Source organism: Sphingomonas montana (assembly GCF_001956315.1).
Classification (GTDB): domain Bacteria; phylum Pseudomonadota; class Alphaproteobacteria; order Sphingomonadales; family Sphingomonadaceae; genus Sphingomonas_R; species Sphingomonas_R montana.
The window spans coordinates 1-57,671 of record NZ_MOLY01000026.1; the positions used below are offsets into that span (position 1 = coordinate 1).

At 65.5% G+C, this 57,671-nt stretch carries 51 protein-coding genes and 2 tRNA genes (1 of these 53 running past the window's edge); 37 read left to right on the forward strand and 16 right to left on the reverse strand.

What is annotated here, in order from left to right; translation table 11 throughout:
* Positions 1-496 precede the first annotated feature (496 nt).
* The gene (locus BKY59_RS07840) at positions 497-2,668 is read right to left on the reverse strand and encodes an ATP-binding protein (protein WP_240500021.1); all 2,172 of its coding nucleotides are present in this window, start codon (positions 2,666-2,668) and stop codon (positions 497-499) included.
* Positions 2,669-2,888: 220 nt separating this feature from the next.
* Positions 2,889-3,281 carry a hypothetical protein gene (locus BKY59_RS07845; protein ID WP_076070377.1) on the reverse strand — a complete coding sequence of 131 codons (393 nt, stop codon included), beginning with the start codon at positions 3,279-3,281 and terminating at the stop codon, positions 2,889-2,891.
* Between the two features lie 358 nt (positions 3,282-3,639).
* Between BKY59_RS07845 and BKY59_RS17350 the strand changes: the two genes are divergently transcribed.
* Positions 3,640-3,945: a hypothetical protein gene (locus BKY59_RS17350; RefSeq protein WP_129586286.1), complete on the forward strand. Its 306-nt coding sequence runs from the start codon at positions 3,640-3,642 to the stop codon at positions 3,943-3,945.
* An 835-nt stretch (positions 3,946-4,780) separates the two neighbouring features.
* Here BKY59_RS17350 and BKY59_RS07855 read toward each other — a convergent pair.
* Positions 4,781-4,868 (reverse strand) — tRNA-Ser (locus tag BKY59_RS07855).
* Positions 4,869-5,012: 144 nt separating this feature from the next.
* Here BKY59_RS07855 and hspQ point away from each other — a divergent pair.
* The 5 genes from hspQ to BKY59_RS07880 all read left to right on the forward strand — a co-directional run bounded on the left by hspQ (position 5,013) and on the right by BKY59_RS07880 (position 8,251).
* Positions 5,013-5,396, forward strand: a complete 384-nt coding sequence (gene hspQ / locus BKY59_RS07860; RefSeq protein WP_076070379.1) for a heat shock protein HspQ — start codon at positions 5,013-5,015, stop codon at positions 5,394-5,396.
* Positions 5,397-5,502: 106 nt separating this feature from the next.
* Positions 5,503-6,837 carry a dicarboxylate/amino acid:cation symporter gene (locus BKY59_RS07865; protein WP_076070381.1) on the forward strand — a complete coding sequence of 445 codons (1,335 nt, stop codon included), beginning with the start codon at positions 5,503-5,505 and terminating at the stop codon, positions 6,835-6,837.
* Between the two features lie 130 nt (positions 6,838-6,967).
* The gene (rplU, locus tag BKY59_RS07870) at positions 6,968-7,312 is read left to right on the forward strand and encodes a 50S ribosomal protein L21 (protein WP_076070383.1); all 345 of its coding nucleotides are present in this window, start codon (positions 6,968-6,970) and stop codon (positions 7,310-7,312) included.
* 23 nt (positions 7,313-7,335) lie between these two features.
* Positions 7,336-7,611 (forward strand): 50S ribosomal protein L27, encoded by a 276-nt coding sequence (gene rpmA, locus BKY59_RS07875; RefSeq protein WP_076070385.1) that lies wholly within the window; start codon positions 7,336-7,338, stop codon positions 7,609-7,611.
* Between the two features lie 154 nt (positions 7,612-7,765).
* The gene (locus BKY59_RS07880) at positions 7,766-8,251 is read left to right on the forward strand and encodes a GNAT family N-acetyltransferase (protein WP_076070387.1); all 486 of its coding nucleotides are present in this window, start codon (positions 7,766-7,768) and stop codon (positions 8,249-8,251) included.
* Positions 8,252-8,443: 192 nt separating this feature from the next.
* Here BKY59_RS07880 and BKY59_RS07885 read toward each other — a convergent pair whose 3' ends face one another.
* Positions 8,444-9,271 (reverse strand): metal-dependent hydrolase, encoded by an 828-nt coding sequence (locus BKY59_RS07885; protein WP_076070389.1) that lies wholly within the window; start codon positions 9,269-9,271, stop codon positions 8,444-8,446.
* Between the two features lie 35 nt (positions 9,272-9,306).
* Here BKY59_RS07885 and BKY59_RS07890 point away from each other — a divergent pair, with 35 nt between their 5' ends.
* Genes BKY59_RS07890 through BKY59_RS07920 form a run of 7 tightly spaced genes read left to right on the forward strand, consistent with a single transcriptional unit; the run spans position 9,307 to position 16,639 of the window.
* The gene (locus BKY59_RS07890; protein ID WP_076070391.1) at positions 9,307-9,912 is read left to right on the forward strand and encodes a TetR family transcriptional regulator; all 606 of its coding nucleotides are present in this window, start codon (positions 9,307-9,309) and stop codon (positions 9,910-9,912) included.
* A gap of 53 nt (positions 9,913-9,965) precedes the next feature.
* A complete protein-coding gene (gene obgE, locus BKY59_RS07895) occupies positions 9,966-11,027 on the forward strand; it encodes a GTPase ObgE (protein WP_076070393.1) in 1,062 nt (353 codons plus the stop codon).
* 16 nt (positions 11,028-11,043) lie between these two features.
* A complete protein-coding gene (proB, locus tag BKY59_RS07900; protein WP_076070395.1) occupies positions 11,044-12,162 on the forward strand; it encodes a glutamate 5-kinase in 1,119 nt (372 codons plus the stop codon).
* A complete protein-coding gene (locus BKY59_RS07905; protein ID WP_076070397.1) occupies positions 12,159-13,058 on the forward strand; it encodes an SDR family oxidoreductase in 900 nt (299 codons plus the stop codon). The genes proB and BKY59_RS07905 overlap by 4 nt, the downstream gene beginning before the upstream one ends.
* A 58-nt stretch (positions 13,059-13,116) precedes the next feature.
* Complete coding sequence (locus BKY59_RS07910) at positions 13,117-13,365, forward strand: acyl carrier protein (RefSeq protein ID WP_076070400.1); 249 nt, start codon at positions 13,117-13,119, stop codon at positions 13,363-13,365.
* Positions 13,362-14,633, forward strand: coding sequence for a serine palmitoyltransferase (gene spt, locus BKY59_RS07915; RefSeq protein ID WP_083671970.1), 1,272 nt, complete (start codon positions 13,362-13,364; stop codon positions 14,631-14,633). Before BKY59_RS07910 ends, spt begins: the two co-directional genes overlap by 4 nt.
* 44 nt (positions 14,634-14,677) lie before the next feature.
* Complete coding sequence (locus tag BKY59_RS07920; RefSeq protein WP_083671971.1) at positions 14,678-16,639, forward strand: ATP-binding protein; 1,962 nt, start codon at positions 14,678-14,680, stop codon at positions 16,637-16,639.
* A 13-nt stretch (positions 16,640-16,652) separates the two neighbouring features.
* Here BKY59_RS07920 and BKY59_RS07925 read toward each other — a convergent pair whose 3' ends face one another.
* From BKY59_RS07925 to BKY59_RS07935, 3 genes are read right to left on the reverse strand one after another with little or no spacing between them, the layout of a single operon-like run.
* Positions 16,653-17,552: a hypothetical protein gene (locus BKY59_RS07925; protein WP_076070401.1), complete on the reverse strand. Its 900-nt coding sequence runs from the start codon at positions 17,550-17,552 to the stop codon at positions 16,653-16,655.
* Positions 17,553-17,576: 24 nt separating this feature from the next.
* On the reverse strand, positions 17,577-18,557 hold the full coding sequence (locus tag BKY59_RS07930; RefSeq protein WP_076070403.1) for a diacylglycerol/lipid kinase family protein: 981 nt from the start codon (positions 18,555-18,557) through the stop codon (positions 17,577-17,579).
* Positions 18,558-18,559: 2 nt separating this feature from the next.
* Positions 18,560-19,084 carry a DUF2141 domain-containing protein gene (locus tag BKY59_RS07935; RefSeq protein ID WP_076070406.1) on the reverse strand — a complete coding sequence of 175 codons (525 nt, stop codon included), beginning with the start codon at positions 19,082-19,084 and terminating at the stop codon, positions 18,560-18,562.
* Between the two features lie 119 nt (positions 19,085-19,203).
* Here BKY59_RS07935 and lptF point away from each other — a divergent pair, with 119 nt between their 5' ends.
* From lptF to BKY59_RS07960, 5 genes are all read left to right on the forward strand, one after another.
* Positions 19,204-20,409 carry an LPS export ABC transporter permease LptF gene (lptF, locus tag BKY59_RS07940; protein ID WP_076070408.1) on the forward strand — a complete coding sequence of 402 codons (1,206 nt, stop codon included), beginning with the start codon at positions 19,204-19,206 and terminating at the stop codon, positions 20,407-20,409.
* Entirely contained in the window at positions 20,406-21,500 is a 1,095-nt protein-coding gene (gene lptG, locus BKY59_RS07945; protein ID WP_076070470.1) for an LPS export ABC transporter permease LptG, read from the forward strand. The genes lptF and lptG overlap by 4 nt, the downstream gene beginning before the upstream one ends.
* A 162-nt stretch (positions 21,501-21,662) precedes the next feature.
* On the forward strand, positions 21,663-22,370 hold the full coding sequence (locus tag BKY59_RS07950; RefSeq protein WP_076070472.1) for a sterol desaturase family protein: 708 nt from the start codon (positions 21,663-21,665) through the stop codon (positions 22,368-22,370).
* 4 nt (positions 22,371-22,374) lie between these two features.
* Positions 22,375-23,550: an N-acetyltransferase gene (locus tag BKY59_RS07955; RefSeq protein ID WP_076070410.1), complete on the forward strand. Its 1,176-nt coding sequence runs from the start codon at positions 22,375-22,377 to the stop codon at positions 23,548-23,550.
* Between the two features lie 127 nt (positions 23,551-23,677).
* Entirely contained in the window at positions 23,678-24,031 is a 354-nt protein-coding gene (locus BKY59_RS07960) for a PilZ domain-containing protein (RefSeq protein WP_076070412.1), read from the forward strand.
* Between the two features lie 61 nt (positions 24,032-24,092).
* Here the strand turns inward: BKY59_RS07960 and BKY59_RS07965 are convergent, their stop codons facing one another.
* Positions 24,093-24,338 (reverse strand): hypothetical protein, encoded by a 246-nt coding sequence (locus BKY59_RS07965; RefSeq protein ID WP_076070413.1) that lies wholly within the window; start codon positions 24,336-24,338, stop codon positions 24,093-24,095.
* 191 nt (positions 24,339-24,529) lie between these two features.
* Positions 24,530-26,287, reverse strand: a complete 1,758-nt coding sequence (gene mutL, locus BKY59_RS07970) for a DNA mismatch repair endonuclease MutL (RefSeq protein WP_076070415.1) — start codon at positions 26,285-26,287, stop codon at positions 24,530-24,532.
* A gap of 112 nt (positions 26,288-26,399) precedes the next feature.
* Between mutL and BKY59_RS07975 the strand changes: the two genes are divergently transcribed.
* From BKY59_RS07975 to BKY59_RS08035, 13 genes are all read left to right on the forward strand, one after another.
* Positions 26,400-27,440, forward strand: coding sequence for a rod shape-determining protein (locus BKY59_RS07975; RefSeq protein WP_076070474.1), 1,041 nt, complete (start codon positions 26,400-26,402; stop codon positions 27,438-27,440).
* Between the two features lie 13 nt (positions 27,441-27,453).
* Complete coding sequence (locus BKY59_RS07980; RefSeq protein WP_076070417.1) at positions 27,454-28,365, forward strand: rod shape-determining protein MreC; 912 nt, start codon at positions 27,454-27,456, stop codon at positions 28,363-28,365.
* Positions 28,362-28,901 carry a rod shape-determining protein MreD gene (gene mreD / locus BKY59_RS07985; protein ID WP_129586287.1) on the forward strand — a complete coding sequence of 180 codons (540 nt, stop codon included), beginning with the start codon at positions 28,362-28,364 and terminating at the stop codon, positions 28,899-28,901. Before BKY59_RS07980 ends, mreD begins: the two co-directional genes overlap by 4 nt.
* 29 nt (positions 28,902-28,930) lie before the next feature.
* A complete protein-coding gene (mrdA, locus tag BKY59_RS07990; protein ID WP_076070419.1) occupies positions 28,931-30,943 on the forward strand; it encodes a penicillin-binding protein 2 in 2,013 nt (670 codons plus the stop codon).
* Positions 30,940-32,043 (forward strand): rod shape-determining protein RodA, encoded by a 1,104-nt coding sequence (gene rodA / locus BKY59_RS07995; RefSeq protein WP_076070421.1) that lies wholly within the window; start codon positions 30,940-30,942, stop codon positions 32,041-32,043. The genes mrdA and rodA overlap by 4 nt, the downstream gene beginning before the upstream one ends.
* A gap of 76 nt (positions 32,044-32,119) precedes the next feature.
* Positions 32,120-32,195 (forward strand) — tRNA-Lys (locus BKY59_RS08000).
* 170 nt (positions 32,196-32,365) lie between these two features.
* Entirely contained in the window at positions 32,366-33,229 is an 864-nt protein-coding gene (locus BKY59_RS08005) for a ComEC/Rec2 family competence protein (protein WP_240500022.1), read from the forward strand.
* Positions 33,226-33,906 carry a hypothetical protein gene (locus BKY59_RS08010; RefSeq protein WP_076070423.1) on the forward strand — a complete coding sequence of 227 codons (681 nt, stop codon included), beginning with the start codon at positions 33,226-33,228 and terminating at the stop codon, positions 33,904-33,906. Before BKY59_RS08005 ends, BKY59_RS08010 begins: the two co-directional genes overlap by 4 nt.
* A gap of 1,075 nt (positions 33,907-34,981) precedes the next feature.
* The gene (locus tag BKY59_RS08015; protein WP_076070480.1) at positions 34,982-36,079 is read left to right on the forward strand and encodes a DNA-methyltransferase; all 1,098 of its coding nucleotides are present in this window, start codon (positions 34,982-34,984) and stop codon (positions 36,077-36,079) included.
* A 31-nt stretch (positions 36,080-36,110) separates the two neighbouring features.
* Positions 36,111-36,698 carry a hypothetical protein gene (locus tag BKY59_RS08020; protein WP_129586288.1) on the forward strand — a complete coding sequence of 196 codons (588 nt, stop codon included), beginning with the start codon at positions 36,111-36,113 and terminating at the stop codon, positions 36,696-36,698.
* 2 nt (positions 36,699-36,700) lie between these two features.
* On the forward strand, positions 36,701-37,663 hold the full coding sequence (locus BKY59_RS08025) for an McrB family protein (RefSeq protein ID WP_076070427.1): 963 nt from the start codon (positions 36,701-36,703) through the stop codon (positions 37,661-37,663).
* Positions 37,660-39,015 carry a 5-methylcytosine restriction system specificity protein McrC gene (locus BKY59_RS08030; RefSeq protein WP_076070430.1) on the forward strand — a complete coding sequence of 452 codons (1,356 nt, stop codon included), beginning with the start codon at positions 37,660-37,662 and terminating at the stop codon, positions 39,013-39,015. The genes BKY59_RS08025 and BKY59_RS08030 overlap by 4 nt, the downstream gene beginning before the upstream one ends.
* A gap of 221 nt (positions 39,016-39,236) precedes the next feature.
* Positions 39,237-40,091 carry a hypothetical protein gene (locus tag BKY59_RS08035; protein ID WP_076070432.1) on the forward strand — a complete coding sequence of 285 codons (855 nt, stop codon included), beginning with the start codon at positions 39,237-39,239 and terminating at the stop codon, positions 40,089-40,091.
* A gap of 162 nt (positions 40,092-40,253) precedes the next feature.
* Here BKY59_RS08035 and BKY59_RS08040 read toward each other — a convergent pair whose 3' ends face one another.
* Both BKY59_RS08040 and BKY59_RS08050 read right to left on the reverse strand, forming a co-directional pair.
* Positions 40,254-41,813 (reverse strand): DUF3987 domain-containing protein, encoded by a 1,560-nt coding sequence (locus tag BKY59_RS08040; protein WP_083671973.1) that lies wholly within the window; start codon positions 41,811-41,813, stop codon positions 40,254-40,256.
* Positions 41,814-41,933: 120 nt separating this feature from the next.
* Positions 41,934-42,212 (reverse strand): helix-turn-helix transcriptional regulator, encoded by a 279-nt coding sequence (locus tag BKY59_RS08050; protein WP_076070438.1) that lies wholly within the window; start codon positions 42,210-42,212, stop codon positions 41,934-41,936.
* A 298-nt stretch (positions 42,213-42,510) separates the two neighbouring features.
* On the opposite strand from BKY59_RS08050, the gene BKY59_RS17355 reads away from it, so the two are divergent.
* Positions 42,511-43,014: a hypothetical protein gene (locus BKY59_RS17355; RefSeq protein ID WP_129586289.1), complete on the forward strand. Its 504-nt coding sequence runs from the start codon at positions 42,511-42,513 to the stop codon at positions 43,012-43,014.
* A 135-nt stretch (positions 43,015-43,149) separates the two neighbouring features.
* Here BKY59_RS17355 and BKY59_RS08060 read toward each other — a convergent pair whose 3' ends face one another.
* The gene (locus BKY59_RS08060) at positions 43,150-43,521 is read right to left on the reverse strand and encodes a hypothetical protein (RefSeq protein ID WP_076070442.1); all 372 of its coding nucleotides are present in this window, start codon (positions 43,519-43,521) and stop codon (positions 43,150-43,152) included.
* Between the two features lie 1,175 nt (positions 43,522-44,696).
* Between BKY59_RS08060 and BKY59_RS18345 the strand changes: the two genes are divergently transcribed.
* Positions 44,697-45,038, forward strand: coding sequence for a putative phage abortive infection protein (locus tag BKY59_RS18345; protein ID WP_420822084.1), 342 nt, complete (start codon positions 44,697-44,699; stop codon positions 45,036-45,038).
* A 4-nt stretch (positions 45,039-45,042) separates the two neighbouring features.
* Here BKY59_RS18345 and BKY59_RS08070 read toward each other — a convergent pair whose 3' ends face one another.
* Entirely contained in the window at positions 45,043-46,359 is a 1,317-nt protein-coding gene (locus BKY59_RS08070) for a tyrosine-type recombinase/integrase (RefSeq protein WP_076070446.1), read from the reverse strand.
* A gap of 363 nt (positions 46,360-46,722) precedes the next feature.
* Entirely contained in the window at positions 46,723-47,778 is a 1,056-nt protein-coding gene (locus tag BKY59_RS08075) for a serine hydrolase domain-containing protein (RefSeq protein ID WP_083671975.1), read from the reverse strand.
* 270 nt (positions 47,779-48,048) lie between these two features.
* Here BKY59_RS08075 and BKY59_RS08080 point away from each other — a divergent pair, with 270 nt between their 5' ends.
* The 4 genes from BKY59_RS08080 to BKY59_RS08095 all read left to right on the forward strand — a co-directional run bounded on the left by BKY59_RS08080 (position 48,049) and on the right by BKY59_RS08095 (position 52,382).
* A complete protein-coding gene (locus tag BKY59_RS08080) occupies positions 48,049-48,555 on the forward strand; it encodes a 2Fe-2S iron-sulfur cluster-binding protein (RefSeq protein ID WP_076070448.1) in 507 nt (168 codons plus the stop codon).
* A complete protein-coding gene (locus tag BKY59_RS08085) occupies positions 48,552-49,541 on the forward strand; it encodes an FAD binding domain-containing protein (RefSeq protein WP_076070450.1) in 990 nt (329 codons plus the stop codon). Before BKY59_RS08080 ends, BKY59_RS08085 begins: the two co-directional genes overlap by 4 nt.
* Positions 49,538-51,877 (forward strand): xanthine dehydrogenase family protein molybdopterin-binding subunit, encoded by a 2,340-nt coding sequence (locus BKY59_RS08090; RefSeq protein WP_076070452.1) that lies wholly within the window; start codon positions 49,538-49,540, stop codon positions 51,875-51,877. Before BKY59_RS08085 ends, BKY59_RS08090 begins: the two co-directional genes overlap by 4 nt.
* A gap of 172 nt (positions 51,878-52,049) precedes the next feature.
* Positions 52,050-52,382: a hypothetical protein gene (locus BKY59_RS08095; RefSeq protein WP_076070454.1), complete on the forward strand. Its 333-nt coding sequence runs from the start codon at positions 52,050-52,052 to the stop codon at positions 52,380-52,382.
* 82 nt (positions 52,383-52,464) lie between these two features.
* Here BKY59_RS08095 and BKY59_RS08100 read toward each other — a convergent pair whose 3' ends face one another.
* Positions 52,465-55,338, reverse strand: a complete 2,874-nt coding sequence (locus BKY59_RS08100; protein WP_076070485.1) for a glycoside hydrolase family 31 protein — start codon at positions 55,336-55,338, stop codon at positions 52,465-52,467.
* 127 nt (positions 55,339-55,465) lie between these two features.
* Positions 55,466-57,671 carry the 3' portion of a WD40/YVTN/BNR-like repeat-containing protein gene (locus tag BKY59_RS08105; protein WP_076070455.1) on the reverse strand. 8 nt of this gene lie beyond the right edge of the window, so 2,206 of the gene's 2,214 nt are visible here — the last part of the coding sequence; the start codon falls outside the window, past its right edge — the gene reads right to left on this strand; its stop codon occupies positions 55,466-55,468.

Here is a 57,671-nt window from a genome sequence, read left to right on the forward strand (position 1 = left end):
AGGCGGACGGCCGTGGTGAGGCGGAGCCGGTCGCTTCAAACCTTACGCCCGACGGGCAGGATGACGCACAAGGCCGTACAAAGAACCGACGCGTGACTATCGTCATCCCCCGCTGACCGGGCAAGCCGGCAGCGATTAACTATTGCCGACGTCATCGCGCCTGGCCGGCGACAGGTCTCGAGCGGAGCGCGGTTTCTCCATCGGCCGCTTGGACCCAAAAGCGGTTGATTAAGCCTGAATAAAGGCAACTCGAAAGCGGTCGTTCGTTCAGCTACGAAAGGACGTCGATTTCACGATCACCCTCGCAGATCTCGGCGCATGAAGCGTGCCGCCTGGGGCCATTCACCTCTTGGCCACACTCAATCCAAGCCGGATGCGAAGCTCGGTCAAAAGTTCATTGGCGTCGGTAGGAACAGAAATTCGGTGTTCGCGCGCGTCGCGGGTACCCAACCGTCTTCCTCGCCGCCGTGCCCTCGCTCCCGTGGCCACCGTCTGGCTACACGACAGCGGCAAGGCGCTGGAAGGCGGCGCTGAGCGCGTCGATTGAGTAGGGTTTGTGCAGCAGTTCGAACTCGCCCGAGCCGTCTTTCGACAGGATCTCGCTGTACCCGCTGGTCAGGATGATCGGCATGTCCTGCCAATGCCGTCTGATTTCATGGGACAGTTCGATCCCGTTCATGCCAGGCATCATCACATCGGAGAAGACCACGTCGCACTGGTCCGCATTCTCCCACAACTGTTTCAGTGCTTCGTCCGCATTCCGCGCCAGGGTGGCGTGATGTCCTAGGTCGTCAAGCGCCGCCATCGCAAAGCCGCCTACTTCCGGATTATCTTCGACGACCAGGATCCGAAGCGGTGCAAACGATGATCTATCGAGCGGCAGAATACCGTCGACCGAATTCGACAGCTCAACTTCGCGGGGAAGAAAAAGGGTGAATTTCGCACCCTCCCCGACCTCGCTCGTCGCGATCACGTCACCACCAGACTGCTTCGCGAAGCCGAACACCTGTGACAGGCCGAGACCGGTACCATGTCCCACCTCCTTCGAGGTAACGAAAGGTTCGAAGATGCGTTCGAGATCATCGGCCGCGATGCCGGAGCCGGTGTCGACGATCGCGATACATACCCAGTCGCCCATGCGTGCGCCATGCCCGCGGACCGGTGGGATGTGATCACATGGTTGAACGGTAATGGTCAGCCGCCCCTGCTGCTTCATCGCATCGCGCGCGTTGACCGCCATGTTGACGATGGCCGTCTCGAACTGCGTCACGTCCGCATTCGCATAGCATGCGCGATCCGAGAGATGCAGGTCCACTTCGATCATGGCACCGGCAAGCATCTCCATCATGTCATGCAGACGGCGGATGGTGTCGCCGACGTCGAACACCTGCGGCGTCAATGATGATCGCCTGGCAAAGGCGAGCAGCTGGCTGGTGAGCTTGGCGGCGCGATCCGCCGTCTGGGCGATCGCGTCGGTGTACCGCTCCCGCCGGTTCTCGGTCAGGCCAGGCCGCATCAGCAGCTCCGCCGATCCCCGGATGACGGTCAGCAAATTGTTGAAGTCGTGGGCGATGCCCCCGGTCAGCTGACCGAGCGTTTCCATCTTCTGGGCCTGCCGCAAGGCATCGTGTGCGCGGGTCAACTCGTCCGTCCGCTCCGACACACGCCGTTCCAAGGTGTTGTTCACATCCTGGACCGCCGCAAACAGCCGCGCATTGTCGATCGCGATCGCCGCCTGTGCAGCGACGCTGGACAACAGCCGCTCATGCCGCTCGGTAAAGCGGCTAGGCTCGGAATGACCGAACAGCAGGCCGCCCAGCACCTCGCCCGTTCTGGACACCACCGATGCCGCCAGATAGCTGCGGACTGCCAGATGACCGGGCGGCATGCCGGCATAAGGCAGGTTGCGGCCGTACCGATCATCAACCAGTATGTCGTCGGAACGAACCACGCCTTCGTTCCGGAATGTCGGCTTGAAGATGGCAGTCTCTCGAGGACGACCCAGCGCCTCGAACTTGGCTCGTGGTGCGCCGGATAGCGTAAAGATATCAAGGCGCTGCCCGGTTTCGTCCAGAAGGTTGTGGAAATAGGCGCCGAATTCGGCGCCGGTCAGTTTCACGCCGGCATCGGTGACCATCTGCACGAGTGGCTCGATGTCCAGCTCGGCCGCGAGAGCCGCACCCGTCTGATTGAGGGTTTCAAGCGTCTGCGTCTCGGCGATGAGGCTCTGTTCCAGCACCACGGCATCGGTTGTCTCAATGACCGTTGCCAGCACGCCGGCGGGCGTGCCGTCCGGGTCCAGAACCGGGGCATAGCTCAGGTCAAAGAAGACCTGTTCGGCTGCCCCATCGCGGTAGATCGTCATTTCCTGGCGGGCAAATGTTAGCGACCGGCCTGCAAGGCAGGTTTGCAGGACATCTTGGTTAAAGGCGGCCGCCTCGGGCCATGCTTCCCGAACCGGACGGCCAAGGATAGCAGGATGATACCGGCCGGCGATCACCGCATAATGCTCGTTGTAGATCAGGATACCCTCGGCACCCCAGAGCAACGCCATCGGGATCGGGGACTGCAGAACGATTGCCGTCGCGAACCGCAGGTGTGAAGGCCAGTCAGCTAATGGCCCGGTGGTTGAGGCGCTCCAGTCATGCGCCGCAATCAACGACGCCATTCTATCCGCGCTCCGGAGAAAGCCGGGGTAACCACTCATTTTACGACAATGCCCCGCGCTGATATCCGTTTGTGACTGCTCGACAATTCTGCTGAAATCCTGATTGCCTGATTATCTTCGCGGCAGCGCCTCGGTTTTCCTGAACAGATGTTCGGTTGCCGACCCGCACAACCGACTTCCAAGGCTTGTATCTAAGCCAAGTGCCGGAGCCCCCGCAAGGTCAGGCTATGTGGTCGAGTGACGAATACTCGTAAAGCACCCGCTGGTAAGCGAACAAGGAGGCGTTCCATGCCTTGGCCTTCGGGGAGGCTCGGATTGGGTCATTGACCAGCGACCTCCCCATCAGGGACGCTACCGTCCGTCCCACGTCTATCGGATGTTCGGTTTGGGGAAGGCGGGGTACCGTGGCCGCAATCGAGAGCGCCGGCGGCAGCGCTTTGTCGCCTGCGTTGCTCAGGAACGTAGCTGACTGCAGGAACTTATCAGTGACCGGCATACCTCCCTTCAGGATCTCGCTGGTGCCAGTGGCGTAACGCCGGCTTATGTTCGACAGTTGGTCGGGGGAGCGTTCCTTGCTCCAGATCTCGTCACTCGTATCGTCGAAGGCCGCCAACCATCGTGGCTGACGCTCCCGCGGTTCAGGGACATGCTCCCCCTGCCCGCGGACTGGGCAACACAGCGGACGTTCTTCACTACGCAAAGCTTGTGCTTCGCTGTCGTTTTTGCTTGCGTCTGCCCTGACGTCCGAGGATCAACGACGTGCCCCCGAGATACATGGGAGTGGCGCTTCGAAACATCTTCCTTGCTGCCTCGGTCGCCCGCGTTTGCCCGGCCAGCTTGCCGTTAAAGGCGCATACGCCTGCTCGCAAGGACGGGTTTCGGACATCCGGCTTCGGCCGTCGCCCCGAGAGGAACATAGGGGCGGCTACAGGCGAAGCTACACGAGACGCCCCTGCAAAAGGGGAATTGTCATGAACTTTTTCAGGATTCTATTGCCGGCGTTGGGTCTCGCAGTCGCTGGATGCACATCTGTCAATGCCATACTCGCCAAAGAGGCTGACGAGGTTTTTCATAGTAAATTATCGTCACAACAGGTCGCAGACTGCTTCGAACAGGCCAACAATTTCGGTGTGATCGAAAGACCTGATGGTGCGCGCGTTGCTCAGTTCCGCAACGGCTATGGTGGCATCGTCAAATTATTTTCGATTTATCCCGAAGGAACGGGGAGCCGAATCGAAGCACGGCATAGCTTCGTTGGCGTACCCGGCATGAGATGACAGCGTTGCGTTGGTGCAAAGCCTAAAAAAAGAACTCGAGCCTGAGACCGCAGCGTAGCAAGTACGCAAAACTGCTAAAGTTAAAGCATAATGCGCCAAATAGCTTTGTGCGCAGGATGCAGTCATGGTAGAGGCGGGCTCACTTTTCGTCGTCCATGATGTTCAACTCACGCCTTTGCGTGCCACAGGTTTTCTACACAAGCATAGTCAGGAGCAAACCTTTAGCCCAAATACCGGCTGCGCGACCACTGGCTGTGTGTCTGGTCATATCGTACGCCGCAGCGCGGCTTGGTGACGTTCCGTATTGACCATCGCGATTTTTGACCTGACCTGTGACAACCGTTCCTGACGCCTCGTAGCAGCCGTCTCAAGGTCTGTTCGCGGGTCCGACCGGCCAGTTCCGGGTAGCCGCACCTTTAGCGTAATTACTCCGTCGTCGAGGACGGCACGTAAGGGTTTCTTGTTTTGGACGGCGCCAGGACCAATCCGCATTCCGGGCAGCTTCGAGGATGTTCAAAACCGGGAATGCCTTACAATGAGGCTTGCCGCAGCGGGTGAAAACCTGACCCATAACGTCCCTCGGATAAGCTTTCTTTTATACTGTCACAACGACGTGGTGGCGAACCTAAATCCTACGTGGCCGGAAGAACGGAGCCACCACAAACGCGGCATGCGAGCGACCAAATCGATACCGCATAATTGGCGTATGAGAGAAGATCGGTGATACCGTTTGAAGTTTAAATACTGGAGCGAGCGTCTATAGACGTTCGCTGGCCTGCCTAGCGTACTCATCGTTATAGAATTTACTGATCGCAATGCACGCCCGAAGAGGGGCTGGCGGAGAGGGTGGGATTCGAACCCACGGTACCTTGCGGCACAACGGTTTTCGAGACCGTCCCGATCGACCACTCTGGCACCTCTCCGCAGAGGCTTGGCACCGTGCCTGCGGGGCAGCGGTGGCGGTCCGAGCGGTGGCCTCTAGCGAAGCCGTGGCGGCTTGCCAACCCTTCTTGCACGCGCCGTGTCGATACGCTTGCGGTCGCGCGCCGACGCCTTAGATTAGACGCATGATAAAAAGCTTCGCATTCTCACCCGACCAGCACGCGGCAAGCCGGTCTGCACCGGCCGTGTCGCATGCGCGGTTCGCGATCGGTGCCGTCGTACGACACCGCCTGTTCGAATTTCGCGGCGTCGTGTTCGATGTCGATCCCACCTTCGCGAACAGCCAGGAATGGTATGATGCGATCCCGGAAGATATCCGTCCGTCCAAGGACCAGCCCTTCTACCACCTGCTCGCCGAAAATGCCGACAGCAACTATGTCGCCTATGTCAGCCAGCAGAATCTGGAACCGGACGAAAGCGACGAGCCGATCGACCACCCCGCGATCGCCGGGCTTTTCGATGGCTATCAGGACGGTCGCTACTCATTGCGGCGCGAACATCGCCACTGAGTGACGCCTGGGCGGTGCCGCTACCTCCCCGCGTGCGGAGGCAGGCTCTACCGCCACATAGCAAAGGTCGTTTGCTCATAGCGCGGGGTGCGATCACTTCGGTGGCATGACAGCCAGTATAATTCCGCCCCCCCAGCCACGTTTCGGGTTCGCCACGCAGGTCTTTGTTGGCGTCGCGGTAGGTCTTGCGCTGGGCTTCGTCGCCCGGACACTGGGTGGTGATGCGGCGAACCCGAACTGGCTGCTGCGGACGCTCGACGTGACCGGATCGACCTTCGTCCAGCTCCTGCGTGCGCTGGTCCCGGCCCTGGTCTTCACCGCGATCGTGGCATCGATCGCGAACATCCGGAACCTGCAGGGTGCTGCCGGACTGGTCTGGCGGACGCTGCTATGGTTCGGCATCACCGCGCTGATTGCGGTCTGCATCGGGCTGGTGATCGGCACGGTGTTACAACCCGGGGCGCAGTCAGGGCTGGTGCCCGGGTCCGGCACGGTGCCCGATACAGCCGGCAGCTGGCTTGATTTCCTGAAGGGCATCGTGCCGTCCAACCCGATCGGGCTGACCGTCTCGTCGCATCTGGACGCCGGTGGCAAGGTGGTGAGCAGCCTGTCGTTCAACGTCCTGCAGATCGTCGTCATCGCGTTGGTGATCGGGATCGCCGCGGTCCGGATCGGGGAGAAGAGCGACGCGTTCCTCGCGTTCAACCGCGCCTTTCTCGATATCGTGCGCAAGATCCTGTGGTGGGTTATCCGCCTGACGCCGGTCGGCACTGCCGGCCTGCTGGGCACCGCGGTCGCCCGATATGGCTGGACCACGCTGGCGCAGCTCGGGACCTTTGCGGCGGCGGTTTATCTGGGTCTCGCGATCGTGCTGTTCGTCGTCTACCCGATCATCCTGGTTGCCAACGGCCTGCGCCCGGCCGCCTTCTTTGCGGGTGCGTGGCCGGCGATCCAGCTCGGCTTCGTCTCGCGGTCGTCGATCGGCACGCTGCCGGTGACGGAAGCGGTCGCGGTCGCCAATCTCGGCGTGCCGCGCGATTATGCCGCATTCGCGGTGCCGCTCGCCGCAACCACCAAGATGGACGGGTGCGCGGCGATCTACCCAGCGATCGCCGGGTTGTTCGTGGCGCAATTCTACGGCATCCCGCTCCATCTGTCCGACTATGTACTGATCGCGTTCGTATCGGTGATCGGTTCGGCCGCCACCGCCGGCCTGACCGGCGCGATCGTCATGCTGACGCTCACGCTGTCGACGCTCGGCCTGCCGCTGGAGGGGGCCGGGCTGCTGCTGGCGATCGATCCGATCATCGACATGGGGCGCACCGCGGTGAACGTCGCTGGCCAGGCGCTGGTGCCAACCGTGGTCGCCAAGCGGATGGGGATGCTCGATCAGGATCGCTACGACTCGACCGTCGCCACCGGCCTGCCCGAAATCGCCTGATCCAAGGCTTCGGGGGTCACCAAAAGGTTGACTTTGATACCCATGGGGGTTAGCCGCGCTTCTCTTCCGAACGGGATTGGCACGCAGTCGATTCCCGCACCGGACCAGCTTTGAAGAAGTGATGAGGGCCATGTTCGCTATCGTGCGCACGGGCGGCAAGCAGTATCGCGTTGCCGCCGGAGACAAGATCGTCGTCGAAAAGATCGCGGGTGACGCGGGTTCGACCGTTTCGTTGGCCGATGTGCTGTTCGCCGGCAATGACGGCGCGGCGCAGGATGTGGCCGGCCTGACCGTCTCGGCCGAGATCATCGCGCAGGCGAAGGGCGAGAAGGTCATCGTCTTCAAGAAGCGTCGTCGGCACAACTACCGCCGTAAGAACGGTCATCGTCAGCACCACACCATCCTGAAGATCACCGCGATCGGCGATCACAAGGCACCGCAGGCGTCGGCTCAGCCTGCGTCGGCAGAAGCCTGATCCGCGAACCGGAGTAAAGAAAAATGGCACATAAGAAAGCAGGCGGTTCCAGCCGCAACGGTCGTGACTCGGCCGGTCGCCGTCTGGGCGTGAAGAAGTTCGGCGGCGAAGAAGTGATCGGTGGCAACATCATCATCCGTCAGCGCGGCACCCGCGTCTATCCTGGCGTGAACGTCGGCATGGGCAAGGATCACACGCTGTTCGCGCTGACCGAGGGCCGCGTGGCATTCCACTCCGGCAAGCTGGGCCGCAAGTTCGTCAGCGTCGAAGCGCCGGTCCTGGCCGAAGCGGCCGAGTAAAATCGTGCACCATGTCCGACATCGTCGGGCGATGATTTGAAGGGGAGGCGGATCGCAAGGTCCGCCTCCCTTTTTGCGTTCTTTCGACCATCGGATAGTCGCCAAGCCGTAACGCGACCCGGCTACGCCGCGCACGACCGACGGGAGAGTAAGAATGTTCGCGCGCACCGGAAGGCTGCTGCTCAGGCCCGGCTGGGCGGAAGATGCGCCTGTCATGGCGGCCGCACTGTGCCGCCCGCACCATGCTGTCGGGACGGAAGCCCATGCGGCTTGCGTGGCGGCGGCCCGTGCCGTGCTGGAACGCCCCCTGCCCCATGCCCGTCCGCATATGCTGATCCTGCGGCGCGGCGCATCGGCCGAACTGATCGGGACGATCAGCCTGATCGACCGCGGGGGCGCGGTGCAACTCGATTGCTGGATACGCCCGGACTGCCGCAACCGCGGCTATGCGACCGAGGCAGGCCATGCCACGATCGCGATCGCCGCAATGCTCGGAATTGCGCGACTGGAGTGCCCGCTCGCTACCGATCCCGCCGCCGCCGCCCTGCTTCGCAAACTGGGCTTTCGCGACGCCGACAACGGTCTGGTTCTGTACTGCGCAGCGGTGCCGCACGATCCGATTGATCGGCTCGCCGCCTGACGGCCGGACAGCGTGGCAAATGTTCGCCGTACCGGGACCGTTCTCGCACCTATCCGGAAACCGTAACCGACTTTTAGCGGTACTTCGTCACCCCCGACCTGATCCGGGGTTTCGCTGCCCTTTGGGCTGACGGACGAAGCGGGATCCCGGATCAGGTGCGGGACAACAGATATTCAAAGCGCGAACAGCGTCCTAAGCCAGCGCCAGCCGATGTTCCGCCTGCACGATCAGCGCGCGGTCATCCTCGTTCCAGGGGTGGAAATGCGGCATGAAATAAGACATCCAGGCCCCGCCGACCCGTCGTACCATGCCCGGCGCGATGAACGCTGCGTGGAACAGCCCCCAGCCCGCACGCCGACCGGTGATGCCGTCCTGCGCCAGCAGGTCCATCGCCCCGCGCGTCCGATCGATCATGAAATTCTTCGTGACGAGCAGCATGATCCGCGCCTTCAGCGACCAGCGTCTCCAGCGGGTCCAGCCCTTGGTCGCGTGCAGCCAGGTGTCGTATGCCACGCCCTTATGTTCGATTTCCTCGATCGCATGCCAGCGCCACAGCGCCGCGGTCTCGGGTTCGGCACGGTCCAGATGCGCCGGATCGGCCAGCAGCGCATGCGCCAGGATCGCGGTATAATGTTCCAGCGCGATCGTCGCGGCCAGGCTGGCGATCGGCGGATGCGCGCGGATGACGGCGAGCCGGGTGTCGACCGTCCGTTCCAGTCCGCTGACGTCGTAGCCCGCGTCCGTCACGCGGCGGTTGAACGCCACATGCTCGCGCGTATGCATCACCTCCTGCTTCACGAACGCCGCGATCTCGCCCGCCAGCCGCGGCGGCGTGCCGTCGCGAAAGGCCCGGACGGATTCGACGAAGAACGCCTCCCCCTTCGGGAAGGTGACGGACAGCGCATTATAGATCGCGGTCTGATACGGATCGCCGCCCAGCCAGTGGCGGTCCTGTGCGCTCCCCCGGCCGAAACGCCGGTCGCGGGGGGTGATCGACAGATCGGCGGGCGTATGGGACATGACGGACCTCGATGTGTTCTGACAAGGTTGTTAGTATGACGGAACCGACACGAGTGTCAACAAGGACGCGGCTGACCGCTGCCGACAGCAAGGATGCGGCGATCGCGGCGGCGCGTGCGCTGCTGATCGCGGACGGTCCGCAGGCGGTGACGCTGAAGGCCGTGGCCGCGCGGATCGGCAAGAGCCATGCGAACCTGCTGCACCATTTCGGTTCCGCGGCGGGGCTCCAGTCCGCGCTTGCGGCGTCCATGGCGGAACGGATCACCGCCCGCATCGGCGACGCGGTGAAGCAGGCCCGCGCCGGCCAGGCCGATCCCCGGATCATCGTCGACCTGACATTCGATGCGTTCGATTCCGAAGGGGCCGGCGCGCTGGCATCTTGGATGATCCTGTCGGGCGACCGGCGCGCGCTCGATCCGATCATGGACGCCATCCACGCGATGGTCGATGCGATCGGTGACCAGGACGGGCGGCCGGTAAAGGCGATGACATTGTCGCTGGTGCTGAGCGCGCTCGGCGATGCGCTGCTCGGCGATCCGGTGTCGCGGGCGCTCGGCCTGCCGCGTGGCACCGCGCGCGAAATGGCGGTGACGCAGCTGCTTGCCGCGGTCACCAGGGCAGACGAGGGAACATGCGGATAGCGATACCGGCGAACGCGGTTTCGTTCCGTGCCCGTTTCCGCTAAGGGCGCGCGATGCATTTTCTCGATCAGGCCAAGATTTACGTCCGTTCCGGCACCGGCGGCCCCGGTGCCGTGTCCTTCCGGCGGGAGAAGTTCGTCGAATATGGCGGTCCGGACGGCGGCCATGGCGGCAAGGGTGGCGACATCATCTTCGAAGCGGTCGCCGGGCTGAACACGCTTATCGACTTCCGCTATACGCAGCATTTCCGCGCCCCGCGCGGCAAGGGCGGGTCGGGGTCGAACCGTACCGGTGCGGGCGGCAACGACCTGGTCGTGCGCGTGCCAGTCGGTACGCAGATCCTGTCGGACGACAAGGAAACCGTGCTGCTCGACTTTACCGAGGCAGGGCAGCGCGAGATCTTCCTGAAGGGCGGCGACGGTGGCCGCGGCAACGCCAGCTACAAGACGTCCACCAACCGCGCGCCGCGCCAGCATGGCAGCGGCTGGCCGGAAGAGGAAGCGTGGGTCTGGCTGCGGCTGAAGCTGCTCGCCGACGCAGGGCTCGTCGGGTTGCCCAATGCCGGCAAGTCGACCTTCATAAACGCGGTGTCGAATGCGAACGCGAAGGTCGGCGCCTACCCCTTCACCACCGTGCGTCCACAGCTGGGCGTCGCGACGCATCACCAGCGCGAATTCGTGGTCGCGGATATTCCGGGTCTGATCCAGGGTGCGGCCGACGGGGCCGGCATCGGCGACCGTTTCCTGGGCCATATCGAACGGTGCCGCGTCCTGCTGCATCTGGTCGATGCGACCGGCGACGACCCGATCGACGCATGGCATATCGTCAACGACGAACTGGTCGCCTATGGCAGCGGGCTGGAGGACAAGCCGCAGATCCTGGCGCTGAACAAGGTCGACGCGCTGCCCGAAAAGGACATCGCCAAGATTGCGAAGAAACTCGCCAAGGTCAGCGGTGCCGACGTCATGCTGCTGTCGGGTGCTGCCGGCACCGGGCTCGAACCCGTGCTGGACCGGATCGTCGCGGCACTCGGCCCCGCCCCCGACAAGGCCAGCGCGACGACGGACACGAGCGACGGCAGCGACGCGGAAACGCCCGCCTGGTCGCCGATCTGATCGTCCGGCACCGGCGGTGGCGCAACGCTTCTCCCCGGGTCACTGCGGCCGGCTGATCGTCAAGATCGGGTCGGCGCTGCTGGTCGATGCGGACGGATCGATCCGGCGCGACTGGCTGGCGACCGTCGCCGCCGATATCGCGGCGGCACACGGCGCGGGGCAACAGGTCGTGATCGTATCGTCAGGCGCGATCGCGCTGGGTGCCCGCCGGCTGGGCCTGCCGAAGGGTGGTCGCGCATCGCTGGACGATGCGCAGGCCGCCGCCGCGGTGGGCCAGATCGCGCTGTCGCAGGCCTGGGCCGAACTGCTCGGCAACCGCGGGCTGACCGCGGCGCAGATCCTGCTGACGCTGGACGATCTCGAGGACCGCCGGCGCTATCTGAACGCCGCATCGACACTCGATCGCCTGCTCACGCTGGGCGCGGTGCCGATCATCAACGAGAATGACTCGGTCGCCACCGCCGAAATCCGGTTCGGCGACAACGACCGGCTGGCCGCCCGCGTGGCGCAGGCCGCGCGGGCTCAGGGCGTGCTGCTGCTGTCCGACGTCGATGGCCTCTACACCGCGAACCCGCGCCGCGACGAACAGGCGGTCCGGATCGCGGAAGTCACCCGTATCGACGCGCGCATCCGCGCCATGGCCGACGGAAGCTCCGCATCGGGCATGGGATCGGGTGGCATGGGATCGAAGATCGAGGCCGCCCGGATCGCGCAGACCGCCGGTGCGCATCTGGCCATCGCCAGCGGGCTGGTGCCCCACCCCATCGCAGCATTCCTTGCAAGCGGCACCGGCACCATATTCGTGGCGGACCCGGTGCGTGGCGCGCGCAAGTCGTGGCTTGCCGGCCGTCTGACCGCGCGCGGGACGATCCATGTCGATGCCGGTGCGGCCGCAGCGCTCGTTCGCGGGGCCAGCCTGCTCGCCGCCGGCGCAGTCGGCATCGACGGGCGGTTCGTGCGGGGCGACGTGATCGAGATCGCCGGCCCGGACGGCCGCTTCGCGCGCGGCCTCGCCGAATATGACGCGGCCGACGCGGTTCGCATCGCGGGCCGGCGATCGACCGACCATGGGCAGATCCTGGGCTATGCGCCGCGCTCCGCCCTCGTCCACCGCGATCAGATGGTGCTGCTATGACCATTATTGCCATGACCGGCGGCACAGGCTTCGTCGGCGGGCATCTGCTGACCCAGGCGGTCGCCGCCGGGCACCGCGTCCGTGCGCTCGCCCGACGACCACAACCGGCACGCGACGGCGTCGAATGGATCGCCGGTTCGCTCGACGAGCCCCACTCGCTCGCCGCGCTGATGGAAGGCGCGCAGGGCGTCATCCATGTCGCCGGCGCCGTCAACGCCGCGGACCGCGCCGGTTTCGCGCGCGTCAATATCGACGGGACCGCCGCGGTCCTCGCCGCCGCGACCGGTGCCGGCATCACGCGTTTCGTCCACGTCTCCTCGCTGTCCGCGCGTGAACCGCAGCTCAGCGACTATGGCTGGTCCAAGGCGCAGGCCGAAGGCGTCGTCACCGCATCCGGTCTCGACTGGTCGATCGTCCGCCCACCCGCCATCTACGGCCCCGGCGACCGCGAAATGCTGGAAATCTTCCGGATGGCCGCGCGGGGCGTCGTGCTGCTGCCGCCCGCCGGCCGCTTCTCGATCATCGCGGCCGAGGATTTGGCCCGCCTGCTGCTCGTGCAACTGACTGCTTATGACGGCTGCATTCTGGAGGCGGACGACGGCACGCCGGACGGCTGGGACTATCATGCGTTCGCGCGACTGCTCGGGACGATACTCGGCCGCCGCCGTGTCCGTACCGTCGCGATGCCCGGCATGCTCCTCGCTCTCGGCGCGCGGATCGACGGACTCGTCCGTGGCAAGGGTGCCAAGCTTACCCCCGATCGCGTGGGCTATCTTCGCCACCCCGACTGGGTAGTACGCGATCCCATGCCCGACGGTCCGTGGCGGCCGCTGATCGCCACCCCCGCCGGGCTGCACGATACGGCCCGCTGGTATCGTGCACATGGCTGGCTTTGATCCGCCTTTTTGCCGCAATCGCTTGGCAGAAGATCCTTCGACTTAGTAAGGGACGTCCATGACATCGCGCCAAGAGACCTTTAAAAAGGTCGCCGAACAGATCGAACCGTTCAACAAGAAGCAGGTCGCGCTGACCGAAGCGACGAGCTTTGCCGGCGACCTGGAATGGGACAGCCTGACGGTCATGGATTTCGTGGCGGCGGTGGAGGACGAGTTCGACATCCTCATCACCATGAACATGCAGGCGGAGATCGAGACGATCGGCCAGCTGGTCGATACGATCGAAACGCTGAGGAACCCCGCATGACCGACGCCAGCCAGACGCCGGACGCCGTTGCCCTGACCGACGTCCTGCCCAACCCGACGCCGCGCGACCTGCTGTCGAAATTCGACGGGCTGATCGCCGAGCGCCAGGCGCTGCTCGACACCGGCGTGCGCGATCCGTTCGCGATCGTGATGGAGGAGGTTCTTTCCCCCACCCTGGCGATCATCCAGGGTCGCGAGACGATCCTGCTCGGCACCTATAACTATATGGGGATGACGTTCGACCCGGACGTCGTGGCCGCGGGCAAGGCGGCGCTCGACCGATTTGGCGCGGGCACGACCGGCAGCCGGGTGCTCAACGGAACCTATCAAGGCCACCGCGAGTGCGAGGATGCGCTCCGCGAATTCTACGACATGAAAAGCGCGATCGTCTTTTCGACCGGATACCAGGCAAATCTGGGCGTCATCTCGACGCTCTGCGCCAAGGGCGACTACATCATCCTGGATGCGGACAGCCATGCGTCGATCTACGACGGCTGCTGGCTCGGCAACGCCGAAATCGTGCGGTTCCGCCACAATTCGGTCGCCGATCTGGACAAGCGGCTCGGTCGCCTGCCGGTAGAGGCGGGCAAGCTGGTCGTCCTCGAAGGCGTCTATTCGATGCTGGGCGACATTGCCCCGCTGAAGGAAATGGTCGCCGTCGCCAAGAAGCATGGCGCGATGATCCTGTGCGACGAGGCCCACGGCATGGGTTTCTTCGGCGAACATGGCCGCGGCGTGTTCGAGGAAGCGGGCGTCGCCGACGATATCGATTTCGTCGTGGGCACCTTCTCCAAGTCGGTCGGCACCGTCGGCGGTTTCTGCGTGTCCAACCATCCGAAGTTCGAAGTCATGCGGCTGGTCACCCGCCCCTATGTCTTCACCGCGTCGCTGCCGCCGTCCGTGGTCGCCACCGCGGCCGCATCGATCCGCAAGCTGATGCATGCCGGCCCCAAGCGCGAGCACCTCTGGAAAAACTCGCGCCGGCTCCACCAGGGGCTGCGCGACCTCGGCTACACGCTGGGTACGCCCACCGCGCAATCCGCGATCATCGCGGTCATGCTGCCCGATCAGGCGATCACCGTGGCGATGTGGCAGGGGCTGCTGGAACGCGGGCTGTATGTGAACATGGCGCGCCCGCCCGCGACACCGGCCGGCACCTTCCTGCTGCGCTGCTCGCTGTGCGCGGAACATACGGACGAACAGGTCGACCGGATCCTCGAAGCGTTCGCCGCGGCCGGGCAGGCCACCGGGGTGCTCGGCCAGCCCTGACCGCACGGTTTGCAAGCTCCGTGCCGCACGACTAGCGTGCCACGATGTTCGCCACGATGACCAGCAGCGGCGCGGGGGAGCCGGCCGGCCCATGGCGCCGCGGGCTGGCGCGCGTGACGGCACTGGTCCTGGCCGCGCTGCTCGTCGTGCTGATCGGCCTCGTCGCGATCGCGAACCAGCGGCGCGACGAAGCCCTGTCGCTGCAACGCCACAGCTATGAAATGCTGCTCGGCATCCGCGATTTCGATGCCGCCATGGCCCGGGCGGAGGCGGCACTCGGGCGCTTCGCCATTTCCGGTGCGCCGGAAACCGGCCGGGTCTATTTCGATCAATGGTCGCTCGCCGGTACGCGGCTGGACCGGCTGTCCGAACTGGCCGGCCCCGACGCGGTGCAGCGGCCTCTGATCGGCGCGCTGCGGGCGCTCTACGATCGGCGCGGGCGCGAGCTGGCCGCCCCCGCGCGCAGTGCCGCCGCTCGGGAGGGCTGGTCCGCGCTGGCGGCGTTCGATCGGGCGGGCAAGTCCGACAGTCTCGCCCGCCTCTCGGCGCTGGTCGAACAGATCTCGCGCAACGAACGGGCAACGCTCACCACGCTGTCGGTGGCGGCGGAACGGTCCGGCGCACGCTCCAACCTGCTGGCGGCGTTGTTGTCGCTGCTCGGCGTCCTGCTCAGCATCATCGGCATCGTGCTGGCCGCGCTCGCCGTCCGTGCCGTCCGCGCGCGGCGGGAGGCGGGGCGCCGCGCGGGGGCGCTCGAACTGGCGGTGGCGGCCCAGACCCGCGAATTGCGCGACGCAAACGAACGCCTGCAGGCCGAGGCGACGACCCGCGCCGCCGCCGAGGCACAACTGCATCAGGCACAGAAGATGGAAGCCATCGGCCAGCTGACCGGCGGAATCGCCCATGACTTCAACAATATGCTGGCGGTCGTTGTGGGGGGACTTGAACTGGCCAAGCGCCGGCTGGGCGGCGGTTCGCCGGACGCCGCACGCCATATCGACCACGCGCTGGATGGTGCCGGCCGCGCCGCCGCGCTGACCCGGCGGCTGCTGGCGTTCGCCCGCGCCGAACCGTTGCGACCGGAACATGTCGATGCCACGCGGCTCCTACGCGGCATGCGTGATCTGCTCGACCGGACGCTCGGCGAACGGATCGTGATAGACCTGGCGGTGCCGGACGACGGCTGGTCGGTCTGGTGCGACCCGCACCAGCTCGAAAACGCGATCCTAAACCTGGCCGTCAACGCCCGCGATGCACTGGGCGGCGAAGGCAGCGTGGGCGTCGCCACCGCGAACGTGCGGCTTGCCGCAGATGACGTGGGAACGCTCCCGAGCGGCGACTATCTGCGTATCGACGTGCGCGATGCGGGCTGCGGCATGGATGCCACCGTCATGGAACGCGCGTTCGAACCCTTCTTCACCACCAAGCCGGTCGGCAAGGGCACCGGACTCGGGCTCAGCCAGATCTTCGGCTTCGTCCGCCAGTCCGGCGGCGATATCGTCATCACCTCCCGTCCCGGCGCAGGCACCTGCGTCTCGCTCTATCTGCCACGGCACATCGCCGAGCCGTCGGCAGTGGTCGGCGTTGCGCCCCCCCTCCCCGCCCCGATGACAAAGGACGGTCATGGCGAGACGATCATGGTCGTGGAGGACGACGCCCGCGTCCGCGCGTCCACGGTCGCGGCGCTGCAGGAACTGGGCTACCGGCCCGTCGCCTGCGCGTGCGGCGAGGATGCTCTGGTCGTGCTGCGCACACGGCGGGATGTCCGGTTGATCATCTCTGACGTGGTAATGCCCGGCATGTCCGGGCCGGAACTGATCGACATGGTCCACACCGAGTATCCGGATGTCGCGACGATCTTCGTCACCGGATATGCGGGCGAGGCCGACAATGGCGACCGGCTCCGCGGCCACGCCGTTCTGCGCAAACCCTTCACCATCGCCGGCTTGTCGCGCGCCGTTGCCGAAAGCCTGGCATCCACCGAACAGGCCGCAACCGCCGGTTGAACCAGCATCGCGGTCAGCGCACCGCGCCGCCACGCAGCAGGCGCGGCAGCAGAACCAGCGCGCCGATCAACGGATGACGTCGCTGCCATGGCTCGATCTCGATCCGGGTCCCGGCATGGCGGTTGATCTTCCACGCGAGGTAATCGATCCCGCCGGCGAAGGTCGCACTGGCCTTCGCCAGCCGCAGCACGGTCAGATATTTGCCGTTGCGCCGCAGGGCGCGCCAGCGCCGAGCGCCGCGCAGTTCCGCGTCCGCGCCGTCGGCCGGCACGAGGTCCGGCAGGATCGCGTCGCCGAACCGCCGATACCGGTCTGGGTCGGCATCCACGATCGACCCGGAACGATCGTCGCGTTCCGCGCGCAACTCCGCCCGGTATGTCTGCGCGAACGCTATCCGCCACAATGCCAGCGGATCGCCGTGCGTCGCGGGCGGACAGAGTGGCATTGCGAGCGTCAGCGCGGTCGGCCCTGCCCGCGCGACCGAGGCGACCGTCCGAGATGCGGCTTTACCGTCGCTGGCCCACACCAGCCGCGACGGTTGCGCGAACCGCGCCCAGACCGATACGCTGCGCGCGTCCGGACCACATAGATCGTGCAGGTCCGCCTCGGACAGCACGGCATATTTCGATGCCAACCCATTGTAGGCGAACGGAAACACGTTGGGCGGCAGCAATCGGTTCGCGACCCGCATCCAGCGCGCCGGATAGGCGGCGGCATAATCGGAGACGATCAGGTAGAAATCGAGCATCTGCCCGTCCAGTTCGGTCGTCCGCAGGCAGGATCCGTAAAACAGCACCGCGCGCGCCGCACGCCCGTGCCGTTCCGCGATCGCAGCTGCCATCTCCGCAACCCGGGGATCGACCGGCAGCGCCAGTTCCGCCGCAACGAGCGATTGCAACGCCGTCGCGTCCATCTTCCCTGCCCCGCCGGCTATGCGTCAGGCCGCCAGGCGGAGGAAGGGAACCGGCGAGGTATGCTTCAGAACGATCGGAAATCCCTCGACATTCTGAAACAGCTCGCCGTCGAGGATGACGCTGGACCGGGCACCTTCGATGCGGATCTCGTCGCCGCGCTCGACATGCACGCCGTTCATCGCCTGCTTGCCCAGCCGCCCGCTGATGCCTGCAAAGATCGCGCGCACCAGCGTCCAGGGATGGTGGTCGACCATCATGAGTTTCAGCGCGCCTTCCGCCCCGCCGGCCATCGTCGACGCCTGCGTGCCGATCAGCATCTTCTGCAACGTCGTCACGATCATGATCGAGAACCGCCCCTGCAGTTGCCCCTGCCGCATCAGCGACACCTTCACATGGCCCGGTCGGGGCGGCAGGAAGGCGGCGCGAATGCCGAAGATCAGCGACAGCACGACGGCAAAGGCGGTCAGGACATGGCTGAACCCGTTGGGCAGGCCCAGCGGATACACCTTGTTCCGGCAGAACAGAATGGAGTCGGCCAGCCCTGCGCCACCTAGGAACATGCCCATCACGGGGCGCACGCTGGCATCGTCGCCGCTGGTCAGCGCGATCAGTTCGCGCCGCACGACATAGGCGTCCAGCCCGGTCCGGGCGATTTCCATCACCCGTTCCAGTGCCGCGACGGGATCGCCGACCGCACCCAGATCGAGCGCAATCAGGTTCGTCTTGCCGTTCGGCAGCACCGCGACCGGCGGTGGGCTGTCGCCGAACCACTGGCCGTGGTGGATCTCGGTCAACACCGTCTGCACGGTGCCGTCGCCGCCGTTGATGACCAGCACCACCGGGTCAACCCGCGCGATAGTCCGCAGCGCCTCGCCAATCTGGGCGACTTCCTCCACCTCATAGTGGAAGATATCGCCATGTTCGGCGCAGAAGGCGCGGATCCGCGGCAGCAGCGAACGATTGCCGGTCGATTTCGGGTTGGAGAGCAGTGCCACGCGTACCATGATTATCGTCCCGCCGACTTTGCGATCGGGCGAAAAGACATGCCCTGCATATAGTTGAGTATCACCGGCACCGTCGTCACGCCGTTGCCGACCGACACGGCGACCCGGTCGGCCGCGGGCTTGCGCTTGAACAACAGGTCCGTGACGGACACCTGCGGGTTGCCGGACATGCCGCCACCGTCCGCACGCCCCGTCTTGCGGTCGCCGTCCATATCGTGCCGCACCGATACCGCATAGGTGCCCGCCCGGCCGAGCGGCACGCACACATGCGCGACCCCGCTCGCCGGAACCGCCACATCGATCCGGTCGATATAACGGCCCTTTTCGAAGAACGTCGCCGGATTGCCGCCATAGGTCTGCACCCGCAGCATGCCGTGGCGCGCCTTGAATCCGCCGACCTGAACGAGGATCGCAGCCCCCGGCGCGGCACCGCAGGATCCGGCATGCGACCCGAGCGGCGCAGCGGTCGCCGACGCGCAGGACAATGCGCCCGCGACTACCCCGACCAGAACCGACAGTTTCGACATGACCTACGCACTCCCGGAAGCTATAGCCGCGCATCATCGCGGTGGTTCGACGAAGCCTCCTCGTTCACGACAGATCGGCCGCGTTTGAGGCCAAAACATGGTGATGGGGCGTCGCAATCTTGAAATTCGGAACCTTGACCGACCGCTACATCGCGCGCCTGATCGCCGTTCCGCTTGCCGCGACGCTCGTCATTGCCGCCATGCTGCTGATCCTGGACAAGATGTTGAGCCTGTTCGATTTCGTGGCGAGCGAAGGCGGGCCGGTGTCCGTGGTCTGGCGGATGCTGGCCAACCTGATACCCGAATATCTGTCGCTCGGCATCCCGATCGGCCTGACGCTCGGTATCCTGCTGGCATTCCGCAAGCTGGCGATGTCGTCGGAACTGGACGTCATGCGCGCCGTCGGGCTTGGCTATGGCCGGCTGCTGCGCGTACCCTATGTCTTCACGATTTCGCTGGCGCTGCTCAACCTCGCGATCGTCGGCTTCGTCCAGCCAAAGTCCCGCTATGCCTATGAAGGGCTGCGGTACGAACTGCGCTCCGGCGCGCTCGGTGCGTCGATCAAGGTCGGGGAATTCACGAGGCTGGGCAAGCGGATGACGCTGCGCATCGAGCGGGCGGAAAACAAGGGGCGCGACCTGTACGGCATCTTCGTCGATACGCAGGCGAGCGGCGGCCGCACGCTGGCGGTCACCGCCGAACGCGGCACCTTCCTGGCGACGGACGATCCCAACACCATCATATTCAGGCTGGCGAACGGGACGCTGGTCCATGACGCGCCCGGTTTCCGCGCGCCCCGCGTGCTCAGCTTCGTCGCGCACGATCTGCCGATCGACCTGCCCAAGATGGAATCGTTCCGCCAGCGCGGCAGCCGCGACCGCGAACTGACGATCCCGGAACTGTCGCGCCAGTCGAAGCTCGCGGCCACGACGCCGGCCACGCGCAACGCGCTGCGGTCCGAATTCCACTTCCGCCTGGTGGAGGTGGCCACGATGCTGCTGTTGCCGCTGCTCGCCCTGGCGCTGGCCGTGCCGCCGAAGCGCTCGTCCTCCGCGCTCGGCGTGTTCCTGGCGATCGTCGTGCTGGTGACGCAGCACAAGATCAACGAATATGGCGCGGGGCTCGGGACGCTCGGCCGGATCGATCCGATCATCGCGCTGTGGGTGCCGTTCCTGGCCTTCGCCGGCCTGACCATCTGGATGTACCACATGGTCGCGCATGTGCCGGGGGGGCAGCCGATCGCCGTGCTGGAACGCGGCTTCGCCAAGATCGGCGCCACCGTACGCGGATGGACGCGCCGCCGCAGCAAGGACGTGCCCGCATGAACCTGTCCTTCTTCGGATCCCGCACCATCACGGTGTACATGGCCCGGACCTTCCTGGTCCGCAGCCTGGCCGTGCTGGCGGCGCTCGTCATCGTCCTGATGGCGCTCGACCTGCTCGGCGAATCGGGCGACATCCTAGCGTACAAGGGCAATGGCAGTCCGCAGCTATGGGCCTATGTGTCGCTCCGCGCGCCGCAGATCATCGCCCGCTTCCTGCCGTTCGCGGTACTGCTCGGCACGCTCATCACGCTGGCGACGCTGAACCAGAACAGCGAAGTTATCGCAATGAAGGCGGCCAGCGTGTCGGCGCACCAGATCCTGACGCCGCTCATCATCGCCAGCTTCGGCGTGGCGGCCGTCTCGTTCATGTTCAACAACCGCATCGTCACCCGGGCTACCGCGACGCTGTCCGCGTGGCAGGCCGTGGAATATGGCCCCATCCCGGCCGATCGCGGCATCGTCTCCAACGTGTGGCTGCGCGACGGCGACGATCTGGTTCATGCCGACACGGTTGGCGGACGCGGCACGGCGACCGTGCTGCGCGGCGTGAAGGTCTACGACCGGACCGGCGGCATCCTGAAATCGATCGTCACGGCCCCCACCGCGCGCCAGCAGGGCGGGGCCTGGGTGCTGAACGGGGCACAACGGTTCGACGTCGCCGCCGGCGTCCGTGCGCCCGCGCCAGGATACCGGATCGCCGAGGGCGTTACCGCAGACCGCTTCACGCTTGCCGACGTGCGTCCCGACGAGCGATCCTTCACCGACCTGCGCGATGCGATCGCCGAACTGGCCGCCGCCGGCCGGCCGACCGGTCCGTTGAGGGCAGGCCTGTGGCACAAGATTTCCGGCCCCCTGTCCGCGGTGCTCATGCCGCTGCTGGCCGGCGTCGCCGCGTTCGGCCTGGCGCGGTCCGGGCGGCTGTTCCTGCGTGCCGTGCTCGGCATGGCGCTGGGTTTCGCCTATTTCGTGGCGGACAATTTCGCGCTGGCAATGGGCAATCTCGGTGCCTATCCGCCGGGCCTTGCCGCCTGGGCACCGTTCGTCCTGTTCCTGCTGATCGGCGAGGCCGTCCTGATCCGGACGGAGGAGTGACACCCGTCCGCCCGAAAAGCGCCATATTGCGAAAGCATAGCGGCCTTCTTACGTGAACGACCCGCGGGGGCCACCTGCGCGACGTACAGCCAAGGACCGCCCGTGAAGACGATCGAAACCCCCAGCGCCGGCTTCTGGAGCCAGCGTCACCATCTGGACCGGATGACGCTGCGCCAGCTTGTCGTCGCCTATTTCCAGTATCCGGCGATCATGGCGTATCTCGCGCTTTCCGCACTCTCCATCGCGGCATTCGTGTGGCGTCCGGCCGCCCTGATCCCGACGATCGCGGCAATCCTGTTTGCCGCGATCGTCTATCCGCTGGCGTGGTATGTCCTTCACCGCTTCGTGCTGCACAGCAAGTGGATGTGGAAGTCGCGCGTCCTCGCGCCGACCTGGAAGCGGATTCATTACGACCATCATCAGGATCCGAACCATCTGGAGGTGCTGTTCGGCGCGCTCCATACCACGCTGCCGACCATCGCGATCGCCACGGCGCCGATCGGCTGGCTGATCGGCGGCTTCGGTGGCGCCGCCGCGGCGCTCGCGACAGGCCTGCTGACGACCTGCTTCTACGAATTCTGCCATTGCATCCAGCATCTGGCCTACAAGCCCAAGAATGCCTGGCTGGCGACGATGAAAGCCAAGCACATGGCCCATCATTTCCATGACGAAACAGGCAATTTCGGCATCACCAGCTACTTCTGGGACAAGCTGTTCGGTACGCACTACAACCGGGTCAGCGAGCGCAAGAAGAGCCCGACCGTCTTCAACCTGGGCTACACGCCCGACGTCGCCAAGGATTACCCCTATGTCGGCGAACTGTCCGGTGGCGTGAAGATGAGCCACCCCGCATCGCGTATTCGGAACTGAGCGGATGGCACTCGCTCCGGCTCCCGTTCCCGCCGGGGTGCGCGTCACAGAAGTCCGGACGCGGGCCGAACGGACGGCCTTCGTCAATCTGCCCTTCCGGCTCTATGCGGATGATGCGGCCTGGGTGCCGCCGTTGCGCGGCGAGGTTCATGCCTTGCTCACGCCGGGTCGCAACCCCTGGTTCGAACATGCGACCGCGGCGTTCCTGATCGCACGGCGCGGGACGCGGGTCACCGGGCGCATTTCCGCGCAGGTCGACAGACTCGTGCAGGCGATGCCCGTTGATCAGGGCGGCGGCAGCGACGTCGGCCATTGGGGCATGTTCGAGGCGGAGGACCCCGAAACCGCGGCGGCGCTGATCGCGGCGGCGGAGGACTGGCTCCGTCGGCGCGGTGTACGTCAGGCGATGGGACCGTTCAGCCTGTCCGTGTGGGACGAGCCCGGCCTGCTGGTCGATGGCCACGATCATCCCCCCACGGTCATGATGGGGCATCATCTGCCGGCCTATGAAAGCTATCTTACCGCGGCCGGCTACACCGGGGTCAAGGACCTCTATTGCTACGAACTGGACATCACCGAAGACCTGCCGCCGCTGATCCAGCGGATCATCACGTCGGGCGAGCGCAATGGCCGCATCACCGTCCGCAAGGTCGACAGGCGTCGGTTCGCCGAGGAGGCTGCGATCATTCTCGGCATCCTGAACGACGCATGGTCCGACAATTGGGGCTACGTCCCGCTGACCGACGCGGAGATCGCGCATGCCGGCAAGAAGCTGAAGCCCGTCGTGTTCGAAGACCTCATCATGATCGCGGAGGTCGAGGGCGAACCGGTGGCGTTCATGATGACGCTGCCCGATCTGAACGAATTGACCGCCGACCTGAATGGGCGGCTGTTTCCATTCGGCTTTGCCAAGCTGTTGTGGCGGCTCCGCAAGCCGCGGGTGCGGACGATGCGCGTGCCGTTGATGGGCGTGGTAAAACGCATGCAGGCGACCCGCCTTGCCAGCCAGCTCGCCTTCATGATGATCGAATATATCCGCCGCGCGTCCGTCGCCAACTATGGCGCGACGCGCAGCGAGATCGGCTGGATACTTGAGGACAACCAGGGCATGCGGTCTATCGCGCACGCGTTGAAGACCCGCATCAACAAGACCTACCGCATTTACCAGCGGAGCATCTGATTTAGCGGCTGTCCCGCCACATCATCGCGCCCCTCGCCCCGATCCGTTAATAAACGATCGAACACCCGATGCGCTCGGCCATTATTTCCCGTATCGGAGAAAGGCATCATCCCCGCGCGGAGAAATCATGGATAATCCGAAACCTGCGTCGGGCGCGCGTGACAACCGCCGTGCGGCACGCCACCCCTGCAATATACCCGCCACCATCATCGTGGACCGGATTCGCCATGAAGTCCGGATCAAGGACGTGTCGGCGCTTGGCTGCTGCCTTTCCGGCACGCCCGTACTCGAAAAGGGCGATGAGATCATCTGCGAACTACGGACCATCACCGTGGTTGCGACGATCGCCTGGTCGTCACCCCCGCTGCATGGGGCAAACTTTCACCGCGAAATCGACGTCGCGCAGATCCTGCGTGACAAGAACCGGTCGCGTTTCATGAACCGCCGGCTTGCGGGTGCAATGGCCGGCATCCCCGAATGATCGGTGCCAGCCACGGGGTTAGGTCGACGTGCCCCCCGTGGTGAGTTTGCGTGCGTGAGAGCTAGAGGTCCGCCATGATTGCCCGCAGAGCGGATATCGGTGCCGCCGTCCACGCCGCAGGGCCGGACGGCTCCACGCGCTGTAATCCGGCGATGAACGGTTCGATAAGAACTGCAGGATCGCGGTGGAACTCCGGCTGTCCCATGGCCCAGCGCGCCACCATCGTGCTGCAGGGATGCTTCACGGCACAGGAGAGATAGTCGGCGCTGTCGGTAATGGCCATGTCCGGTTGCGCGAACGCCTGCATCGCATGACTACAGTAGCTGACCCGAAACGTCGCGTCCCGGATCCGCACAAAGTCAACCACACTATTCTTATCCAGCCGCGCGGCGGCAGGAAGGGCTGGGTTTCTTTTGTTTTAGTCGTCATCGGGAGATGAGTGCGCGATGGACTGCGATGTCCGCAAATGGCCCGTTCGCGGACATTCACCCTTCCTGCTCACCGCCGCCCGAACAGCTTCTCCACATCCGCCGTGTCCAGCTTCACCCAGGTCGGGCGGCCATGGTTGCACTGGCCGCTGTGCGGGGTCACCTCCATCTCGCGCAGCAGGGCGTTCATTTCCGCGACGGACAGGATGCGCCCGGCCCGGACCGACCCGTGGCACGCCATCGTCGCGGCGATCAGGTCCAGCCGCCCGCGCAGCGACAACGCGGTGTCATAGGCCGCCAGATCGTCGGCCAGGTCGGTCACCAGCCCCCGCACGTCCCCCGCCCCCAGCAGCGCCGGCGTCGCGCGGACCAACACGGCACGCGGGCCAAACCGTTCCAGCTCGACACCGAACTCCACCAGTTCGGCCGCGCGTTCCTCCAGCCGGTCGCACGCCGTCTCGTCCAGTTCGACCACCTCGGGCAGCAGCAGCGCCTGCCGCGCGACGCCGCCCGCCGCCATGGCCGCGCGCATCCGTTCCAGCACCAGCCGTTCGTGCGCCGCATGCTGATCCACCAGGATCAGCCCGTCCGCCGCCTCCGCCACGATATAGGTCGCCGCCACCTGCCCCCGGGCGATGCCGAGCGGATGTTCCGCGGCGGCCGGCGTCATCGGCGCGGCATGTTCGGCACGGCCCGCCGGTTCGGGGCGATAGTCCGGCCGCGCATCCCACACCGACCCCTGCCGTGGCGCGGACGACAACGCGGACGACGGCGCCCAGGACGGGATCACCGGTTCCGCATGCCAGCTGCCCAGCGCGGCGGCGGACGGCCGCTGCACGCTGCGATGCCCCGCCGCGTCCAGAGCCGCCCGCAGCCCGCCGACGATCAGCCCGCGCACCAGCCCGGGATCGCGGAACCGGACCTCCGTCTTGGCCGGGTGGACGTTCACGTCCACCTCGTCCCCCGGCAGGTCGATGAACAGCGCCAGCACCGGATGCCGGTCGCGCGCCAGCAGGTCCTGATACGCCGCGCGCACCGCGCCCACCAGCAAGCGGTCGCGCACCGGCCGGCCGTTCACGAACAGATATTGATGGTCCGCCACCCCGCGGTGGAACGTCGGCAACCCGGCCACCCCGCCTAGCGTGACCAGGCCGCGGACATGATTGACGGACACGCTGTTCGACAACAGCTCCCGGTCGGTCAGCGCCGCCACCCGCCCGGCCCGGCTGTCCTGTGGGGTCACCGACAGCGTCCGGCGTCCGTCATGTTCCAGCGTGAAACCGATGTCCGGCCGCGCCATGGCCAGCCGTTTCACCACATCGACGCAGGCGCCATATTCCGACCGCACCGATCGCAGGAACTTGCGCCGCGCAGGCACGCGCTCGAACAGTCCCTCCACCCGGATTCGGGTGCCCGGCGGGATCGCGACCGGCGCATCGGCCGTCACGACGCCGTTGTCCACGGTCCGCGCCCAGCCATCACCGCCCGCTCTACGACTTTCGATCGTCAGACGCGAAACGCTGGCGATCGACGGCAACGCCTCACCCCGAAAGCCGAGCGTCCTGACGTCCTCGATCGCCTCGTCGGGCAGCTTCGACGTGGCATGCCGCTCCAACGCAAGCGCGATGTCGGCGCGCGCCATGCCATGCCCGTCGTCGGCCACGTCGATCCGCGAAATCCCGCCTTCCACAAGAGAAATCGCGATGCGCGACGCACCCGCATCGATGGCGTTCTCCACCAGTTCCTTTAGCGCGGCCGAGGGACGCTCGACCACCTCGCCGGCGGCGATGCGATTCACCAGATGCTCGGGCAGGCGACGTATTGACATGCCCCGTCCCGTAGCCCAATCGCCGGGTCTCCGCGAGCCGTCGATCATATGAAGCCATTCCTTGATCGGCGGATGGGGCACGCGATCCTATTCGGACCAGATGGGCGGGCAAATGATTTTTTCGCGATTGTTCAAGATGATGTCGCACGACATGGCGATCGATCTGGGGACGGCCAACACCGTCGTCTACCTGCGTGGCCGCGGGATCGTGCTCAACGAGCCTTCGGTGGTCGCGATCGAGACGATCAACGGCGTGAAGAAAGTGCGCGCCGTCGGCGACGATGCCAAGATGATGATGGGCAAGACGCCCGACAGCATCGAGGCGATCCGCCCGATGCGCGACGGTGTCATCGCTGACATCGACGTGGCCGAACAGATGATCAAGCACTTCATCGAAAAGGTGCACGGCAAGAGCCGCTTCCCGCGCTGGCCGGAGATCGTCATCTGCGTCCCGTCGGGGTCGACCAAGGTGGAACGCCGCGCGATCCGCGATGCCGCATCCAATGCCGGCGCGTCGCAGGTCTGGCTGATCGAGGAGCCGATGGCCGCCGCGATCGGCGCCGACATGCCCGTCACCGAACCGATCGGTTCGATGGTGGTCGACATTGGCGGCGGCACGACGGAGGTCGCGGTACTCTCGCTGCGCGGTCTGGCCTACACCACGTCGGTGCGGGTCGGCGGCGACAAGATGGACGAGGCGATCGCCTCCTACGTTCGGCGCAACCACAACCTGCTGATCGGGGAGGCCACGGCCGAACGGATCAAGAAGGAGGTCGGCACCGCCAAGATGCCCGCCGACGGCAAGGGCACGACGATCCACATCAAGGGTCGCGACCTGGTCAACGGCGTGCCGAAGGAGATCACGATCACCCAGGCGCAGATCGCCGAGGCGCTGACCGAACCGGTCGCCGCCATCGTCGAGGGCGTCCGCATCGCGCTGGAAAATACCGCACCCGAACTGGCGGCGGACATCGTCGATCAGGGCATCGTGCTCACCGGCGGCGGCGCACTCCTCCAGGGCATCGACGAAGTGCTGCGCGAGGAAACGGGCTTGCCGGTCACGGTGGCGGAGGATCCGCTGACCTGCGTGGCGCTCGGCACCGGGCGCGCGCTGGAAGACCCGGTCTTCCGGGGCGTCCTGCTCACCGCTTGAGGTCGCCGCCCGGATGGCGCCGCCCAAGCACCGGCGCCCCGGTTTCTCCCGCCGGGCGCAATATGGCCTGTTCGCCGGCTATGTGATCGCGACGATCGGCGTCGTGATCGCATTGGTGTCGGTCGCGATCTGGCGGCTCGATCCGACCGCCTTTGCGCTGGTCCGCGGGGTGGCGCTGGATGCGACCGCGCCGTTCAGCGCGGCGGGCGCCGCCGTGACGCGCGGCCTGTCCAGCGGCGCGGCGGAAGTCGGGGCATATTGGAACGCCGGGGCGCGCAACCGCCAGATGATGGACGACATGGCCGCGATGCGGACCGCGTTGATCCAGGCACGCGCCGACCGGTTCGAAAATGCCCGCCTGAAGCGGATCGTGCGTCTGGTCGATCGCACGCCGCAGACCGTCGTCGCAACCCGGATCATCGGCAGCACGGCGTCCGGCACGCGGCGGCTGGCGACGATCGCAGCGGGCTCGTCGTCGGGCGTCCGGCCTGGCCAGCCGGTACGCAGCGGCGAAGGGCTGGTCGGGCGAATCTTCGAAACCGGGCGCGGTGCGGCCCGCCTGCTGATGCTGACCGATACCGGCAGCACGGTCCCGGTGCGGCTGGTCCGCAACGGCCTGCCTGCGCTGGCCAGTGGCAATGGCGACGGCCGGCTACGCATCCGGGCGCTGATCGCCGGTGAAAACCCCTTCCGGCGCGGCGATCTGCTCGTCACGTCCGGCACCGGCGGCGTGTATCCACCGGGCATACCGGTTGCCGTGATCACCGGTGCGGACGCGCTGACGCCGCTCGCCCGCGCGCTTGCCGATCCGGATCGGACCGACTTCGTGGCGGTGCAGGCCATCTACGCGCCGGAAGCCGCCGCCCCGCCCCCCGGCCTGCCTACGACCGGCGCCGCCGCCCCTGCCGTAACGGGGGCCCAATGATCGGCCGCCCGCCTGCCGGATCGGCGCATCGCGGCGCGTTGATCGACGGACAGGCGCCGACCGTGTCGCGCTTCGCCCGCGCGGTGCCGCCGGTCACCACGCTGCTGGCCTCGCTGCTTACCGGCGTCCTGCCGATCGTGGCGGACGCGCCGGCACTGCCGCCGTTCGGCCTGCTCGTCGTGCTCGGCTGGCGGCTGCTGCGCCCCGAACTGTGGCGCGCCTGGATGGCCTTGCCACTCGGTCTGGCGGACGATCTACTGACCGGGCAGGCCCCCGGCACGGCGATGGCAGGCTGGACAATCGTCTTCCTCGTCCTCGACGTCGTCGACGAACGCTTCCTGTTCCGCGACTATATGCTGGACTGGGCGATCGCGGCGGTGGCGATCTGCGTCTGCATCATCGGGGCGCTGCTTGCGTCCGGACAGACCATCGCGCAACTGCCGCTGTTCCTGCCGCAGATGGCGCTGTCCATCCTGTGCTTCCCGCTGGTCGAACGGCTGTGCGCCGCGATCGACCGCTGGCGGTTGCGCCAGTGAGGTGGCGTCGCACCCAGCAGCGCCCCCCCATGACGGAACATGCGCAGGGGCTATCCTTCACCCGCCGCGCACTGGTGCTGGGCGGGGTCCAGGGGGGGATCATGGCGATGCTGGCCGTCCGGATGGGCTGGCTGTCGGTCGCGGAGAACGAGCATTACCGGCTGCTGTCCGAAAGCAACCGCGTCCAGTTGCAGCTCATCCCGCCCCGCCGGGGCTGGATCGTCGATCGCAACGGCCGGCCGATGGCTATCAACCGCACCGATTTCCGCGTCGACCTGATCCCCGATCAGTTGCACGACCGGGACCGCGTGCTGGCCGACCTGCGCCGCATGCTCGGCCTGTCGCCGGACGATATCCAGCGGATCACGGAGGAACTGGCCGGGTCGCCGGGTTTTCGGCCGGTGCCGGTGGCGGAGAACCTGCCCTACGAGATGTTCGCGGCGGTCTCCGTCCGGTTGCCCGACATGGCGGGCGTCGCCCCGGCGCAGGGCTATTCGCGCTATTATCCCGATGGTGCGGCGATCGCGCACCTGATCGGCTATGTCGGCGCGGCGTCGGCAAAGGATTATGAACGCGACCGCAATCCCCTGCTCATCACGCCGGGGTTCAAGGTCGGCAAGGAGGGACTCGAACGCTCGATGGAGTCGCTGCTGCGCGGCGCGCCCGGTGCCAAGCGGACGGAGGTGACCGCGCGTGGCAAGCTGGTCCGCGAACTGACGACGCGGCCCGATACCAACGGCCATACGCTGAAACTGACCATCGATGCAGGGTTGCAGGCCTATGCCGCGCGCCGGCTGGGCAATGAATCGGGCGCGGTCGTGGTCGTCGATACCCACACGGGCGATCTGCTGACCATGACGTCGATGCCGGCCTATGATCCCAACAGCTTCACCGACGGGATCAGCCATGCCGAATGGGACATGCTGTCGCAGGACGATCACCTGCCGCTGCTCAACAAGACGCTGCAGGGCCTGTATCCGCCCGGATCCACCGTGAAGCCGATCGCGGCGCTCGCCATCCTCGAAGCCGGCATTTCGCCGCTCGAACGCGTCTATTGTTCGGGCAGCTACCGGCTCGGGTCCGGCACCTTCCACTGCCACAAGCGAGGCGGCCATGGTCCGCTCGATATGTATGGCGGCATCGCGCAAAGCTGCGACGTCTATTTCTATACTATGGGCCGGCGAATCGGGATCGACCGGATCGCCGCGATGGCGCGCAAACTGGGCCTCGGCAGCGAATATGCCCTACCGTTCAAGTCGCAAAGCTACGGCACCGTGCCGGACACGGCGTGGAAGCTGAAGAAATACGAAAAGGACTGGACGGTCGCCGATACGCTGAACGCCACCATCGGCCAGGGTTACATGCTTGCCAACCCGTTGCAGCTGGCAATGATGGTCGCCCGCATCGCCAGCGGCCGCGCGCTCGTGCCCGCGCTCACCCCGGGCGCGCGCCGCGCCGCGCCGCCGCTGCCGATCGATCCGGCCCATCTGGCCATCGTCCGCCAGGCGATGAGCAACGTCATCAACCATGGCGGCACGGCCGGGCGCAGCAAGCTGCCGATCCCCGGCGTGGAAATGGCGGGCAAGACCGGCACCGCGCAGGTCCGCCGCATCACCAAGGCGGACCGTGCCCGCGGCGGCAAGTTCGGCGGGGCCGGCACGGACTGGAAATATCGCGACCACGGCCTGTTCGTGGCGTTCGCCCCGGTTGCCGCGCCGCGCTACGCGGTCGCGGTCGTGATCGAACATGGCATATCGGGCAGCGGTGTCGCAGGGCCGATCGCGCGCGACGTCATGACCTATGTCTACGACCGGCCAAAGGCGGAGAAGATCCTGGCCGTGCTGGAGGAAAGCTGGGGCGGTGACATTCCGACCCGCGCCGCCGCGCACGCCGCGGAATGGCGGGCAGCCCGCGCCGCCGAACTCGCGCCGCCGCCTGTGGTCGTCCCCCCCGCAAACGTCCCCCCGCCGGCCACGCCCGCGACGTCCACACCTGCCCCGCCCCCGCCCCCGCCCTTGTCCGAGCGAGGACCCGTCGAATGAATCGCGACAGCGTCGTCCCCGCGGCCTTGGCCAACCTGCCGTGGCGGATCATCCTGCTCGTCATGGCGATCGGCGGCTTCGGGCTGGTCGTGCTCTATTCCGCGGCCGGCGGCAGCCTCCGCCCCTGGGCGCAGTCGCAGGGGATCAAGCTCGTCCTGTTCCTCGGGCTGGCACTTGCCGTCTCGCGCGTGCGGGAGGAGCAGCTGAAGGCGGTTTCCTTCCCGATCTACGCCGTGCTCGTCACTCTCCTGCTCGCGGTGGAGGTCTTCGGTTTCGTCGGCGGCGGCAGCCAGCGCTGGCTCGATCTGGGCATCATCCGTCTGCAACCGTCCGAACTCATGAAACCGGCGATCGTGCTTGCCGTGGCGCGCTTCTACGACCTGCTGCCGTCGGGCGAGATCCGGCGGCTGAACGCGCTCTGGCCGGCGGGGCTGTTGATCGGCGTGCCGTTCGTGCTGGTCATGCTGCAACCCGATCTCGGCACCGCCACCATGATCTTGGCCGGCGGCGTCACCGTCGCGTTCCTGGCCGGCATTCCGATCCGGCTGTTCGTGGGTGCCGGCGTCGCCTTTGCCGCCGCGCTGCCGGTCGTGTTCGCTTCGATGCACGAATATCAGCGCAACCGGGTTTTCATCTTCCTCGACCCCGAAAGCGATCCGCTCGGCACCGGCTATCATATCAGCCAGTCGAAGATCGCGATCGGTTCAGGCGGCGTGTTCGGCAAAGGGTTCCTCGCCGGCACCCAGAGCCATCTCGACTATCTGCCCGAAGGCCATACCGATTTCGTGTTCGCGACGATGGCGGAGGAATGGGGCCTCGTCGGCGGTTGCCTGCTGATGCTCGGTTTCTTCCTGGTCGTCCGCTGGGGACTGAACGTCGGATTGCGCGGCCGCACGCGGTTTGCCCGCCTATCGGCGGCGGGGCTGGCCACGACGATCTTCTTCTACGTCGCGATCAACCTCATGATGGTCATGGGCCTCGCCCCCGTCGTCGGCATCCCGCTGCCGCTCGTGTCGTTCGGCGGTTCCGCGATGATGACGGTGATGCTGTGTTTCGGCATGCTGATGGCCCTCGACCGCTCCCATCGGCGACAGCGGTGATTAACCGCTTGCAGGGTCGCCCCCCCTTTGCTAATCGGCACCCAGCAGCCCGAACGACCCAGGTCTTCGTTGCTCCGGACGCATAGCTCAGTTGGTAGAGCAGCTGACTCTTAATCAGCGGGTCCTTGGTTCGAGCCCAAGTGCGTCCACCATAATTTGCCTTCAAAATCAGTTAGTTAGCTGCCAAGCAGGCGCGCGCTCTGTGGTCATCTGGTAGCCCCGTAAGTCAGTCGTAAGTAGCTGGCGCAAGCGGCGGCGCAGAACATTGTTTGAACAACCGCCGCGACCCCTTATCTCCGGATGAACGGTTTAGGGGCTGCCGATGCTGCTGGGGGAGATGGTGCTTCGCGTGTGGGACGTAGAGCACGGCGCGTGCGCCATGTTGCACCACACGTACGACGGCCGAGCCGGTCGTCTTGCCATGATCGACTCCGGGCGCACCGCCGACTGGCGACCTAGCACGTACATCCGGCACCAGCTCAATCGGGCAACGCTCGATTATCTATTTATCACTAACGCGGACCAGGACCACATGTCCGACCTCAAGGGGCTGGACGAGGCGGGAGTGACCGTCCCTGTGCTGACCCGTAACCCCACGTACACCGGGCAGCAGATGGCAGGGATGAAGGCCCTGGGCGGCCCCCTAAGCCGCGACGCCACATGGTACGTGAACGCCTGCGGCAGCTACAACCAGCCTGTCGCAGAGCCGTTCGATGACTACATGGGCGGAATTACGGCCGCTTGGTTCTTCAACCCTTACCCGCAGTTCGTGAAGACGAACGACCTCAGCCTAGTGGTGTTCATCCATTACGCCGGCTTCAAAATCCTCTTCCCCGGCGACCTTGAGGTGGCAGGCTGGCGAGCGCTCCTGGCCGACCCCGCGTTCCGAACTGAGCTGACCACGACCAACATACTGGTTGCCTCACACCACGGCAGACAGAACGGGTACTGCGAGGACGTGTTCGACTACTTCACCCCTGACGCTGTGGTGATCTCCGACAAACCTATCGTGCACGACACGCAACGCACCGTACCGGACTACCGCCGGGTGGTCAGGGACGGCGGGGTAATGGTGCGCACGACCGGCAAGCGCCGCCACGTGCTGACCACACGTCGAGACGGTTGGATCACGTTCACCGTCGACGGGAACGGCAGCTACTTCATCGACACCGAGTGCTTCGGATGAGCAGCAAATCGCTCAAGTCCGAGTACCAGAAGTGGCTGTGGATGCTGGCCACGGCCGACCTGATCGTGGTCGCCTTCTTCCTGCTCCCCGGCGTGGGTGTCGGTGGCGACATCTCCAAGCTGGCAAACTGGCGGCTGCTGACCACGGTGCTGGTGCCCATCGCCGTGCTCCTTCTCGTCAACGTACTGCCCCACAAGGCCAAGTGCATGTTGGTGTACTGGAAGCCGTATGGCTGGATGCCTGGCTCAGAGGTGTTCTCCAAGTTCGCTCCCGACGACGTGCGGGTGGACATGAAGGCGCTGGCCAAGAACGTCGGCCAACTCCCCGAGACGCCGCGCGAGCAGAACGCGCGCTGGTACCAGCTCTACAAGTTGGTGGAGAACCGGACAGAGGTCGCCGAGGCGCACCGGAGCTTCCTCATGTACCGGGACATGGCGGCGCTGAGCTTGGCGTTCGCGCTGCTCACCCCCGCGGGCCTGTACCTCATCGGGGCCGCCAGGGGCGCGCCGTGGCTGGCAGCCGCCGTCTTCGCGAGCCAGTTCGTCCTCACGGCGCTGAGCGCCCGTTGGAGCGGTGTGCGCTTCGTCTGCAACGTGGTGGCGCTGCACTCGGCCAAGAAGATCACGGGCGCGGGTCCCGCTCGCCAGCCAAGGCGGGCCACCGCCCAGCAGAATTAAGCCGAGCACATTATGACAGACTTCCGCTGTCAACGGGGCGGCAAAAACGTGAGTGATACGAGGGCGCTGGGCGCATGACCGCCTGATTAGATGTTTGCTGCCGCGGCATTCCTACCAGTCAGCTCGCTTTGGTCCCGTTAACACGCACTGGGCTACAGCGGCAGCCGAGGCATTGAACGCAGCTTCAGCCTTCTTCCACCCCGAGCCAGTCCATTTGCCAATAGGTCCCCAACGCTGGTTGAAGCGCTCCAAGCTACTCTGAACAATCCGAAACCGACCTTCTCGCGCCTCAAACGTTAAGGTACTGCGTACATTCCATTCTATTAGACCGTCAGGGTAACTGATCGCGTTCCTCGCCACGATCGTGCCACCGTCGAAATCGCTGCTGATGATAAGTTGGGCGTCCGTCGAACCGGGTTTTAGGTTCTGGGAAATGCAGATGCTGGCACGTTGCGCTACTTCTTTCGGCGTCCCGGTCGTCTGATAAATCTCACTAGTCACCTCCGTAAGGTAATCAGCTGCCCTGGCGGATGTTGAGGCACATGTGGCGACCGACACGAGCAGGGCAATCAAAAATGGTTGGGACGACATGGCTTGCTCCGCTTTGTTCGGAGCGGCCCGGCCGAAGCCGGGCGTTCGTAACCCAAGCTCTCGCCAAGGCGCATGCGCCTTTACCGGCGAACCGGCTGGACATGCGCGCATGCCGCCCGGCCGCAAATCTGCGACCGGCCGAGAGCTTTGGAGGTTACGACGCCCCACGCCTGGAGTTTGCCGGACGCGTCCAATACCTGCCACGGAGTGGCAGCGGAGTTCAAGGAGGAGATCTGCGGCCTTAGATACAGGGGCAGCCGCTCTGGCGCGTGCTGGTGAACTAGGCTAAAGACCTTTGTTCAGCTGTAGAGGTCGGCAGCAGTCATCCGCGGTCACTCAGCTAGTAACTTCAGTTCGCCGCAACGGACATGCGTTCCGGGCGGATAATCAGCCATGGCCCCTCGACGAACGCTCAGGGTGTAGCTATGGCTTTTCCCAATCCATCTAGTTTGACCGAGGAATTTGCGTGCAGGCGTACAAGGCGATGGCGGAACGCACGACCGATGTCGTGGATGATCGGATCAATGGAGAACGGCTGGTGATGGCTCCCGATCTCCGCAGGATCGTAGGCGATGCCGGCGCCATCCCGCTCCCTGCCGGCACGGCGGACATGGTAGTCACGTCCCCGCCCTACTGGCAAAAGCGCGACTACGGCGTCGTGGGCCAACTCGGGCAGGAGGCCACACCCGACGAGTTCGTGCAGCGCCTGGTCCGGTGCATGCAGGAGTGGCGTCGCATCCTGCCGCGTTGGGGATCGGTCTTCATCAACATAGGCGACACCTACCATAATGGTTCGCTTGCCTGCGTTCCAGGCCGCCTGGAGATCGCGGCGCAGGCCGACGGCTGGATTCTCCGGAACCGGATTATCTGGGTCAAGGAGGGCGGAATGCCCGACCCAGCCAAGGATCGACTGAAGAGCCGTCACGAATACATCCTGCACTTCGTCCAACGTCGTCGCGGATACTACTACGACCAGTTCGGATACGCCGAGAAGTACGGCAACGGGACGGGTCCGAACGACGTCTGGCGGATCGGACTGAGGCGCGATGCCGGCGCCCACTTGGCGCCCTACCCGGAGGAACTGGTGGACCGCTGCCTCACGTTGGCCTGTCCCTCGCAAGTCTCGATCGCGACCGGTCAGCCCCGCGAGCGCATCGTACAGCGCACGACCGAACTCGATCCCGATCGTCCGCAGGCGCGAAGGGCTATGGAGCTGGCGAAACAGCACGGACTGACGCCAGCGCACCTGGCTGCTATCCAGGCCACTGGCATTTCCGACGCCGGCAAGGCGCTGCTCGTGCAGAACGGCACCGGTCGCAACACCGCGCAGGTGAAGCTGCTCGCCGCGGAGGCGAAGGAGGTCCTCGGTGGCTACTTCCGCGAATTCACCTTCGCCAAGCGGATCACGGCCGGCTGGACGGGAAAGGGGGACGGCCCCTTCCGGCCTGGCATCGTGCTCGACCCGTTTATGGGCACCGGAACCACGTTGCGGGCGGCGGCTGCTGTCGGACTCGGCGCCATTGGTGTAGACCTCGATTCGCGATTCAGCGGCGAGGGGACTGGGATTGGCGACGGCACCTGACGAGCAGCGATACGTTCTAACCCTACCCGCCGTGATCGCAGCCATTCATCGGCTGAGCCAGCGCAAATCGCACGAGCACTTCCCAGGCTATCTGCTCCTGCACCATCTCGGCGTCGCGCAGAAGGTGCATGTGGACTCGTCCGCGCTGAACCAGGCGCGCCTCTCATACCTCCGGGTAGGGGGCGCACCCGACAAGCGACCGTTCATCCAGGCCTTCCGCAGCCGGGGTCGCGGTCCTAAGCTGGACAACGCCAACTCGGCGGGCTCGTACGGGGCTGAGTCGATCAGGGCCGGACAGACACTCGCCAAGGTGGTCGGCACCGCCAAGTCGAAACGGACGTCTAGCGGCATCACTTACCGATTCAAGCCGAACCACGCCAGCGTGGCTTTGTCCGCGATGCTCGATGGCCGACGCCTACCGGCGGGCGCCACCGCGGCCTTCCTGCTGCGGGACTACGCCCTCGCGATCGATCCTCAGAACCCAGGCGAACTGGTCGCCGCGTTTAAAGAATGGCTGCGAATGGATGGTGACGCCGCGGGGCAGGGCACCTTCGACACCCTGTTCGAGGATGATTCCTCGGATTATGGAGCTGACGACTTCGAGCCGGTGGGCGTCTGATCGTGGCGCGCGTCTCCGAAAAGGCCGTTCGCAGCCTGTCCCTCAACGATCTCGGGCTGGGCGCGCTCGCGCCGACCGCATCGAACGCCCCTCCGCCCTCACCCGACGCCTCGACTCTGCTGGCACCAGACAATCGGGTGCTGAGACTGACCCGGCGAGCCATCGAGCTGGGGTTCGCGGGCGTCATCCTCTCCGGCCCTCCGGGAACAGGCAAGAGCTGGTACGCTCAGCAGATCGCGGTCGAGCTAACCGGCGACTGGCAGGCGGTCCGCTCGACTCAGTTCCATCCCAGCTACCAGTACGAGGACTTCGTTTACGGCTATCGCCCGAACGACGAGGGCGTGTTCGAGTCGACGGCGAAGGTCTTCGCCGAGATCTGCGATGACGCCAGGCTGCAGCCGGACCGCCAGTTCGTGCTGGTGATCGACGAGTTCAGCCGCTCGGATGTCATAAGGGTGTTCGGCGAGGCGCTGACCTACATCGAACGCGACAAGCGCGGCACAGAGTTCCGGACGGCTTCCGGCGAGACCATGGTCGTGCCCGCGAACCTCACGCTCATCTGCACAATGAACCCCTGGGACAGGGGCGTGGACGACCTCGACATGGCGCTCGAGCGCCGCTTCGCCCAGATCGACCTCGGCCCCGACGTCGCCGTCCTCCAGAACGTCCTCCAGAAGGCCGGTGCCGACCCGGTTTTCGCGGCGGCACTCGCCACGTTCTTCGTCCAGCTTAACGAGGAGCGGAACGAACGACTGCGGCTGGGACACGCTTACTTCCTGAAGTGCATAGATCGGCAGGCGGCGCGGGACGTTTGGGCGCTGCGCATCCTGCCCACGATCCGACGCGCTGCAGGCCTCGACACGGCATCCGTCGCTAGGATCAGGGCCGCGTGGGAGGTCGTCGTCGCAGATCCGCAACCTACAGCTGCGCCGGCTGCCGATGATGCAGCGGCTGAGGAGGCGTGACCGGCTTCGGAGCCATCTCCAACCTGCTCAGAGCGGCGGGTCGAGACCCCGAAGACACGCTCGAGCAGATCGGTACGACCGAGCACACCGACGTCCCCCTGCCCGCGGGGGTGCTGCGGTCCGATGGCTCGCTCGACCTCTACGACGACGTGAAGGCGTTGGTGGAGATCAAATACGATCGGAGGCGCGGCGGCCTCACCATCCGCAGCAACGGCTGGATCGGCCACATACCGCTCAACGACCGCGTGACGCTGGCGGTGAGCACGAAGGTTCCGGTGGCTAACCTGGAGCGGATCATCGACCGCGCGACGTTCCCGCCTCACGCCTTCAAGACGCTCACGGCCTACCGTCGGCGCTACGCGGAGACGACCGAGCGTCCCGCGTCGCTCATGGACCTCCTCGCAGACAGCTTCATCGCAGCCTTGCGAGCGATCCGCGACGAAGGCCTGCTCAAGACCTACATGGAGCGCGAACACGTCGGCACCAGTCCGTCGGGCCGGGTGGACCCGATACGCAGCCTGATCAGGACGAGGACCGCGGGAACACCGATCGCCGTGTCGTTCCGATACGAACGCACGTTCGACTGCGCGTCCAACCGGCTCCTGTCGCTCGCCCTCGACCGGCTCATCCACCGCTACCATGATGCAACCGCAAAAGCGTCATCGCGAGCCGCGAGCCTAGCGGAACTGCGCGACTGGCTGCCGCGGGTCGGACGGCCCACACGGCTTGATTTTTCACCGGAAGGCATCGGCCGTCAGATCGTCTGGCTCCCGCCGCATCATGGCGACTACGGTCCGGCGCTGACGCTCGCCGGCTACCTCGTCGCCGATCTGGGTCTCAGCCTCCTAGGCGACGGAGGCATGGCCGACGCGGCGGTGGCGCTGGTCAACATGGACCACATCTTCGAGGGCTACTGCCGGAACGTACTCCGGCAACGGCTCGGCGCCGACTACCGCATCCTCGACGGCAACGTGCAGGGTGAGACTGGCGCACAGGTACCGCTCTTCACAACCAGCCGGGTGCCATCGGCCAAGGGATCGACCGCCGAACCCGACATCGTCATCAAACGCGACGACACAACCAGCATGGTGATTGACGTCAAGTATCGCCAGGGTTCGGCCGTCCCCGCCCGCGAGGTTATGAACCAGCTGGCCTGCTACGCTGCGCGGTTCGGCTGCAACCACGTGATGGCGCTGTATCCGGCCATTCCGGACGGCCGGACGGCGGTCGTAGAAGAAGTGGGCGAGATCGGACTGCTTCGCATCCTGCGCGGCACGATCGACGTGTCGCGTCCCGATCTGGAGGCAGCGGAGGACGATTTCTGCGATGCCGTCCGATCGCAAGTCGCCTAGGCAATCCTGGGTCCGCACATACTACGCACCCATTTGCACATTAAAGTATTCATGTATTTGTACGCCAGCGGAGCGTTATATTACGGCAGCAGTATGGGTATTTCTATCTGACTGTTTTTTGATGCGGGAAAAGGCACTTACGTAATTACACGTCTGATTAGGTATCAGGCGGCAGCGATCTCGGCCGTGACAGCGAGGCTGGCTGGTGCCACGTTGTACTCATGATCCAGCTCCAGCCAGCAATCGACCGTATCAGGGCACTGCTGATCGGCGACACCGAGCAGAACGTCACCTACGCCGCGCTTGAGGCCCGGCTGGCTCTGGAGAAGGTCTGCTACGACCGGCTGCGTCAGCGGCATGACTACATCTCGCACGACCAGCTACGCAGGTGGCAACCGGGGGCGATCATCAACACGCTGATGAAGGACGTGGACGAGCACATTGGTCAAACCCTGACCGTCAGCATTGGCAAGAGCCCTGTCGAGGCGGGCGTGAAGCCGGAGGACGACGAATACGTTCCAATCGGCACCGAGGTCGGCTTCGACGCCAAGCGCATCGCGAAAATGTGGAACGCGCTGGCGAAGCTCGCCCTGCACGTACGCCTCCCCGAGCACAAGGATGACCACATCGCTGACTATGGCGACAAGGCTAAAACCCGTGCGAAGGTCGAGGAGGTCGTCGCTGAGCTTGAGCGGCTCGCCAAAGGCACCATGACGTTTTCGGGCATGGGGGAGCAGGTGTTGTTCGTCTGCTCGTGCGGCGAAAAGAACAAGCGCCGCGCGGGGCTGCTGCGGGACGGGCGGCACGTCCACTGCATCAACCCGGAATGCAAGATCACATGGAAGGCGACCAAAGACGCCGACGGCTTCACATTCGAATTGGTCACCATCTCGGTGGACTGCGAGGCATGCAACGTGACTAACCACATGCCCTGGCGCTACTTCCTCGACATGAAGCATGACGAGGTGGGCTCGTTCTCGTGCCACACTTGCCGCCACAAGAACTACGTCCAGTGGCGTCTCACGCAGGTCCGCCCAGCCACCAATGATGAGCGAGCCCCGCGGGCAGAGGAGTAAGGGTTTAAGGTTTAAGGAGGGTACCCCCAACCCAGCACTCGCCACCAGCAAAGTAGGCGGGGGGAGTACCTTAATCTCTTAAAACCTTACAATTGCACTTCAACCCTGCATAAGTCCTCGCTTTTTGGGTTAAGGCGCGGGCTTACGTTGAAGGTGGATCGGTTAATCTGGCAAGCCAAGCACCCGATAGGTCACGCCGTGGTGACCATAGCTCTCGACCACGGCGGACTTCTTGCACTCCATCAGCCAGCCGTTCGCCACCATGCCTTTGAGGGTGTCATCAAGCGCCTTCGACGCGCCCAGTTTGTGGCTAAAGAACGCCGGGAGCGTCGATACTCGCCTCTGAAGATAGTGCCTGGGAACCAGCCCGTCCTCGTGCATCTTCGGTGGGACCTTGTAGCCAGGGGATATTGTCGCGGCCCGAATGTATTCGCTGATGATGATTGCCAACTTGCGCTCGCGAGCGTCATCGGAAGCCGCGCCCACCTCGCCGCTGCTGATCCTCCTGCTGAACACGGCGATGTCGCCCCGGACCAGTCCTATGGCCCAGGCGGTGTGGTCATCGCCGACTATCGGGTGCAGGTGGTTGTCACCGACGGCCAGGAGGGCTGCCATGCGCAGCGCCTTAAGGTGGGCGCGGTTCCACATTTGCCGGCGCGACTCGTCGTCACCGGCGGCGCGGATCTGATCGTCACATTCGGCCCCGAAGGCGTCGAGCTGTGAGGCAGCAGTGTCGCTGAGGGCGACGTGCTGCACCTCCTGGCGAAGCCGGAGCGTCTGCGAGTGCGACATCAGATCAACCAGGCGGCGGACGAGCGCAGGGGGAGGAACCTCGGCCCGGGAGGGGTTCTTGTCAGGTCGGTCGCCCGCGTACTCGACTACGTTGAACCTCGACATGAAGCCGTCTTCCATCATCGCCGGGGTGAGCGATTCGAAAAACGTGCCTGGCGTGGACTCCCCAATGAGGCTGAAGGCCACGCCTTGGACGCTGGCTACGCTGGACTCTGTGTTGCTGTAGACGAGGCCGCCAGCGGTGTCGTCGTGCCCCGATTTACTGTAGAGCGTGGTCATCTGCTTGCGGAGCCCCCGAGCGATCGGGTCTCGATCGTCGGCCATCATTCTAAACTTGTGGCCGATCTCCCCTGCGACGTTCACGAACGATTGACGGTGAAGGCACCCCTTCACGAGCGCGGAACCGGACACGAAATCATCGAAGCTGACGAACTCATCCGCAATGATGGCTCCGGCGCGCCTCGCGGCAGCGATGAGCCTCGAGACGCCCTGGTGCATAGCCTCTTTCCCGATGCCCGAGCGAGCGACCAGGACAATGTAGACGTTAAGGCCGGAGCCTGAGATGTTCCACTCTCGCCCGCAGATGCCAGCCAGCAGCCCGAGCGCCCCGACGAGCGCCACCTCTGCCACCGGCCTGGGCGCTGCTTGGTAGATGAAGCGAGCAAGCTCACCGGCGATACCGGGCGGTAGCGACATTCCGGATGCGCCGGATGATGCGTGGTCGACGGCGGTGACAGCCCCGGCGGGCGCGGGCTCGGTCTTGGGATGTACTGGCTGACGGCTCACGGGCGCGCGGAGAGAAGCTCGCGCAGCCTCTGCAAAGAGTGCGCTAGGGTCGAACTCAAAGCTGGTGACGGCAGGCCAATCCTCAATGTCGTCGACAGTATAGGCGGGTTGCGGCTCGCGGCCACCTTGTGGGATAGTTTGCATGGCTTCGTGGGCCTCTGATGGAAACGGCGGGTGTGGGTCAGGCCCACTCCGCCGCTTCTGCGTTGGGGGTCTTCCGGTCGTCTTCCTACCGAGATTGGGCGCGAAATATCGCACGCTGGATTAGCGACTTACCGCGGCGGGACGCCTGACTGTTGATCCGGCGTTGGCCTGAGCGGCGGGACTGTAGGCGCTCGTGCTGCTGAACTTTCGCGCCTCGCGCCACGCGATCACGTCGGCCTCGTCGTAGGCGACACCGGCCTGGGGCGCGTCACCTAGCTTTATGAAAGCAGGGCCGCGGCCCTTGTGCCGCCAGAACTTCAGGGTGTTGGGGGTAATGCCCAGCAAGGCGGCAGTCTGCACGGTGTCGAGCAGACGCATCGAATGCGTTGATTGGTTCATGGGACGATCCCGCAGCAAGCGTTTGCATGTGCGCTGTGGACACCAGCACCAAGCGAAGCCGCGTGCCCGCCTGGCAGTGTCCGGGGCCTCGGGGCACTTCCCCCCTGCGCCGACCGGCCCTCGTCTCTGGAATTTTCCTCGCGGGCGCGCCCCAGTGTGGCAACGGACCCCAAGCGGGGCTGCAAGTACCTGTAGGTTATCCCCTTTGCATCTAGCCAGCGAAAAGTTTGGGCCACTATATGCCGGTGCTCCACGCCTCTAATGACCTCTGAAACCATCGCGATGATCTCTGCCGCTATTGCCCTTCTCGCCGCGGCCGGCGCGTGGAGCGCTGTGTTCGTTAACCGCTGAAACGCGACTGACAGCATTCGCGCCCAGATCAACACAGGCCCGTACATCGCGGGCCGCAGTAGTCAGCGCCAACGGCCAGAAGTGGATCGACACAATTCGCGACGATGTTGCTGAATTCATCTCACTCAGGAAACTTGATGCTTATCGGACGACCCTCGCGCAACGTATGAACTCCACGGAACCGACGCAGGCGGAACAGATGGAAACTTTAGTCATCAAAGAACGGCTTCTTGCTCGCATTGAGATTCGCCTCAAGTGGACGGGTCCCAACGCGGAGCACGACCACAAGGCACTCGTTGCAGCTATGCATCACTACGCAAGCAACGCCGGGCAGGAAGAGGCGGTAAAGAAGGTTGCGAGTAAAATTTTCAAGGACGAGTGGGAGCGCCTCAAAACGGAGGCCAGCGGAATAGACCCGTTCGTCCGCGAGGTTGTGCCCGAGCGGCAATAGGCGCGTACAGTGCCGAGAGGGCAGCCCGCCACCCTAGGGAGGGCACGGGGCCTTTCGCGCTGGACGGGGCGCGTCCGGTGCGACGGCGCTATGCGCGCAATGCCACCGCGCTGGCAGGGCGTCGCTGGCATGGAGCTAGGCGGGGAAGTAGGTGATCGAGGTCGGCTCACTTGTCAGGAACGGATTGGCCCATGCCCCCGACGCACCATCGTGCCAAACGTGGAAGGGGACGCTGGGAAAGATGGCCATTACCGTTGAGCCGTTGGAGAGCGGCACCATGCGCTCCACCTTCTGCCCGCGTACCCGGCTCGTCCTAGTCGCGCTCCCTCGAAGTTGTTCGCCCACGGTCGCCGTCCATCGCTCGCCGTTGTGCGTGAAGGTGATAGAGTAGATGCGCGAACCCGCCGTGGGTGCTGCCCGCCCTATCGCGCGCGCGAGTTCTACGTAGCACTCCTCCTGCTTCTCGGGGGCAACCTTGGCGACAAAAAAGCTGGGTGGAGAGTTCATGCGGGATCCTATGCACGTAGCTGAATAACGTTCTCGCCGTTCGTCTTGGCCGCGGCAACCCTGCCCCGCTGCTCGATCCAATTGCCAATCTTCTGCACATCAGATTGCAGCCAGCCTAGATACACGAGGTCGAGGTAGTCGCGGGCCGTCGCGTCTTCCTGCGCGGGCTTGTGGCCGGTCAGCAGGTCCGTAGCGAAGTTTTCTAATCAACACTCACGCATGTTCTACCAGTGGCAGGCTCAGATATTAGTTCGACATGGTCGCGACTCCGATCGGTGCGTACCCGACGAGAATGGCGCCTGTAGGAAAGTGCCGGAGTAAATACCCACTAAGAGTAAGTATCGCCCGTTCCAGGTTTACGCTGCGTGTCCAGCAGACGCATCTGGTGCGTTGATTGGTGCATGGGATATTCCCGCAAAAGCGTTGCTGTTGCGCTGTGGTCACCAGCACCGGCGGAGGATCAATGTCGGCCGGCAGTGTCCGGGTCCCGGGGGAATCTCACCCTTACTCCGCCGGCTCAAGTTTTCTGGAACTTCCCTCGTGGGGGCGCGCCCAGCGGCGCCATGTAAGAACGCTACGTTATCGCAAATACATCTAGCAAGCGCTTTTTTTTGTCGAAGCGGGCATCGCTAATGGGGTCCCCTTGCTGCAAAACCAGGCGTATGCCTTCATAAGGTAGACGCGGGGGAGGGGAGATGCGAAAACTAAGCATATTGGAGATCGCGCTTTGCGTCATTGTCGCGGGGATACTTCTACTTTGGTATGTCTGGGCAGCCTGTGGCGTTACGATAGCCGATTGGTTTTTAAACAGGGCAAATCCGGCCGCCTCGAGCGCTTGGGGCGACTCGTTTGGCGCCTTCAACGCCCTTGTTAGTGCGCTTGGATTTGGTGGCATCTTGTTGACACTAGTTATGCAAGGCAGAGCCCTTCGTGATCAGCAGAGCGACGCAATAGCGCAGCGACTAGACCAACACAGGCAGAACTTTGACAAATCATTCTTCGATCTCCTTGGTCTAATGCGAGATGTACGGTCAGAAATTGTCTTTAAGTATTCAGATAGCTACATCGCAGCAGTCGGAAGTAGCAACGTCGGAACAGCGAATGGAGCCGAGGCGCTAGCAAGAGCTGCACGCGAGGCTACTTACTGGATTCGATTACGGATAAAAGACGGACCCATGACGAAAAAGGACTTAGCACGATTGTATCGAGTGCGCGTCCATACAAGGTTCGAGGCCAGGCTCGGCGCCTATTATCGGGTGATATACACCATCCTCAGACGTGTTTCTGAGGACTCCGTCCTTTCGGATTCTGACAAAAGAGGATATGGAAATCTATTACGGAGTCAACTTCAAAGCCAGGAGGTACTGCTTTTGGCGTTAAATGGCCTAACTGGTATGTCAAATAACTTTAGCGACTACCTCATTGAGTTTCGTATCATGAAGTATCTCCCTTCGATTACAATGAGGAGAATACTGTTGGCCGGGTATCCCAAGGAGGCGTTTGAGGCTCGTGACTGATTGATCACGCGCGTATCTGCACAATATTTGAGCTTCTGGCCTGGGCCGCCGCCACCCTTCCCTGCTGCTCGATCCAGTTGCTGACCTGCTGGACCTCCTGGTGAAGCCACCCCAGGTTGGTGAGGTCGAGGTAGTTGCGAGACGTGGTGTCCTCCTGTGCGGGCTTGTGGCCAGTCAGGAGGTCAGTCCTGAACTTCTCGATGCGACAGTCCCGCATGGCGATGTTCGTAAACGTGCGCCGCAGGTCGTGCAGGCTGAGGTGCTTGCCGACCACCTCGCTGACCGTCTCCATGGCGCTGCGCGCGTCCATGATCCGGCCGGCCTTGCTCCACGACGGGAACACGAAAGGGCTCGGCTCAGGGTCGTTTTCGTTGATCTTCGGTTTTGGCAGGCGGACCCGCAGCAGCGCCGCGGCCTGCGAGGACAGCGGCAGCGTGATCGGGTCGCCGCGCTTGCGCTCGTCGAGGTGCCACGAACAGTCCGCCGGGTCGTCGGCCAGGTGCACCCGGTCCCAAGTCAGCCCCGCCCCCTCGTCCCGGCGGGCGCCGGTCAGCAGCAGGAAGATTGTGAGGTCGATGCCCGCCAGAGCGTCCCGGCTGCGCGGGTCCACCCGCTCGTCTTGCAGCTTGTTCCAGACGGCCCCTAGCCTGCCCTTGTCCACGTATCGCTCTGTGCGGCTGCCCAGCTTGGCCCAGTGGTGCTTTAGCGCCCCAACAGGATTGTGCTCGATCAAGGGCCGGCCGTCGGGCCGCCGGTACTCGTCCGTGGCAAAGTTGATGAGAATGCGCAGCGTCACCATCGCGGCGTTGGCGCTGGCGGGCGCGGCCTTGCCGGTCAGGCCCTTTTCCACGAGCTCCGCGTGGCGGTCGCGCACCATATCGCGCGTGATGCTGGCGATGGGCTTGTCGCACCAGGCGGAGAACACCTTGGCGACGTGGCGCTTGATCTCGTCGGCGGTGCTCGCCCGCAGCTTGCCGGGGCGACCCACGTAGGCGTCGCACACCTCCTGCAACGTCACGCCAAGCGCCTTCTGCTGGCGCGCAACCTCCCGCGGGTCGATGCCCTGCTCGAACTGGTGGCGGTACTCGTCGGCCTTGCGCCGGGCCTCGTCCACGGTCCAGGCGCCGTAGCTGCCGATGGTGACGCGGACTTCAATGGTGGTGCCGCGCACTCTCCCCTGGGCGATGAACTTGGCGAGCCCGGTCGGCGTGACCCGAAGGCCAAAGCCCTTCGTGTCCTTGTCCCAGTAGAGCACGTCGGCCTTGCCGCCCGGCTTCGCCACGCGGTCGATGTTCGTCTTGGTCAGCTTGAGCTGTGGCATGAGTAAGCACCCCGTAAGTTGCCCGTAAGCACGTGGCACCTACCTACGATAACTTACGCCTTGCGTCTTCGACCAATTTTGCAAGTATTATCAATCACCGGAGTACTTATGGATACGTGCGCTAACGCCTGCTAACACTGTTCGGGTCAAACTCTTAATCAGCGGGTCCTTGGTTCGAGCCCAAGTGCGTCCACCATTAATATTCATTCTTTTCCGGAAATCAATGAGCGTTCTGCTCCCGATGCGGCGACCATCGGGCTTGGGACAGGTTCGGCGTCGAACATTCGCGCGGTGTTGCCCGGATGCTCATGGTCGACCACCCGCCCGCATGTCGTCGGCGGCGTCCGCCAGCAAGACGGGAGGTCATCCCCCGGTGACGGCGGCCCGCACGATGCCGTCGGCGAGCAGGGCATGCAGGGCCGCGATATGGCCGGTGTCGCGCGCGCCGTTCGAATTCGACGTCATCACCACCGTCAGGCCCAGATCGGGTACGACATAGACCATCTGCCCGCCATAGCCCCAGGCGAAGCGCACGGGATGCCCGCCCGCCTCTCCGAGGAACCAGCCATAGCCGTAGCGTCCGCCGCTCCACGGCGACACCGTGCGCGGGGTCCAGCTTCGTTCGATCCACGTCGCGGGCAGGACGCGCCGGCCGCCCGCCACGCCGCCAAGGCGGTAGAGTTCGCCGAACCGGGCAAGCGCCCGCGGGCTCATGAGCATGTCGTTGCCGCCGAAATATACACCCTGTGCATCGCGTGGCCAGGCGGGGATGGCCACGCCGAGCGGTCGCGCCAGCCAGTCCTGCGCCAGTTGGTATGTGCTGCGTCCCGACGCGCGGGTCAGCATGGCGGACAGCAGATGCGTGTTGCCGGTCGAATAGAGCATGCCGCCGCCGGGTTGGTCGACGAATGGCCGTGACAGCGCAAAGCGGACCCAGTTCGGGCTCGACACCCAGCGTCCGTAATTCTCGCCGGACGTACGTTCGAGCCCCGCCTGCATCGACAGCAGGTTGCCGACCGTCAGTCGGGCCAAACGCGGATCGGGATCGGCCGGGGCGTCGCTCCGCAACACGGACAGGACGGGCTGATCGACGCCGCGCAGCACGCCGCGCGCGATCGCGATGCCGACAAGCGCCGAAATCACCGACTTGGAGGCCGACTTGATGTTCACCGGCCGGTCGAGCGGCGGGCCACCGTTGAAGCGGTGTTCGGCCAGCGTCATCCCGTCCCGCATGACGATCAACGAACGCAACCGCGGCAGCCGCGCCGCCGCCGCCACCGTGCGGGCCATGGCATCACGATCGAGCCCGGCGGTCGGCCGCGCCACCCGATCCCGAGGCGGCACCACTGCAGCGGGTTCGGATGCGGAACCGCAACTGGCGATCAGGAGCGGCACGATGACGAGGATGGAGAAGCGCATCGGCCCTATGTAGGGTCTACCGGCCGGGTTTGCTTGGCGATCCGCCCGGGCATTCCCCACCAACCGAAACTGCGGCCGGGTCCGGTCGACATGCCGCATCGAGCGCCTGACGGCCTGGTGCGCCCGGCGCCTGCGTCACGTCACGAAACGGGCGCGGGCGGCAGCGAACGCTCCGGAAAGGTGTCATACGCGCAGAAAAAACCCGCGTCGGACGCACCAAATCGGTATAGATGCTGCACATCAGCGCGGTGCGCCGAAGCGGAGATTGCCATGTCGCTCGTCATCAACGGAAACGCCGTCGCCGGACCGTCCGACCCCCGCGTTTCGCTGCTCGACCATCTGCGCGAGACCCTGCACCTGACGGGGACGAAGAAGGGGTGCAACCAAGGCGCCTGCGGGGCCTGTACCGTGCTGGTCGATGGGGAGCGCATTCTCTCCTGCCTCGCGCTGGCGGTCCAGTATGACGGCCGTCGGATCACGACGATCGAGGGACTGGATGCGGTCGGGGACCTCCACCCGCTGCAGGCCGCGTTCATCGAATATGACGCGCTGCAATGCGGCTATTGCACGCCGGGGCAGATCTGTTCGGCGATCGGCATGGTGGCGGAGGCGCAGCGCGGCGTGCCCAGCCATGTCAGCACCGACCTTGCCGCCGGGGTGACGCTGACCCGCGCGGAAATTCAGGAGCGGATGAGCGGCAACCTCTGCCGCTGCGGCGCGCACAACGGCATCATCGATGCGATCCGCGCGACGATGGCCGCGGAGATCATGGCATGACCCCGTTCCGCTACCTGCGGGCTGCCGACGTGGCGGATGCGGTGAAACTCGGCACGGACGACGGCGCGGCCTTTCTGGGCGGTGGGACCAACATCGTCGACCTGATGCGCGAGACGGTGGCGCGGCCGGATCGGCTGGTCGACGTGACCGGCCTGTCGGACACGATCACGGAAACCGCGGACGGCGGGCTGCTGATCGGTGCCGCCGCCCGCAACACCGCCGTGGCCGAACATCGTGCGGTGCGGACGCGCTACCCCCTGCTGTCCCGCGCGATCCTGGCGGGCGCATCGGCCCAGATCCGCAACATGGCGACGGTCGGCGGCAACCTGCTCCAGCGCACGCGGTGCACCTATTTCTACGATACGGACGGATCGCGGTGCAACAAGCGGGCACCCGGCACGGGGTGCGACGCGCGCGACGGCTTCAACCGCATCCATGCGGTCCTGGGCGCATCCGACGCCTGTGTCGCAACGCACCCATCCGACATGTGCGTCGCGCTGGCCGCGCTGGACGCGGTCGTGCATGTCAACGGACCTGACGGCGCGCGGACGATCGCCTTCGATGCGCTTCACCGCCTGCCGGGCGACCGGCCGGACCGCGACACGATGCTGGCGCCGGGCGAGCTGATCACCGCGATCGCGCTTCCGCCGCTACGGTTCGCGGCCAACTCGGCCTATCGGAAGGTGCGCGACCGGGCGAGCTACGCCTTCGCGCTGATCTCCGTCGCGGCCGCGCTGGAGATGGACGGCGACCGGATCGGCGACGTGCGGATCGCGTTTGGCGGTGTCGCGCACAAGCCTTGGCGCGCGACCCGGGCGGAGGCCGTCCTGCGCGGTGGACCGGCCACGCATGCGGCCTACCGGGCGGCAGCGGAGGCGGAGTTCGAGACCGCCCGGCCGCTCCGCGACAATGCGTTCAAGCCGGAACTGGCGACGCGCGTGCTCGCCGCCATGTTGGGCGACCTGGCTATGGGGAAACTGGCATGAGCATCGTCGATACCGCGAAGCAGGCCGCACAAGGCCTGGTGCAGGGCGCCATGACGAAGCTGGTGCCGCTCGCTCCCGACAGCTGGATCCCCGGTGGCCGGCCCGACCCGCTGATCGACCGCAAGCATGGGCTGATCGGCACACCGCTGTCCCGCCGGGACGGCGCGGTGAAGGTGAAAGGCGAGGCACGCTTCGCGGCCGAGTTCCGGCACGAAGGCATGGTCTATGCCGCGCTTGCCCATGCCGCCATCCCGCGTGGGCGGATCACCGAAATCGACAGCGCGGCGGCCGAGGCTGCGCCGGGCGTCGTGCTGGTCATGACCCATCGCAACGCGCCGCGGATGAACAAGCCCGGCGTCTTCGGGTCGTCGCCGACCGCGGTCGGGTCCGCCGACCTGTCCATTCTGCAGGATGATCGCGTCCACTGGAACGGACAGCCGATCGCCTGCGTGCTCGCCGAAACGCAGGAACAGGCAGATCACGCCGCGTCGCTGCTGCATTTCAGCTATGCGGCGGAACCGTCGACGACCAGTCTCGACGAGGCTAAGGCAAACGGCATCGAACAGGGCGTGTTCATGGGCCAGCCGCTGCTCAACCGGATCGGCGATGCCGAGGCGGCGCTGGCGGCCGCACCCCATGTCGTCGATCGCCGCTACCGCACGCCGCGCCACAATCATAACGCGATCGAACCGCACGCCGCGACGATCCTGTGGGTCGACGGCGAACTGGTGATCCACGACGCCAGCCAGATGGTCACCGCGCAGGCGCAGACGATCGGCGCGGTGTTCGATCTCGAACCCGGGCAGGTCACGCTCACTTCACCCTATGTCGGTGGCGGTTTCGGCTGCAAGGGCTTGTGGGACCACCAGATCATCGGTGCCGCCGCGGCGAAGCTTGCAGGGCGCCCGGTGCGGATGACACTGTCGCGCGAGGGCGTCTACCGGGTCGTCGGCGGCCGCACGCTGACCGAACAGCGCGTCGCGATCGGTGCGTCCGCCGACGGTGCGTTCGACACGATCATCCATAGCGGTCTGTCGATCATGACGCCGCACAACAACATGCCCGAACCGTTCATCCTTGGGACGCGGCCGGCCTATGCCTGCCCGAACATTACCTTGCAGGTGGAAGTGGCCAGGATGAACATGCTGGCCAACACCTTCATGCGCGCGCCGGGCGAGGCGGTCGGCACCTTCGCACTCGAATCTGCGATCGACGAACTGGCCGTCGATCTGGGGCTGGACCCGGTCGCGCTGCGGATCCGTAACGAGCCTGACAAGGACCCGACATCGGGCCTGCCCTTCTCGTCACGCCACATCGTTGATGCGTGGCGCAGTGGCGCAGAACGGTTCGGCTGGGCCGCGCGCGGCGCGCCGGGCGAACGCCGCGACGGCGAATGGCAGGTCGGCATGGGCTGCGCGACCGGCACGTACCCCTATTACCGCATGCCCGGGGCGCAGGCGCGGATCACCCTGATCCGCGAGGGCAAGGCCGTGCGGGCGAAGATCGAAGTTGCCGCGGCCGAAATGGGCATGGGCACGGCGACCACCACCGCGATCGTCGGGGCGGAACGGCTGGCGCTGTCGATGGACCGGATCGAGGTCGGCTACGGCGACGCGTCGATCCCCGGCGCGATCATGGCCGGCGGATCGCAGCAGACCGCCGCGATCGGCGCCGCGATCATCGCCGCGCATAACGCGCTGGTTGCCGAACTGCTGAAGCTGGCCGGGAACGATTCCCCGCTCGCCGGCCTGTCCGCCGACGACGTCGGAAGCGAGGACGGCGGCCTGGCGAAGCTCGACGATCCGGACCGGCGCGAAAGCTATGCATCGATCCTGGCGCGGGCGCAGCGTGACAGCATCACGGTGACCGAGGCCGCATCGCCGCCGCTGGAACAGCTGCACTGGTCGATGCACTCGCACAGCGCGATCTTCTGCGAAGTACGGGTCAACGCGGTGACGGGCGAAACCCGCGTCAGCCGCATTCTCGGCTCGTTCGATTGCGGACGCATCCTCAACCCCAAGACGGCGAGAAGCCAGTTTCGCGGCGGGATCATCATGGGGCTCGGCCTGGCCCTGATGGAAGAGACGCAGTTCGATGAACGCAACGGCCGGGTCATGAACCCCAGCCTTGCCGAATATCATATCCCGGTGCATCTGGACGTGCCGGAAATCGACGTCATCTGGACCGACAACCCCGATCCTCACACCCCCATGGGCGCACACGGCATCGGCGAGATCGGCATCACCGGCGTCGCGGCAGCCGTCGCCAACGCAATCTACAACGCAACCGGGAAGCGTATCCGCGACCTGCCGATCACCCTCGACAAGCTGCTGTAAGGGTGTCGGTTGCCGGTCCCGCAGTTTCGCGGTGCGGCGGCGCAATGGCCAACGTCGCCGCACGTCGGAGCGAACGAATCTGAACCAGGTCCGAGGTCAACTCGCTCATTCCTCACCAAAGGCCTTGTCGGCCGGACCCGGTCGTCGCGAAGTCCGGCGATAAAGAGTTAAGATGGGCGTGTGGCCGACGCGCGGCACCACCGCGCACGACCGACGGTTGCGGTCGATCGTCAACGCGCGCACGGGTGGGGCTCACCAGAAGGATCGGATACCGAACATGACATGGGACATGACCCGCGACGCGGAAGTCTATAGCACGGCAGCGATCGAAGGCGCGACGCCGGAAGAACGGCTGTTCGCCGGCAGCCTGGAGGACGCCGTCACCTACATCCGCAGCACGCGCCCGTCCGACCAGGCCCTGCTCGCGATCCGGCTGGTTCCCGACGACAAGGCCGAAGGACCGATCTACGGCGCCCGCATCCCCGAGCTGTTCCCGATGCAGTAAAGGCTGGCGGCGGTCGCTGCGATGACGGCGTGCACGCTGCCGGGACGGAGATCGGCCGATCCCCGCCCCGGCGCCTGTCGCCTTACTTGCGCGGGACGGTGACCGCCACGCCGGAATAGGCGACCTCGGTGTCGAAGCCGTTGGCGTCGCTCACCGCCTGCCCTTCGCGGATCCAGCGGATCCGGATGGTCCGGTTGGCGGGCATGCCCACCCAGCCTTGGCCCTCGCGGGCACCCAGCGTGACGGCGCCCGTGGCCTCGTCGTAGCGGATCGGTATGCGGCTGAACGCGCCACGCTTGTACTGCCGGCTCGTCCCGTCATCCTCGTAGAGCGAGAAGCTGCCGTTCGCGCCGGTATAGACCGCGATCGTCAGCGGGGCGGCGCGGTCCTGGTCGACATATTGCGTCACCGGTCCCATCGGGACGATCGCGCCGGCGCGGACGAACAAAGGCATGCGTTCGAACGGCGCGGCGACGCGGGCGGATGCACCACCGCGATATGTCTTGCCGCTGGCAAAATCATACCAGCGCCCGCTGCCCGGGAAGTAAACCTGCCGATCGCGCGCCTTGTATTCGGTGATCGGCGTCACGAGGAACGCGTCCCCGAACAGATATTCGTCGGTCAGCTTGCGCGCGGCGATGTCGTTCGGGAAATCCGCCGCCAGCGTCCGCATGATGCTGCCGTCCTTCATATAGGTGTCGGCACCCACCGTGTAGATATAGGGCATCAGGCGGTAACGAAGCTCGGTGTACCAGACCATCGATGCGCGCATCGGCGATCCGGTCGGGCTGATCTCGTAGATTTCGCGGTACGGGGTTTCGCCGTGGCTGCGGAACAGCGGGCTGAACGCCCCGAACTGGAACCAGCGCAGGTTCAGCTCGCGCCATTCCGCCAGGTCCGCCGCAGCCGGCGCCTTGGTGGAATAGCGATCCTCCAGCGCGAACCCGCCGATATCGTGGGTCCAGTTGGGAATACCGGACATCGATGCGTTCACACCCGCCGAAATCTGCGCCTTCAGATCATACCAGCGGCTCGCCACGTCGCCGGACCAGATCGCCGCGCCGTAGCGCTGCAACCCGCCGAAACCCGACCGGGTCAGCAGGAACGGCCGCACGTCCGGCTTGTACGCCGTCCAGCCGTCGTAGAAGGACCGCGCATTCATCAGCGGGAAGCTGTTGAAATATTGCGCCGCCGGGCCGATCGCGGTCGGCCCCATCGTCTGGATACGTTCGGGTATGGACAGGTTGGAATGCATGTCGGGCTCGCTGGCGTCCGCCCACCAGGCATCGGTGCCGAGCTTCGCCAGCCGATCCTCGATCTGCTTCCAGAAGATCTGCCGCCCCTTTGCGGAATAGGGATCGTAGAAGGTGCTGGCATAGCCGGGACCGACCCAGTCCTTGTTCCCCATCTTCAGGTTTCCCTGATAGACGGCACCGGCCGCGGCGAGCTCCTTGTAGGTGTCGGTCGTCGGATAGAATTTCGGCCAGACAGAGATCATGAAGTGCACGTTCTTGCCGTGCACCGCGTCGATCATCGCCTTGGGATCGGGGAAGCGCGTGGGATCGAACTTGTGGCTGCCCCAGGTGTCGTCCCGCCAGTAACGCCAGTCGAGCACAATATTGTCGAGCGGGATCTTCAGCGCGCGATAGGTGTCCACAACGCCAGTCAGTTCGGCGGCGGTGTCGTACCGCTGGCGCGACTGCCAGAAGCCATAGGCCCATTTGGGCATCATTTCGGACTTGCCGGTCAACTGGCGATACCCCGCGACCGCACGGTCGATGCTGCCGTCACCGGGCACGAACCAGTAATTCTTGGCTTGCGCCACTTCGCTGGTGAACCGGATCGACTTGCGGTCCGCCTCGGGCAGCGGATCGTTGTGCAGCAACGCGATGTAGCCGGCATTCGGCTCCCACTCGATGCGGATGCGGGCAGCCTTGCCCGCCTGCATCGGCACGTCGAAATTGGCGTACCAGGGGTTCCAGTTCTGCCGCCAGCGGTTCAGCACTTCCTTGCCGTCGACGAAGACCTTGAAATAGCTCGACCCATAAAGCTGGAAACGGTGCGTGCCGGTGGTGGTCGGCTGCACGTCGCCGCTCCAGACCACCGTCTGCTTCTGCACCGCGTTGCCCGCGGTATTCTGCCCACCCTCCGCGGCGACGGTCTGCACCTTGGCGGCGGCGGGCCAGTTCGCCTGGTCCTTGATATACTGATAGTTGATCGTCGCTTCCTGACGCGTCACGACCGACCGACCGTTCAGGAAATATTCCGCGCTGAACCCCGGCTTCCCGTTCGACGTGACGCGCAACCCCTCGCCGACCAGCGTATAGGGCTTCGGATTGCCGAACCGGGTAATCGAATTATTGTCCCACAGCAGGCCGTAACCGCGCGTGGAAACCAGGAACGGCACTCCGATATCCATATTGTGCTGCGCGAGTTCGACGTCCTCGCCATTCTGGTCCATCTGCCCGGCCTGATGCTGGCCAAGGCCATACAGCCCCTCGTCCGTCGCCCGGTTGAACTGCTGCGATACGGACACGAACGGCTTGCCGTCGGCGGTAGTCGCCTGGAAACCGGTCGGGCCGGCCTCGTTCAGCAACGGCTTTCCGGCGGCGTCGCGAAAGCTGACCAGCCCGGTGGCCAGATCGACCTCCGCAATGGATCGCGGCGCGGTCAGGACGACCCGCCCACCGGCTTCGCGGACGGTAAAGCGGCCGGGCGCAGGCGGCGTCGGCGCCATCAGGCTGGGCGCCATGGCACCGCCCGCTGCATTGCGCGGCGTGGCGACGACATGGACGATCCCGTCGCCATGCACCGTCAGTTCGACCCGGCCGGACGGCCCGGCCGCAGGTGTCACCACCACGCCGCCCGCGGTCCGCTCGAAACGGCCGCTCTGCGCGAATGCGGGCGACGCGATCGCACTGCCGGTCAGCAGCGCGGCGATCAAAGCCTTGTTCATCGTCATTCCTTGCATCCTCGTGATCGGTCGGGCGTCGCCGCCTGAAATATATGTCGGCACTGGCGGCCGGTCCGTCGGGTCGTCATCGCCGGACGGCCGGCGTCGGATATCAAAATCGTGCCCCTGCTCATGGTCCGTCCTGCGGATCGCCGTACAGGATACCGCGCCCGTCGCTGGCAACATAGACCCGGCCGAAACGGCGTGGATCGCCGCTTATCATGCGCAGCCGCAACCCCCATTGGTGGGCGTCGTCGTTGATCCGCCGCCACCCGGCGCCGCCATCGATCGACCGGAAGACGCCGTCGACACCGCCGATGCGGGCGATCGCATACAATGCGGGCCACGCACTGCCCGGTGCGCCGCGGCCCAGCCCATAGCGCCGGATCGCGACGTCCCGCGTGGCCCGCACCCAGCGTTCGCCGAAATCGGTCGATCGATAGAGGTCCTGCCCGATCAGCAGCCAGAGCGATCCCGCGCGGCCGGGCACCGCGACCAGCGGATTGGCGGCCTCCCGCCCCGAGGCGCGGGCACCCGAGAGGTCGGCCGGAAGACCGATGCTTGCCGTAGGGTGGAACGATGCGCCGCCATCGTCGCTCCGGACCAGCCGTCCGGCGGCGAAATCGATCGCGTAGAAGCGTCGCGCATCGGCCTTGTCCGCCGTGGCGCGCACCCGCGACGGCAGGCCGCGCACCGCCGTCCAGCTCCGCCCGCGGTCGCGCGTGAGGATGGGCCGGGTCGTTTCGACCAGGAACGTCCCCCCGTCGGCCGATACGGTAATCGCCGCGTTGCCGCTGCGTTCCGGCGCGGTATCGCCGCTGCCGTCCGCCGGCACCGCCAGCGGGTGCCACCGGACTGCGCCGTCATCCGACCAGGCGAGCGACGCCCCGGGCACCAGCGGCGCGTGCGTATTGCCGCTGCGCACCAGGACGTTCGGGGCGCTACCGGCATAATCCAGCGTGTTGGTGTTGGTCAGGAACGGGTTCAGATGGACGCGCGGCGGCGACGTCGTCAGGTCGTCATGCCGAAACCCGCCGATGTCGCCGAACCCGGACACCAGCGGCGCGCCGCCCGTCGGGCTGACGAGCGTGATGACCGCGGTCTGTTCGATCCCCTTCGTCCAGGGGGCCCAGGCCATGGTCCCGTCGCGGCCGAAACCTGTCGTCGCATACAGCGTCGCACCCGTGACATAGGCGGCATGATCGGCATCGAACGGGTCGATCGCCAGCCCCGCGATCCAGTGCCCGAAATCCGCCTTGCCCGCAAAATCCAGGAAGGGCGACGTCGACACGTCCCGCGTGCTGCGCCGCCGCAGTTCGCTCCAGCTGCGCCCGCCATCCGCGGACCGCCACACCGTATCGCCGGGTCGGTAGCGATTGACGGTCGCGACCGCGATCACCCGCGGGTCCTGCGCCGATACCGCGACGCCCATATAGCCGCCGGGCTGCGCATCGCCGGCGCGCGGCGGCGTCACGTCCCGCCATGCGCCGGATGTCGGATCGAACCGCCAGACCGCGCCCTGCGTGATCCCGTTCGGGCCGATCGCATCGCAATAGGTTATGGTCAGGATGCCGTCGCCCCCGATCGCGGCCTTGACCGGCAACAGTGCCGCGGCCGGCCCGCCCGCCACCGCAAGCCAGCTGGCCCCACCGTCGGTCGAACGGAACAGATGGTGCGCACCGGGGTCGGCGCTACCGGCAAGGATGTGGCCCGGCCGTGCCGGATCAAACATTATGAACGACACGCCGCCATGGGTCTGGCGCGGCCGGTCCGGCTTTCCCAGCCCCGGCAACGGAAAGGCGGCAATCTTGCGCCACGTCGCGCCCGACGTATCGCTGCGCCACATCCCGTCATGCCGGCTGCCGTACAGCAACGTCGCGGGCCGGTGCGGATCGATCGCCAGCCGCTCGCCCAGGCCGCGCCCGTCCTCGTTGCCGCCCATCGCGAACGGCACCGGCACCCGCGTCCAGTGCGCGCCCCGGTCGGCGGATCGAAAGATCGCGGCGGGCAACCGCGTCGCCATGCCGGCGGCCAGGTAGACGATGTCGGGATCGACCGGATCGGCCGCGATACTTTCCACCCCCATATAGCTGGAAACCGCCTCGCTGTCCTGCAGCGGCAGCCAGCGGCCTAGCCCGGCGTCCCAGCGATAGGCGCCGCCCATGTCGGTGCGCAGATAGGCCAGACCGCGCTCGACGGGGCTGAAGACGATGCCAGGCGCGAACCCGCCCCCGCCGACGGTGACGTTGGCCCAGCGGTAGGCCACTACTGACTGGACCGGCACAGGCGTTGCCGCTGCTGCCGACACGAGGCCGCCGAACGCCGCCGCCAGTGCG

Coding starts and splice junctions, on each gene's coding strand:
- BKY59_RS07840 (WP_240500021.1), bottom strand. CDS start 2,668: ATGGCGTCGTTGATTGCGGCGCATGACTGGAGCGCCTCAACCACCGGG.
- BKY59_RS17350 (WP_129586286.1), top strand. CDS start 3,640: ATGAACTTTTTCAGGATTCTATTGCCGGCGTTGGGTCTCGCAGTCGCT.
- hspQ (WP_076070379.1), top strand. CDS start 5,013: ATGATAAAAAGCTTCGCATTCTCACCCGACCAGCACGCGGCAAGCCGG.
- BKY59_RS07865 (WP_076070381.1), top strand. CDS start 5,503: ATGACAGCCAGTATAATTCCGCCCCCCCAGCCACGTTTCGGGTTCGCC.
- rplU (WP_076070383.1), top strand. CDS start 6,968: ATGTTCGCTATCGTGCGCACGGGCGGCAAGCAGTATCGCGTTGCCGCC.
- rpmA (WP_076070385.1), top strand. CDS start 7,336: ATGGCACATAAGAAAGCAGGCGGTTCCAGCCGCAACGGTCGTGACTCG.
- BKY59_RS07880 (WP_076070387.1), top strand. CDS start 7,766: ATGTTCGCGCGCACCGGAAGGCTGCTGCTCAGGCCCGGCTGGGCGGAA.
- BKY59_RS07885 (WP_076070389.1), bottom strand. CDS start 9,271: ATGTCCCATACGCCCGCCGATCTGTCGATCACCCCCCGCGACCGGCGT.
- BKY59_RS07890 (WP_076070391.1), top strand. CDS start 9,307: ATGACGGAACCGACACGAGTGTCAACAAGGACGCGGCTGACCGCTGCC.
- obgE (WP_076070393.1), top strand. CDS start 9,966: ATGCATTTTCTCGATCAGGCCAAGATTTACGTCCGTTCCGGCACCGGC.
- BKY59_RS07905 (WP_076070397.1), top strand. CDS start 12,159: ATGACCATTATTGCCATGACCGGCGGCACAGGCTTCGTCGGCGGGCAT.
- BKY59_RS07910 (WP_076070400.1), top strand. CDS start 13,117: ATGACATCGCGCCAAGAGACCTTTAAAAAGGTCGCCGAACAGATCGAA.
- spt (WP_083671970.1), top strand. CDS start 13,362: ATGACCGACGCCAGCCAGACGCCGGACGCCGTTGCCCTGACCGACGTC.
- BKY59_RS07920 (WP_083671971.1), top strand. CDS start 14,678: ATGTTCGCCACGATGACCAGCAGCGGCGCGGGGGAGCCGGCCGGCCCA.
- BKY59_RS07925 (WP_076070401.1), bottom strand. CDS start 17,552: ATGGACGCGACGGCGTTGCAATCGCTCGTTGCGGCGGAACTGGCGCTG.
- BKY59_RS07930 (WP_076070403.1), bottom strand. CDS start 18,557: ATGGTACGCGTGGCACTGCTCTCCAACCCGAAATCGACCGGCAATCGT.
- BKY59_RS07935 (WP_076070406.1), bottom strand. CDS start 19,084: ATGTCGAAACTGTCGGTTCTGGTCGGGGTAGTCGCGGGCGCATTGTCC.
- lptG (WP_076070470.1), top strand. CDS start 20,406: ATGAACCTGTCCTTCTTCGGATCCCGCACCATCACGGTGTACATGGCC.
- BKY59_RS07950 (WP_076070472.1), top strand. CDS start 21,663: ATGACGCTGCGCCAGCTTGTCGTCGCCTATTTCCAGTATCCGGCGATC.
- BKY59_RS07955 (WP_076070410.1), top strand. CDS start 22,375: ATGGCACTCGCTCCGGCTCCCGTTCCCGCCGGGGTGCGCGTCACAGAA.
- BKY59_RS07960 (WP_076070412.1), top strand. CDS start 23,678: ATGGATAATCCGAAACCTGCGTCGGGCGCGCGTGACAACCGCCGTGCG.
- BKY59_RS07965 (WP_076070413.1), bottom strand. CDS start 24,338: ATGCAGGCGTTCGCGCAACCGGACATGGCCATTACCGACAGCGCCGAC.
- mutL (WP_076070415.1), bottom strand. CDS start 26,287: ATGTCAATACGTCGCCTGCCCGAGCATCTGGTGAATCGCATCGCCGCC.
- BKY59_RS07975 (WP_076070474.1), top strand. CDS start 26,400: ATGATTTTTTCGCGATTGTTCAAGATGATGTCGCACGACATGGCGATC.
- BKY59_RS07980 (WP_076070417.1), top strand. CDS start 27,454: ATGGCGCCGCCCAAGCACCGGCGCCCCGGTTTCTCCCGCCGGGCGCAA.
- mreD (WP_129586287.1), top strand. CDS start 28,362: ATGATCGGCCGCCCGCCTGCCGGATCGGCGCATCGCGGCGCGTTGATC.
- mrdA (WP_076070419.1), top strand. CDS start 28,931: ATGACGGAACATGCGCAGGGGCTATCCTTCACCCGCCGCGCACTGGTG.
- rodA (WP_076070421.1), top strand. CDS start 30,940: ATGAATCGCGACAGCGTCGTCCCCGCGGCCTTGGCCAACCTGCCGTGG.
- BKY59_RS08005 (WP_240500022.1), top strand. CDS start 32,366: ATGCTGCTGGGGGAGATGGTGCTTCGCGTGTGGGACGTAGAGCACGGC.
- BKY59_RS08010 (WP_076070423.1), top strand. CDS start 33,226: ATGAGCAGCAAATCGCTCAAGTCCGAGTACCAGAAGTGGCTGTGGATG.
- BKY59_RS08015 (WP_076070480.1), top strand. CDS start 34,982: ATGGCGGAACGCACGACCGATGTCGTGGATGATCGGATCAATGGAGAA.
- BKY59_RS08035 (WP_076070432.1), top strand. CDS start 39,237: ATGATCCAGCTCCAGCCAGCAATCGACCGTATCAGGGCACTGCTGATC.
- BKY59_RS08040 (WP_083671973.1), bottom strand. CDS start 41,813: ATGCAAACTATCCCACAAGGTGGCCGCGAGCCGCAACCCGCCTATACT.
- BKY59_RS08050 (WP_076070438.1), bottom strand. CDS start 42,212: ATGAACCAATCAACGCATTCGATGCGTCTGCTCGACACCGTGCAGACT.
- BKY59_RS08060 (WP_076070442.1), bottom strand. CDS start 43,521: ATGAACTCTCCACCCAGCTTTTTTGTCGCCAAGGTTGCCCCCGAGAAG.
- BKY59_RS18345 (WP_420822084.1), top strand. CDS start 44,697: ATGACGAAAAAGGACTTAGCACGATTGTATCGAGTGCGCGTCCATACA.
- BKY59_RS08070 (WP_076070446.1), bottom strand. CDS start 46,359: ATGCCACAGCTCAAGCTGACCAAGACGAACATCGACCGCGTGGCGAAG.
- BKY59_RS08075 (WP_083671975.1), bottom strand. CDS start 47,778: ATGCGCTTCTCCATCCTCGTCATCGTGCCGCTCCTGATCGCCAGTTGC.
- BKY59_RS08080 (WP_076070448.1), top strand. CDS start 48,049: ATGTCGCTCGTCATCAACGGAAACGCCGTCGCCGGACCGTCCGACCCC.
- BKY59_RS08085 (WP_076070450.1), top strand. CDS start 48,552: ATGACCCCGTTCCGCTACCTGCGGGCTGCCGACGTGGCGGATGCGGTG.
- BKY59_RS08090 (WP_076070452.1), top strand. CDS start 49,538: ATGAGCATCGTCGATACCGCGAAGCAGGCCGCACAAGGCCTGGTGCAG.
- BKY59_RS08095 (WP_076070454.1), top strand. CDS start 52,050: ATGGGCGTGTGGCCGACGCGCGGCACCACCGCGCACGACCGACGGTTG.
- BKY59_RS08100 (WP_076070485.1), bottom strand. CDS start 55,338: ATGAACAAGGCTTTGATCGCCGCGCTGCTGACCGGCAGTGCGATCGCG.